Genomic DNA, 57,671 nt, shown 5'->3' with positions numbered 1-57,671 from the left:
CCATTGGCCGGACACTTGGGGTTCATCTAATTCTGGCAACCCAAAAGCCAGCTGGTGTTGTGGATGATAAAATATGGAGTAATTCGCGCTTCCGGATCTGCCTTCGCGTACAGAGTGAGGGAGATAGCAGGGATATGATCAAGATTCCAAATGCTGCCTGGATTACAAAGCCTGGTCGTGGATATTTCCAGGTTGGTAGTGATGAAGTGTTTGAAGAAATGCAATTCGCCTGGAGTGGTGCACCCTATAACCAGCAGGAGGATTCAACGACGGTATTGCCTGTTATGGAAGTACGCCTGAACGGTAAGCGGGAGCCTCTGTTAACTGGAGAGCGTAGAGCCGTTCTCAAAGGTGAAGATGTTCCGAAACAGCTTCAGGTATTTATTGATTATGTTGCGCAGTCTGCAGCGGATGCGGGTATCCGTCGTTTGCCAGGACCATGGTTGCCACCTTTACCAGAGACACTGGAATGGGAAGGTCTTCAGGAATGGCAGGAAGAAGAGAATCGGGATCTGCTGCTTGATGGCGGAGCGAGTGGTCTGAAACCACTGGTTGGTTTGCTGGATGATCTCCCGAATCAGCGCCAACAACCGCTCGCATTGCCTGTGGATCAAGGCCATTTGGTTGTTTACGGCATGCCAGGACTGGGCAAAACAACATTTGTTCAGACCTTGCTTATGTCCCTGGCACGTTCCCACAGAACTGAGCCTTGGCACGGTTACATTATCGACATGGGCCGCATGATGAAAGACTTTGCAGCACTACCTCAGATCGGTGGCGTGATGATGGCTGAAGAGGAAGACCGGATCAAGCGGTTATTCCGCTATATTCTCAAGCTGTCAGCACAACGCAAAGATATCATCTCGGAGGCGGGTGTTAAAACGATTTCGGCGTACCGCCGGACAGCTCACGCGGCTGTACCGCAGGTTGTGGTCGTTATCGATGGTTATCTTTCATTCCGCAATGCTTATCCGGAAGAAAATGAACTTCTGGAGACGATCCTGCGTGAAGGCGGAAGTTTGGGTATCACCTTTGTGCTCACCGCCAATCGGGTAACAGATGTATTTGAAAAATTCAGAAGCAATATTCCCAATGCGGTTTCATTTGAGTTATCCGATCCAAGCGATTATTATTATGCCGTGGGAAGACCTTCCAAGGCGCCAAGCCAACTTCCGCCAGGAAGAGGTCTGGTCAAAGGGCAAGTGCCTCCATTAATGTTCCAGGCGGCATTACCTTCTTCAGGGGCAGATGAGGGCAAACGTTCATCGGCACTGCGCCGTACGATTGCTGAGATTCGCCAAGGCTGGACAGGGGAAGAAGCACCGCAGATTGCTCCACTTCCGGAAGAGATCAAACTGAAAGATCTGCTCATTCGGACAGGATCATATGGTCAGGCTTGGGATACATCGTCTGTAACTGTCCCTGTGGGACTGCTTACGGATGATCTGGAACCATTCGAGCTTAATCTGCGTGAAGGTCCGCATTTCATGGTAACAAGTCCGATGGAAGGCGGCAAAACAACATTTTTATTGACATGGATGTTATCACTGGCTTATCATGCTTCTCCGGAAGATGTGCAAATATACACAGTAGATATGCGTTATGGCTCAGGTGGGCTGGGGGAAATCAGCAGTTTGCCCCATGTCCGTGGACATGTATCGCGAGAAGAACAGCTTGCACCTGTGATTCAACAGTTGTACGATGAAGTTCTGAAAAGAGGCGAGATTTCCGGTGGACCGGAACTTGTGCTCGTCATCGATGATGCGGACACCTTGTCCAAGCAGCTAAACGATTTTAATGTAAAAGATCAATTGGGAGCGATTGTTCGTCAAGGAAGGGATCGCGGTGTACACGTGATTCTGTCCGGGGTTCCGGCAGACTTCCCGACCTTCGGTTCTGACTGGGTAACGGATGTGAAGGCTTCCCAGAGCGGAATGCTGTTCGGGACTTTAGACCCTAACGATCTCTCGTTCTTCCGTATACCTTATTCCGAATCTGGAGGTAGTTCAGGTGGGCTGAAGGTACTGCCTCCGGGTCAAGGTTATTATGTAAAACGTAAATATTCCAGGGTTAAAGGTGCAGTTCCATGTGATGACAGCTGGAAAATGACCGATTGGATTTCTGAAATTCGTGACCGATGGCATGTTGTAGTTTGAGGGGAGGTGGCTCATAATGTTGACGGTTCATGATTCTAAGCAAAAGGTAGTCACGTTGCAAACAAAGGAACTTTTTTTCCTGGCTGGTATTCTCGGTTCAGACCGACTGCTTGGTGTGGAAGATCCGTTTCGCGGCTATATGGCGGAGGATATCGCGATGGAGTGGGAGCGTGTCAAAACCTCCCTGCTTGACAAAGGATATCTGATTCGGGATCAGGATACCGATGAGCTGATCATGACACCGACCGTTTTCTCCAGGGTAGCCATTGCCGGATTGTCCGACAGAGCTTGTTGGATTCGCTACACGATCAACGGCAAGTCGTATGAGAGTTATATCCATTGCACGGATGAGCGGGTCGTTGAAGTTTCCCGTGTTGACGACGTACCGGACTCGTTCCGGCTCAGCGATCTGGGAAGTGTTCGTGAAGCCATTGATGTTCTGATAGAGCGGATGAAATGGAGCGGCCATTCTCCTGCGGAGAAACCGGCCCTAATGTGCTCCAAGAAAAAATTTTATGATGTCATGAATGAGCTCGAAAACAGCGGAGTACAGACCGTAGCAGCGGAACTCGAACAGGAGACAAGTGATCCTGAGGGCTCACTTGCACTGGCACGCTGTCTGGTGGGTAAGGAGTCAGACGGGGAGCTCAGGTTGCTTGTATGGAATGAAGACGGGTGGAAGTCGCAGTCGGCAGCATTTGCTGCAAGTGCGGTATCCAACTGGTTGTTCCGGATGAGCACTGCGGCTTCAGATGATTGGCTTGTTGCAGCACTAACGACTAGAGAACAGTTTCACGAGATGCTGCTGGACTGGCTTAAACAGCCTGCAGGGGAAGAGGAAAGGTGATGGTAAATGCGCATTCGTGTGGAACCGGATGTGCTTCGGGCACTGAGCAAGCAGATTCAGTATGCAGCGGAGCAAATACAGCAAAAGATGACAGTGTTGGATCAGGCGATTCATTCGCTGGAGTGGGAGGTTGAATCCCGCGCAGCGGTGATGAATGAATGGAATCACAGTAAACGACTGGGCGAGGATGCGCTGCGTCGATTAATGGACTTAAGCGTACAGCTGGGACGCAAAGCGTTGTTATTCCAGCAGGCAGACATGGAGTATCGTTCCGTGCTGAGTCATGTGAACACTGCCTATGGTAATGCGGTCAATATGCTGAATGTTCTTCAGAACAATCGTACAGGAGAAATCATGCCTGCACATTCTGCAACTGTAGCTGTAGTATCCGATCCCCTTTCCGCAATGGCGGCCGTATATCGTGTTCAGGATGCCGCTCCGCCTGATGGCTCCCCGGCTACACTGGTGCAGGCTATGCAGCCTGAGCCTGTAGCATGGAGATTCACAGATCCTTCCTTTCGGGGAAGAAGAGGGACCGAGCCTGTGGTTTCCTGAACAGCATGAATAAAAGTAACAGCAGAAAGTGAATCTTTTTTTGTAAATAGGCTGTTAGGAGAAGTTTCAAGTACTGAAAATGGGGTAAATAGGATTAGGTCCTTCGGCTTTTGTCCGATCGATCCTGGTATAGTACAATTTGAACAAGTCAAAATTTAATTGCACAAACCAAGGAGGAATTTACAAATGGCAGGACGTATTTTAGTTACCCCAGAGCAGCTTGATCAGGTTTCCAACCAATTTAAACAAAGCGGTGAGCAAAGTCAGCAAATCGTATCTACATTGACTCAATCCATCACAAGCATGGAAGGACAATGGGAAGGTATGACCAAGCAACGCTTCTTCCAAGAGTTCCAAGAAGCTAGCAAACAAATGCAATCATTCGTTCAAACGCTGAACAGCATCAGCGCTGAACTTACAGCTATTGCTAACAAATTCCGTACAGCTGACCAAGCTCGTTAATCTGCTTTACATAGATCAGGCCGATGTGAAGTCTGAATTCGTCCTGAATTATAGGTGGATAGCAAGCTGAAGATGTACAACTACAGCAAAAACCGGGCGTTGTCACAACACCCGGTTTTTGCTGCAACTATGACACTAGGACAGAGAGAGGGATAAGCATGTCTTTTCAACCAAATCCCGGGGATGAAGTGGTGATTAACGACATTGCCTATACGATTGGGCAACATCCGGCTGCGCCGGGTCTGGCTTATGCCCAAGCCGGAAGGCAGGGGATTGTTTATCAGTTGATACCCCGTAATGGTTCCATTCATGGGGCCAAAGCACTAAAAGTATTTTTTCCTAAATTCCGTATTCCAGCTATGGTGTATCAGTCTGAACATATGGAGTCTTACAGTGAACTGCCAGGTTTGCAGGTATGCAAGCGTGATGTGCTCACTCCGGAAAGAAACGGAGCGCTCATTGGAAAACATCCCGATCTGTTATATGCGGTGTTGATGCCATGGGTGCAAGGTCAGACCTGGTTCGATGTGATCAGCGATCAGAGACAGTTGACGGCTGAGGAGAGCCTGAAGCTGGCCAGAGCGCTTGCTGGAACGGGTTCGGCTATGGAACAACGTGGACTGGCTCATTGCGATATGTCCGCTCCCAATGTAATGATTCCGTTTTTTTCCGAAGTGGAGAACCTGGGGAAGACGTCTGCGGTAGAACTTGTGGATGTCGAGCAGATGTACGGTTCCAAAATGGATCGTCCGGATGCCCTGCTTGCCGGGTCACCCGGTTATGCAGCCCATCGAACAGTGCACAGCGGTTTGTGGAGTTCATATGCTGACCGATTTGCCGGAGCTGTTATTATTGCTGAAATGTTAAGCTGGTCGGACCCTGTGATTGTAGAGAAAGCGTGGGGCGAAAGTTATTTTGACCAGCATGAAATGCAAACAGTGAGTGAACGGTATTATGCGATGCGGGAGTCCCTTGAGAAGCGTTGGGGTTCCAAACTGTCAGATCTGTTCATTCGAGCTTGGGAAAGTCACGATCTGAGCAGCTGTCCGACGTTTGGTGAATGGTATGTTGCATTGGCTGCGGTAGACGTGGATCAGGCCAATGCGGCGGCTGTGACATCGGAAGAAGAAACTGCCAATCCGTCCGAAGCTGATGTGAATCTGAAAAAGAGCTCAGAACCAGTAAGTGAACCGGTGAATACGCAAGACGGGAACATTCCCCAAACGCCGCACTCTCCCGATCAGGAAGCGGTTGTGAACCGTCTGTTCCTGCAAGCAAGAGCCCTGGAGGATGAAGATAAACCGGCTGCAGCACTGGAAGTGTACCGCTCGCTTTATCATTTTATTCCTCATAACAGCGCGATGCAGATGGAAGTCGAGGCTGCAATCAAGGAACTGGATGCCAAGCTTAATCCAAAAGAAGACACAGACAAACCTGTACCTGTGCCATTCTACAGATCCAAAAAGTTCATGATTTCCTCCGCTGTGCTTATTCTATTGCTGGCAGGTGGCGTGCCAACGGTTAAAATACTCGCCGATCAGGCAGAGGTGAAACAGAAAGAACAGCAGGAAGCCACACGACTGGCAGAGATCAAAGCTGCGGAAGAGGCTGAAGCAGCAAAGGCAGCTGCGCTCAAACAACAGGAAGAACAAGAGAAGCAAAAGGCCGCAGATGCTGCAAAACTGGACGCAGAGGAAAAGAAAAAGCTCGCTGAAGCCAAGCAGAAGGAAGCGGAAGCAAAGAAAAAAGAAGAAGAACGTAAGGCGTTACAAGCCAAGTACGACAAACAGGCGAAATATGAGGCCTATCTGGTGAAGCAGGAGCAGCAGAAGAAAGAAGCCGCTAAGAGAGCGCAGCAGGAGAAGTACGATAAACAGGCAAAATATGAAGCTTATCTGGTCTGGAAAAAAGAGAATGATGCCAAGCTTGCAAAACAGGAAGCGGAGCGTAAAGCGGCAGCTGAAGTTAAACGTCAACAGGAGATTGCTCAGAAAGCAGCTCTGAAGAAAAAACGTGCCCAGAATGTGGTCACGCTGATTGCTCATTATAATAAGACGTATAACGCGCAAAAAGGCAGAAAAATTGAAAATGCGGAAGCATATGCCCGTGATTTCAAAAATCTTTACAATACCGATGCTTCCTATTTCAAAGGTGTCGGCAAAGTGGCCGCTCGAATGAGTGCCATTAACAAATTCCTGAGCAACAACAGCTACACGTTGCCCAACTTATAGTACGTGTTCAAAAAGGACGGTTTTCAGTACCGAGAAGATGGGATGAAGCTAGAAATGGAGTAGCGGAGCGTAGGGAAAACTACGTGAGCAACGGACATTTCGGCTGAATTTCATATTCGATGCTGATGATGCCTGAAGGCATCCTTCGTAATCAAAAGCGGACTTTTTGAACAACCTTGTAAATTAATGTGAATGATGGAGGTGACTCACCCTAGATGAACTACACGATTCAAGCATCACAGCGTACACCTGCACTTATTATATATTTAATTGATATTAGCGCCTCCATGAACATGGTTCTGGAAAATCGTCGACGGATTGACGTCGTCTATGATGCCCTATCTCTCGCGATCCGCCAAATGGTGTTTCGCTCTACAAAGGGAAATCGTCTGACACCTCGCTATCGTATAGCCATATTAGCTTACAGCGATGATGTATATGACTTGTTGAACGGTATCAAAGGAATTGACGAGATCGCTGCCGTTGGTTCTCTGCCTGACTTGACACCGAAACGGTTTTCAGATTCTGCGAAGGCTTTCCTGCAGGCGGAAAAGATTCTGCAGGCCGAAATTCCGAATATGCAGGATTGTCCTGCACCACTTGTGTGCCATATGACCGATGGGGTAGCCACAGGTGAAGATCCTGAGCCCATTGCGAAAAGAATCATGGGCATGAGTGTACCTGACGGCAATGTACTGGTGGAGAATATTTTTATATCGGATCATCTCCTGGAAGGACCAATTGCTGAACCTAGAAGATGGAAGGGAATCTCTTCGGAAACGAATCTACAGGATGAGCATGGAGAGAAGCTGCGGAATATGTCATCCGTCCTGCCCGAAAGTTATCGGGAAATGCTTGTTGAAGCTGATTATTTGCTTGCACCCGGTGCACTCATGATGCTGCCAGGTACATGTGCAGAATTGGTATCAATCGGGTTCCAGATGTCCGCTGCTACGCCTGTGAGATAGGAGGGGAATCATGAGAGCGATGCGTTTGGCAACATTGTCTGCTGGAGATAAGGGGGGCCATGCCGAGCAACGGCATGGCAACTTTCGCTATGTGAGTGTACAGACGGGAGAACAGCCACTAACCCGCTATCAGGGCACAATTAAGTGCAGATATGGTTATGGCAGAGCGGCTGAGACGGTACATCAGGGAGATACAGGACAGGACTTTGCTGCGGTACGTATGAAAGGAAATGTCTGCAATTTTGTATTGTGTGATGGGGTAGGCATGAGTTATCTGGGTGATTTTGCAGCGCGTTTTCTGGGGAATGCCTTACTGGATTGGCTGGAAACGACGCAGCATCCGACGGAGGATGCCGTGGAGCGTCTTCTTCATGACCTCACCCTTCCGGCATCCGAGCAACTGGAGAAATTACAGCCACTGGAAAGTTCCCCTTTGCTGCTGCGTGAAGTGTTGATGGAAAAGCGAAGTCGGGGCAGTCAAGCCATGTATGTATGTGGACGGATTGAGCTTACGGGAGGCGGTCGCAAAAGTCGGGTGTGGCTTGCGTGGCAAGGAGATTCCCGCATTCGTCTGTGGCGTAATGGCCAGGAACAGTCTGAATTATTTCAGACTCACTGCAAGACAAATGAGCGTTGGTCTACACTTGAAGGACCTGTTGGTGGTAAGCCGCACATCTACGAGATGAAAGGATCCGCAGGAGATTCATTACGTCTTCAGTTATATACGGATGGATTAAATGATCTGGATGCCATTCAAGCCTATGTCCCAGATGAACACATTCAGGTACTGCTGGATGCCACACATACCGGCGGTCTTGAAGATGATGCCGCTTTCATTGAGCTGGAATGGTGAGTGTCAGTTATAAAGTTATGGACCGTTCCTGATGTTGCTGTGACATTGGTGTAGATCAACGGTGAAAAAACTTGTTGGTGTTGATTTAAAAGACACTCTTTTTGGGTAATCTTGTGAAGAATTGACTTTGAGTTTGAACGTACATTCTTACATAATTGCTAAAATGAAGGAGTGGAATGGATAATGACACAACATAACGGCAAGTCACGGTTCCAAGGCAAGGTTGCGATTATTACCGGAGCAGGCTCCGGGATTGGGAAAGCCACTGCGGTCAAGCTGGCTAAAGAGGGTGCACATGTTGCATTGTTTGATCTGGTGAATGATCGGATCTCGGAAACGGAAGCAGAGATTAATGCGCTGCACCCTGGTGCGGCAAGAGCATTTGATGTGGACATTTCCGACCCGGCACGTGTGGAAAAGGCCGTATTGGAAACCGTTGAGTTATTCGGCGGTTTGGATATTGTTTTTGCCAATGCGGGCATTAACGGTGTATCGGCACCCATTGAAGAGATTCAGGTTGAAGATTGGCAGCAGATTATTACAACCAACCTGAATGGTACATTTTTCACGATTAAATATGCATTGCCTCACGTGAAAAAACGGGGTGGCGGCAGTATCATCATCACAAGTTCGATTAATGGCAATCAACGCTTCTCAAGCTTTGGCATGTCGGCGTACAGCACGTCGAAGGCAGGGCAGGTTGCTTTTGCCAAGATGGCTGCACTTGAGCTGGCGAAGTTCAAGATACGTGTGAACGTGATCTGCCCAGGAGCAATTGCGACAAATATCGATCAAAGTACGGTCAAAACGGATGATCTGCAACAGATCATTATTCCGATGGAGTTCCCGGAAGGACAGCAGCCGCTGGCGGACGGGCCGGGTCAGCCGGAACATGTTGCCGATCTGGTAAGCTTCCTCGCATCTTCCGAATCCAGACATATTACCGGAGCAGAGATCGTTATTGATGGTGCCGAATCATTGCTCAGCTAAGTGAGCACTCCGGATAAATTTAATTTTGCTAAGGCGTGTCTTAGGGTGTGTCTGCGATAGTCGTTCCTCTGGAACGGCTTTTTTTGTTATAATGCTAACATTCGAATAGAGATACTGAAGAGCAGTAGGGTACATTCATTAGGAGCGATCATATGCATATAGAGTTACCGATCCAAGCGATTATTCCTGAGTTAAGACAGTTATTTCGGGATCAAGATACAGGTGTGTTAATTGCAGAGCCAGGAGCGGGAAAAACAACTGTTGTACCGCTGGCTTTGCTGGAAGAACCGTGGGTTGCGGGACGGAAAATCATAATGCTGGAACCCCGGAGGCTGGCCGCGCGTTCGGCTGCGTCGAGACTGGCGGCTACGCTTGGGGAAAAAGCGGGTCAGACTGTAGGATATCGTGTACGCATGGATACCCGAGTGAGTCAGGGGACACGCATTGAAGTGGTGACGGAAGGGGTATTGACCCGGATGTTGCAGCAGGACCAGGGTCTTGAAGATACGGCAATGATTATATTCGATGAATTCCATGAGCGGCATCTACATGGGGATTTGGGTCTGGCTCTGGCCTTGGAATCCCGAGCGATGTTACGTCCAGATTTGAAATTGCTGGTGATGTCGGCGACCCTTGATCCTGTTCCCGTCTGTGCATTGCTTGGCGAAGGTACAAAATCAATTCACTGTCCGGGTCGCACGTTTCCGGTGGAAACACGATATGTGCCGAGACCAACAGCTATGCCGCTGGAACAATTCACGGCTCAGATGGTGACTAGGGCATTAGCTGAACAGGAGGGAGACGTGCTTGTTTTCCTTCCAGGGGCTAGAGAGATACATCGTACAGAGCGGGAGTTATCAAATGGATCTCTTCCTGGACATGTGAAAGTTCATTCTCTGTATGGCAGTATGCCGGTAGAACAACAGGATGAGGCCATACGCCCGGCTACTGAGGGCACGCGCAAGGTGGTGCTCTCCACCTCCATTGCGGAATCCAGCCTCACCCTCGCTGGAGTTAAGATTGTGGTGGATGCGGGGCTGAGCCGTGCATCGGCATTCTCGCCGCGTACGGGCATGAGCCGGCTTGTCACCCTGCCGGTGTCCAAGGCGTCAGCCGATCAACGGCGGGGGCGTGCAGGGCGAATTGCCCCAGGAGTGTGTTACCGGCTATGGAGCGAAGAGGTTCACGGGGGACTGCCTGAGGCAGCTCGCCCGGAGATCACTTCCGCGGATCTTGCGCCGCTGGCGCTGGAGCTTGCCGTCTGGGGTGTCCAGTCCCCAGCAGAGCTGCAATGGCTGGACACCCCGCCTGACGCCGCCTACGGCCAGGCACAGGCTCTGCTGCGCCAGCTGGGCGGCCTGGACGACACAGGCCGCATCACGCCCTTCGGGCGGCGGATGAACACGCTTGGCGTGCATCCGCGACTGGCCAGCATGCTGCTCCGCGCAGCGGAGCTTGGGCTGGCCAGCTACGCCAGCATGCTGGCGGCACTGCTGCAGGAGCCTGCGGGCCTCCGCAGCAGTGGCAGTGCAGGCGCGGGCACGGACCTCCGCCCGCGCGTAGAGGCGCTGCTGACCGCTGACAGCAGCAATATGCCGCAAGCGGCAGCAGCTGTCGCAGACGGCGCGGCCGTGCGGCGCATGCTCCAGGAGAGCCGCCAGCTGCGCTCGGCGCTCGGCCCGGCGGCCGATCCGGTGCAGCCGGATGAGGATAGCTGCGGATTGCTGCTGTCCTTCGCCTATCCGGACCGGATCGGGCAACGCCGGGAGGACGGCCGCTATCTGCTGAGCAGCGGCCGCGGCGTACGGCTCGCAGCGACAGAATCGCTGAGCCGTTCAGCGTATCTGGTCGCAGCCGAGGCAGACGACCAGGGCGCAGATGCACGTATCCTGCTGGCTGCGCCGTTGCAGGAGCAGACCTTGTTGCAGGCAGGTCAGCACTTGCTGCACGATGAAGTGCAAGTGGCTTGGGATTCCAATACTCGCAGCGTGCGCGCACATAAGAGACTTCGTATTGGAGCCCTTGTGATTAAAGAGAGCAGTATTGCACAGCCGCCTGAAGATCAGGTGCTGGAAGCACTATTAACCGGAATACGAATGGAAGGGCTGGATTGTCTGCCCTGGACAAAAACATCCAGACAACTTGCGGACAGGCTACGGTTCCTGCATCTCCATCTACCTGAGTGGCCTGACCTGATTGAAGATGATCTGACCGAAGAGCTGGCAGAACATCTCACCCCTTATCTGACAGGCATGCGATCGGCAGCCGACCTGAAAAGATTGTCGATGCAGGATGTATTACTGGGTGGATTGAGCTGGACGCAACGACAACAACTGGACGATGAAGCGCCGACGCATATACAGGTGCCCAGTGGCTCACGTATTCCTGTGGACTACAGTCGTCCAGAGGACCCGGCGCTGGCAGTAAGATTACAGGAGATGTTTGGACAACAGGAGACACCGCGTATAGCGGGTGGGCGAGTCCCGTTGACCATCCACTTGTTATCGCCAGCTCAGCGACCTGTACAGGTTACACGAGACTTGGCCAATTTCTGGCGAGAGACGTACTTTGACGTCAAAAAAGATCTGAAAGGTCGTTATCCGAAGCATTACTGGCCGGATAATCCACTTGAAGCGGTCGCCACAAATCGGGCTAAACCACGGGGGAAATAGATGAATTATTTCGTTTTTCAAATATCAACGATTTGGTTCCCAAAGGGCGCGTTATCAGGGTTAGACATTGTTGAACAACAGTCAGTTTTGTAGCTGATCGAATCATTCTCTGTCTTAAAGAATCACCCTTGAACCAGGACGTGTCTCCAAACTCGCTAACGTGCATCTTCTACTATCTTTTCGCTCCATGTTACGTCACTTTGCCTTTTCGTCCCGTGCTGCGTCACTTTCCCTTGAGGTGCCCCGGCACGCATGCCGAAAAATTCCGGCATGGAACGAGAATTCGGCAAAGTCTTCTTCCTTCGAGTGTGAAGGCACACCCCAGAGCGTATCTTCAAACCTGCCGAAGCCGAAGCCGAAGCGTAACTGGACGTGTGCCTAGAGCTGAAGATGGAGCAGAACCATGGAGCGGAGTGCTAACGAACCTGTGACATCTTATTCAGCGATTTGAAGCGCCCGTAGTAATCTAAGGAATCTGAAACACGCTATATTTGAATAACCAGCCGTTTACAACGGGTTTGTCAGGTAATTTTGGTAAATAACGTGTCTCATGTTCCTTACAAACTTAAATGAAGACCCGAAGGCTAAATAAGACGTCCTCGGTTCCTTAGAAAATTGTCTGGACAATTCGCCAGGATCATCCAGCCTGTACTTTAAGATGATCTGGACGCCGACGTCCTTCCGCGTAAGAGTATGCCTGACAACGTATCACATGCCTGAGTTTGAAGGCGCAACCTGATGAGGAATAAAAAGGAATGAACCTCAGCAATTATTTACTATCAACACATAGTATATTGACTTGCAAACGTTTGAAAGAAACGAAGGCGGGTAATAACATAACGAACCACTCAATCAGATGAGGAGGGATTCATTATGCAAAAGAAAATCGTAGGTGTGTTTAATACAGAACGTGAAGCATCGCAGGCTATCGAGGGTCTGAAAGCACAAGGATTCACTTCAGACGAAATCTCCGTTGTTACACAAGATCGGGATGAATTGAAGGCAATTCGGGAAGAGACAGGTACCAAAGCCCCTGAGGGTGTGGCTGCTGGTGCAGCAACAGGTGGTGTACTTGGTGGCGTGGCTGGTCTGCTTGCAGGTATCGGTGCACTGGCCATACCCGGCATAGGACCGATTCTGGCCGCAGGCCCTATCGCAGCAGCGTTTACCGGTGCAGCCGTGGGTGCAGGAGCTGGCGGATTGGTGGGTGGTCTGGTAGGTCTCGGTATTCCGGAAGAGGACGCTAAACAGTATGAGGAGTATGTACAGAATGGCAAAATTCTGTTACTCGTAGATTCCACCGATCGGGACACCGATGTTTACGATGTGTTTAGCAGCAACAGCCAACTTAATCGGGACAGAACGCAAGTTCATGGTGCAGATGTACCTGCTGAACGTCCGGATCTGGATATGGAAGAACGCAGATTGGAAGCCCAAAACAAGGCAGCGCGATTCGGTAACAATACATTCCTGTAATCTTGCCGCATTGAGTTGATATGAAATAAAACCCAATGACTTATTATCTGCAAAACGGAATGACATATATGATCCACAAGATGGTCATTAGCCGGTTTCCTTAAGGGAAGCCGGCTTTTGTCCCTGTGTTGCATGTCTGCATCAATAATGGCGATGGTGTTTTTACCCCGTCAAGCAGGGAATAACAATACATATAACAGTACAGCCAAAGCGAGTCCAATCACCAGTAGCATCAATGTGAGAAATCGAATTAATCCGGTCGATGCCTGAAACGTCTGCTCATTAATTTGTGTACGCTTCCGATGATAGGCTGCTGCCGAATACACAATGATGGATATGCCGCCAATCAGAGATGTGATACCGGTAATAATCGCCGCAATATGTGCAAGCCGATCATACGCCGACGAATTGAAACCAAATCCGGCAGCAAGAAAGCCGATGCCCGCCATGGCAATACCGGTGCGTACCCAGGCCAGAAAAGTTCGCTCGTTGGCCAGATGTTGTTGGACATACTTGGAATCGATAGTGGTTACGTCTTTGTCTGTGAAAGAAATGTGAATCAACCCCGTTCATTAGATATACGGCTTCATTGTACTTTGTTTTTATCGTAAAACCAAGAAAGGATGGCTGAATGTATGCCTCGCAAAGAACGAATTACAGAAATAGAGAGCTTAAGGGGAATTGCCTTTGGAGCGGTGGTTCTCCAGCATTCCATCGCACATTACTCTTTAGTCCCGGAGACGAGACTGGAGGATGGTGTGTTACTGGCGATACTGCTGATGCTCTCCAAATTTGCAGTTCCTTTATTCATATTCATAACAGGTATGGTGCTGTTTTATAACACGGGAGACAAGCTACATTATGGCCAGTTCATGAGAAAAAGAGTAAACGACGTCATCGTGCCTTATCTGATCTGGTCACTCATTTATTTTACACTTGCACCGCGGGGCTGGACCGGATTTGGATGGAATGACATCCCGGACCTAGGCCTGAAGTTGATTACTGGCAAAACGACTTCACACTTTTGGTACATTATTATGTTGATCCAGTTTTATCTGTTATTTCCGCTCTTCTTGCGTGCAATTCGTTATGTATATAACCGATATGAGGCCAAGGGGCGTATGATCGCATTATTGATTTCTGGTGTGGTGTATCTTTTACTTGCGGATCAATTAAGAAACATCGCCAAGTTCATGGAATGGCTGAATATCCCGGTGCTGACAGAAGCTTTTACAACGTATGCAGACCGCAATTTCCTCTATTTCTTTATTTATTTTGTGCTTGGTGCAGCAGCGGGGTTATCCGTCCAGCATTGGAATGAATGGATTCATCGATTGCGCTGGATGTACTGGACAGTGTTTATTGTTCTGGGTCTGCGGTTTACTTATTTATTAATGCTGGAGTTTCAGAAGCCGGAGGGAATCAAAATTACGTTCTATACGGTCAGCCTGATCCGCCCGGATATGGCACTCTTTCTGATAGCCTCTATTATGGTCATGTACCAGCTGGCCGGAAAACTTCATAACCTCAGGGCTACACGACTGCTGGGATGGATTGGTGGTGTATCGTATGGCGGTTATCTGATGCATATGTTGATGCTGCGGTACAGCTATATTCCGGATGAGTTATTTTATGTTGCTATGGGCTTGAACCCTGTCGTTCGGATGATCATTACCTGGTTGGTCGCTCTTACATTATCCTGTGTGCTGACGTGGCTCATCTCGCGTATAAGTTGGGGGAAATGGATTGTGGGAGCTGTGCCGAAATCTGTCCATACCAAATGAATCCATCAACATATGAAAAATTCATAATAGATCACTACAGCCGCACAGAAGTGTACGGGAGTACGAGAGTATACGAACACAAGATACAGGAGCACAGGTAGTACAGCTTTTACAGCTTGTGCACAGTCTTTCTTATTATTAAAATTCGATCTCACGACTCCCTGAGCCCTGAAATAAACAACTTTTGAATCAATTTCATAACTCACTAAAAATGGATTTCTGTAACTGGATATAGACAAATTGAACCGTTTCGATCTATATCCAGCCTTGATTGAAGCAGCTAAAGGTATTATGAAATTGATTCTTTTGAATAAAAATTAAAATTTCATTACATGAAAAATTCACAACAGAAAACCTTTTTCCGTGCTTCCCCCAGGCTAACGCGTATTCACACGATTTCTTTCTCACCCTCTTTGAAGATGGATAAAAGGCAGACCAAGCGGAGAAAGATGGCAGAACCCGAACATAAGTTTTATAATACTAGATATATAGGTTCTGACAGGAGGGGAATGAACGTGGCTTTTATGATTGCACAGCGGGCATTTATCAAGCTGTATCTAATTACGATGGTTGAACAGCACAGGGGGTATGGTTACGAGATGCTGGAGGCGATGAAGCAGGAATTCAAAGACTACGGTTATGTTCCACCCCAGAGCGAGGTATATCGGGCACTGCATGAATTGGTACAGCAGGGGGTATTTTATCGCACGAAGAAGCTGAAAGGTAATGATCCTAAGGTCGATTTTCAGGAAATCGTTTTATATCATTTCACGGATGATGGTGCGGAAAAAGCTGAGTTATACAAGAAACAGGTCAAAACGGATTTGGATCGTTGTCTCGGCATGTTACACAAGGCAGAAGAGGACAATTACGGTACGAAAGGAAGATGAGCATGAACAGACAGTTACAGTGGGGTGTACTCGGTACGTCAACCATTGCCAAAAATGCAGTCATTCCGGCAATCCAGCAGTCCGAACGTGGTGAGGTGTTGGCGATTGCCAGCCGCAGCAAAGAAAAGGCGGAAACCCTTGCCGAAGAACTCGGCATTGCCAGATCATATGGCAGTTATGAAGAGCTCATCGCTGATCCAGATATCGAAGCCGTCTATATTCCTTTGCCTAACCATATGCACAAAGAATGGACCATCAAAGCGGCACAGGCTGGCAAACACGTGTTGTGTGAGAAACCAGCTGCCCTGAATGCAGATGAATCAGCAGAAATGATTGAGGCGTGTGAGCAGCATGGCGTTCTTTTTGCAGAAGCGATTATGTATCGATATCATCCCAAGCATAGACGTGTGCAAGAGATTATAGCTAGTGGGGAGATTGGTATCGTCAGAGCCATCCATGGTAACTTTACGTGTAATACCGCTGATGACAAGGAAAATGTAAGGTTCAAAAGAGAGATGGGCGGCGGATCATTATTCGATCTTGGCGTGTATCCGATCTCGGCAGCACGGATGTATCTGGGACAGGAACCGGAAGCGGTGACCGTACACGCTCTATTCTCGGACGAGCATGATGGCGTGGATATGATGGCGTCGGGACTGGTAGAATTTCCGAATTCGGTTGCTTTAACTTTTGACTGTGGCATGTGGGCTTCAGGACGAGCGGAGATGGAGATTCTCGGGACGGAAGGGCGGATTGAACTGCCAAAGGTGTTTGGCTGGGAGAACAGTGATATTCCACCTCAGATTATTGTGCACACCGATTCGGTTAGCCGTGAGGAGCGTGTGTCGGTGTCGAATTCCTATGTGCTTCAGGTGGAGACGTTTGCAACGGCTGTGCTTGATGGAGCTGCCCTACCTTTCAGTCCGGAAAATACCATTCAAAACATGCGCGTGATTGATGCGTGCCTGGAATCGGCTCGAACTCGTCAACGTGTGCAACTGATCGATTAGATAGGTCAAGTCAGTTTAAACATACTAGTAAATACAGACTCCATCTTCAGGGATGAGAGTCTTTTTTTCTGTCTTAAAATGTTACAATTATAATATTTTACAATTTAATCGTCTGAATTTTATATTTCTACCAAATTGATGTGATATAAATAGTCATGAGATGACTCGTTTACTATAATCTAGCAGAAGGCACAACTAGAAAAGTTACAGCTTGCAGGATGCATATCGTGACAACGTTCATCTACTTTGAAGGATCGGGAGGCCGGATTGATGAAAAAGTTGATATCCACCGCATTACTGGCATTGTTGTTAACGTTTGTTTTCCTCACAGGTTCACAGTTCACTCCAGTCGGACAGCAGAAGGCATCTGCTGCAACATGTACCATCATCAATACGTTTACGGGTGTAGCAAATTATTTGAGTGCAAACGGAACGTTGCCATGTAACTTTATTACCAAATCACAAGCAACAGGACTCGGCTGGGTAGCTTCACAAGGAAACTTGGCAGTAGTGGCTCCTGGGAAAAGTATCGGCGGAGACGTATTTGGCAATCGGGAGGGGCTTCTGCCTTCAGCAAGTGGACGTACATGGCGCGAAGCGGATATTAACTATACTTCCGGCTTCCGTAATTCGGATCGGATTGTGTACTCCAATGATGGACTCATCTACAAAACGACAGATCACTATGCATCATTTACACGCATGAAGTAGAGGAAGGAGCAGCCATGAACACCGTGATTCTGGATGGAGAAGATTTTGCTAGTAGCGCTGAACTTCATCAGCAATTAAAGGATAAGTTGAAGCTGCCGGATTTTTATGGGGGTAATCTCGACGCTCTATGGGATTGCCTGACGGGTACGGTTGAACTTCCACTAGAGTTAAGATGGACCAACTACCGAATCAGCGAAGAACGACTGGGGAATGAAGCAGGCCGGGTACGTGATTTGATGTTGGAGGTACAGGCTGAACAGGCTGGATTTCAATTGCGTGTTGAGAAGTAGGCAGCAAATAAAGGCAGTTCAAATATAATCCGTCCAGCCGAGCAGACCACATGTGGTCTGTTTTTTTGTGTTATAGGAGGTTGTTCGAAAAGGTTGTTCAAAAAGTCTTTGTGTTGATTACGAATCATCTGAAAGTAGAGCGAGATTTTACTTTACTTACTAATCGTTAAAATTATTTTCACGAAGGTATTGATTTCTGCATAACTTACGTTAAAATAAAATTAACATGAAAAATATTTTAACGTTAGGGAGTGGAAGTTCATGAATGATAGCACAGCCGTAGGCAAGCAAGGTATAGGGGAATTAATACGAATCAAGCCTTATATGCAGTTTATGCTTAGTAAAGTTGTATCCCGATTTGGTGATTCCATTGATTCGATTGCCTACAGTTGGATGGTGTACATTTTGACCGGTTCAAAAGTGCTGATGGGTACATTGCTGGCGGTAAATTTCTTGCCCAGTATCTTTCTGGGTCTGTTTGCCGGGGCTTTGGTAGATCGCATGTCTCTCAAAAAAGTGATTGTGATCACCAATACCGGCCGGGGGTTGTTCGTGGGTATTACAGCGCTGCTGTTTGGACTGGGGCAACTCGAAGTCTGGCATCTGTTTGTCATCACGATTCTGAATTCTTTGCTGGAATGCTTCACTACTCCTGCGGAAGTGTCCAGTGTTCCCCGATTGCTTCCCCAATCGATGCTGCTTTCGGGGAATGCCATGTCCTCTTCCGCAACCCGAGTGGCCGAACTCGCAGGACTTGCAGTAGCTGGTACTCTTATTGCTTCAATAGGAATTGCCTGGACGATCCTGATTGATGCGGGGTTGTTTGCGCTTAGTGCTTTAATAATGAGTCGAGTTGGCTACCCTGAAGATTCAAAATCTGCTAACAATGAAGATAAGACATCATCTGATATGAATTCTGTTCCATCCGAAAAACGTAGTATATTCTCCGAAATGGCGGAAGCTTTTTATTTTCTCCGTAAACATGCCTTATTATTAATTGTCTCCATCTTGTTTGCCTTCGTTAATTTCTGCCTGATGCCGTTCAATGTGCTCCGTACACCCTATGTGATTGAAACGTTGCATGCTGGCGCCGGGGGATTAAGTCTGCTCAGTGGACTGATGGTAGGAGGCATGGTGCTTGGTGGGGTGTGGATGACGCAAAGGGGTGCCAATTATCGTAAAAGTGTTCTGGTCATCAGTGGTGTTGTTATGTTGGGTCTCAGTTATGCCATGACGGCACTCCCGGCTTATATGACGTCCTTCCAACTGCCTGTTGCAGCAGTCTTTTGTCTTCTGATGGGATTGGGTATTCCACTGGCTACGACCCCGCTGGCGACGTATCTGATGGAAGTTACCCCTTCCGAAATGCTGGGCAGAGTGTATGCTCTACAGAGTATGCTCGTCGTGAGTGTCGCCCCCCTTGGAAGCCTGGCTTCGGGAGCACTTGCAGATTGGATGAGCATGCCTGTTCTGTTTATCGTCTTCGGTATTATGCTTGCCATGTCCGCAGGTATGCTGTTATTTAGCAAAAGTTTTCGAAGTGCTCTGTGAAGTATATTCAGAAGCAATCATTTGCTGATTTTCTGTATCCATTCATTTCCGGCTCGTTTTGACCGAAGCCCAGACGGAGCGGTATAATAGAGACATTGATGGACAACAGGTACCCCGGAAATGAGGATACAGGAATGGAGCACAAGGTTCTTTCAACCATTGAAGAAATTAAAATCTACTCCGATCCGTATCGGATACAGATTATGAATATGTTTAACAAGCAGGGCAGACCATCCACTGTCAAAGAGATCGCCGACCAGATGGGTGAGGTGCCAGCCAAAGTTCACTATCATGTAAAAAAGCTGGAGAAAATTGGTCTACTGACGATCGTTTCCACGCGTGAGATTAATGGGATTATCGCAAAATACTACGAACCATTCACCGGAGAGATCCATCTCCGTCATGAAGATGAAGACAATGAAAATTCACCACTGAAACAGGTGTTTCGGTCTGAAACCCTCAAATTATTAAATGAGATGTTCGAACAGAGTCGTCAGCGGTTCATGCATCAGGCGGAAAACGAAGATCGGATGTTTCTCTCGGACATGACGCTGTATGCAACCCGTGAGGAAGTAGAGCAGTTGTATAAAAACATCATAAAACTCTGTGAACCCTATACAACGAAGGAGAATCAACAAGGGGAACATGAGGTGTTTCAGTTATTTTCTGCCCTTTCTAAACCTATAATGCAGACACCTGTTTCCAAGACAGCAGATGCAAAAGAGAAAAAAAAAGCTGCGTCAGGTAAGGCCAAATCAACTGGGAAATCATCTGGATCTGTTTCGAAACGGCAGGAATCTGCATCATCTGGTAATGAGTCGGAAGAATAAGCGGACGGAAAGTGTTCAGTGATTTTGTTGGAAGTAAGTAACGGCAACACGTGTGTGACTACATTGGAGAAAACTAGAAAAAGCCGCCATTGGCGGCTTTTTGATGCGTGATGAGGATGGCTACGGGTGGAGCAGCCTATTGAATTCAATTTAATTTTGACGCTTACCGTTTCAGTTCATAACGATGTTACATGTTCTCATCATAGCCCTTCACATCACGTTTGGCTGCGGTTGCGGGGGAGTTGGATGTACCATATTCTTCGACCGCTTCCCAGGCATCTGCGTTGTCGAACTTGCCGGCCCGCTGCTGTCTTCCTTCTCCCGCACCACTTGGAGGCATGGTCATTACTTCCTCTTCAACGGGCCGATCGTTGCTTATCTCCCGGTTAGGCGTGTCATCAATACAGTAAGCGGTATAAGGGATAGCCTCAAGTCGTTCGAAGGGGATATCTTCTCCGCACGTTACACAGGTTCCATATGTACCTTGCTCCATACGTTCCAATGCGTCGTTCACTTGATTGAATTCGTCTGTTAATGTATCGTCAATTGCCAGATCACGGCTACGTTCAAATGTTTCTGTACCGGCATCTGCCGGATGATTATCATAGGAGGACAGCTCACCGGTTGAATCTTTCAGCGACTCGACTGGAGCACCGTCTTCCATGCTGGATTCAAAATGACGCTGCAAGTTTTCACGTTGCTCCAAAAGGGCGTTTTTCAGTTCTTGGCGTTGATCTTTAGTTAATGTACTCATAAGGACATGCTCCTTTCCCGTTGTGGGGTGTAGTGAGTCTTTACCCGAATTGGATGAAAAGCAATCATTTCGTAAGGAATAGGGCTGTATCATTTTATATCTGACGGATTATGTGTTATAAAAAATAGAGAGAGAAAATGCCGTATGTTCTTTACAGGAAATAGAACCACGGCTTGGCTTATAATGGAGGTTGTCAATATGGATGAACATATGAAACGAAGATTGGATAAACAGAGACAATTGTTCAAACAATTGGGTGTGCAGCTAGATGCGTTATCGATTCATGAAAAACAATTTAATTATAAACTTCGTGGTTATGATCCGGATGAGGTAGATGCTTATCTTGATCTGGTCATCAAAGATTACGAACGTTTCTATGCCAATATTGCAGATCTGATGGACAAATGGCAAGAACAGCAGTTAACGATCCGTGATCTCAAGTCGTCCGCGAAACCGGTGGAAGATCCGACCAAGATTGATCGCAAACAGCTGGATGATATTGTGAAACAACTGGAATACAGTGTGCGACAGCTCAAGATCAGAGCACGTCCTGAAAAGGATCTGTTTTCTGAATAAAAGAAGGATCTGTTCTCTGAATAAGGTCAGCATGTCTTGGATTATATCAAATAAAGGTGGTTAATCATGAGTACTCATTTTTCGGTCAGTGTGCATTGTTTGTTGTTATTGTCACTCAGCGCGCCTGAACGAATCACGTCTGCACATATTGCAGGTAGCGTGAATACCAACCCTGTCGTCGTCAGACGTATTCTGGGCGGGCTGAAAAAGGCAGGATTGGTGAACTCCTCTCCTGGAACAAGAGGCTTCTACTTAGCGAAGCCATCAAGTGAAATCACATTAGCCATGATCTATCAGGCTGCCAAGGACGAAGGCCCATTGTTCCCGATTCACGGCAATTGTAACCCGGATTGTGAAGTGGGCTTGCATATTGACAGCTTGCTGACCAATCTGTATCAGGTTGCCGAGGAGAAGGTAGAGCAGTTCTTTGCATCCATTACACTCGAAGATATGGAACGTTCCAGTTCCCAGATGCAAGCTGTTCCATCACAGACAGAATAGATTGCAATAAAGACTTAAAGTGCATGTTCAAAAAGGGTGGTTTTCAGTACCGAGAAGATGGGATGAAGCTAGAAATGGAGTAGCGGAGCGTAGGAAACTACGTGAGCAACTACAATGTTTCCGTAGGAAACAACCTTCGTAAGCATATGCTTATTTCGGCTGAATTCCATATTCGATGCTGCGATGCGATTAGGCATCCTTCGTAATCAAAAGCGAACTTTTTGAACGACCTCTTAAAGGAAAGGTGGGTTGTTATATGAAAATTGTAGTAATCTCTGACACGCATTGTTCACGTAAATCACAGAAATTACCGGCTAGGCTCCTTGAGGTACTGTCCAGTGCCGATCTCATTCTTCATGCTGGTGACTGGTCGGATTGGAGCGTATACCCATTGCTTAGTGAGTATGCACCAGTTGAAGGTGTAGCTGGTAATACGGACCCGTCCGAAATCGCTGAAAAACTGGGATATTCCCGTATTGTTGAGGTGGAAGGAATTCGTCTGGGGCTTGTGCACGGTCATCTGGGATCAAAGGGTACGGAGCAGAATGCAATTCATACCTTTGCAGGCCAGCATGTGGATGCTGTGATCTACGGACACTCACATATCCCGGTGATGCATACCGTGGACAACACACTGGTATTTAATCCGGGGTCGCCTACGGATCGGCGTTTTCAGAAGCAATACTCATTTGGCATCATGACTATAGATCAGGGGAAAATACAGGCTGAACACGTGTTCTTTGATCGGGATTAGAGAGATATGCGCTGGTTGCAAGTCGGAAGAGTACAAGTACCAGAATACCCAGCTTCTGAAGTCGCGACTGGATAACTGATAGGGAACCTTTTCATCAAACATCCTATATATAATTATTGTACAAGGCATCTTTGAACAGAATTGAAATCTGTTCCAAGGATGTCTTTTTTGATTTTTGATCACATCATTCTCTTGGAAGTTATCTCTGAATGGGGAATGTGCTCTGTTCGTTATCTGTCATTCATCTGTTGGCGTTTTCCCCTATGGTCACGTTCAGTGTGGTGATACAATGCCTTTACGACATGAATTGAATACGTTTACATAAGGAGATGGAACATAGATGAAATTGTCTGTATTCACCGTAGCTACCCCAGATTTGAATGCAGAAGAGTTGGCATCAGCTGCAGCAGCAGCCGGGATCGATGGAATCGAGTGGCGTTTTCGCGGAATTCCTGAGTATGCGATATCCGAGGAACCTTCTTACTGGAGAAATAATCGATGCTCGGTAGATCCGAGTCGCTGGGAGGAACAGATTCCTGTTTTCCGTGAAGCGGCGGTAAGCCAAGGTAGAAGATCCATTGCACTCGTACCGTATCTGAATTGTGGTGATCTGTCTGCTACAGAGCAGGCGTTTCAGGCTGCAGCAGGGTTAGGAGCTTCGATGATGCGTGTTGGTGTTCCCGGATATGATCGCAAGACCAGTTATCCTGAGTTGTATCGTAAAGCCGTTCATTATCTGAGTGAAGTACAGGATCTAGCCAAACAGTACAAGATCAAGGCCCTTGTAGAGACGCATCATCAGACGATTGCACCGACAGCTTCGCTGGCCTATCGACTGGTGCAATCGCTGGACCCGCAGCATGTTGGTGTATTGTACGATCCGGGCAATATGGTGCATGAAGGATATGAGAATCATCGGATGGGACTTGAGTTGTTAGGCCCTTATCTGGCTCATGTACATGTAAAAAATGCCGGGTGGTTTGAAGCAGAAGGGAAAGATTCGCAAAAGGCTAATGTGACTGAGAAGAGCAGCGGAGTGACTCTGAATACAGCTTGGAAATGTCACTGGACGCCGCTGACTGAAGGCATGGTCGATTGGGTACAGATGGTGCGGGATCTTCGTGCCGTCGGGTATGACGGATTTTACGGAATAGAGGACTTTAGTGGTGCCTTGGAATCCAAGGCGATGTTACAGCATTTTGCAGACGTTTTCGCCGAAATTGAGCGTCGTGTGGACGAGGAGGAGCAGTCATGAGTATCGTACGAGTAGCAGTTATTGGTATAGGAAACATGGGAGCAGCACATGCCAGAACGTTGGTGGCTGGAGAAGTACCCGGTGCAGAGCTGGTCGCCGTATGTGATGTAAGAAGAGAGATGGAGAGCTGGGTATCCAGTCATCTTCCGGCAACGGTAACCTATTGGCAGGATGCTGAGCAGATGATGGCTTCGAGTACGATTGATGCAGTCATTATTGCAACGCCGCATTATGACCATCCAGAACAGGCCATTCAGGCGTTCCAGCATGGCTTGCATGTCATGATTGAGAAGCCAGCCGGTGTATATACGAAACAGGTACGCAAGATGAATGAAGCGGCCGCAGCCAGCGGTAAAGTCTTTTCCATGATGTACAACCAGCGGACCAACCCACTCTACATTAAACTGAGAGACTTGATTGCTTCAGGGGAACTGGGCGAGGTACGCCGTACCAATTGGATTATTACGAACTGGTACCGATCCCAAAGTTACTATGATTCCGGCGGCTGGCGGGCAACTTGGGCAGGGGAAGGTGGCGGTGTACTGATTAACCAGGACCCGCATCAACTGGATCTGTGGCAGTGGACCATCGGCATGATGCCGGTGCGAATGCGTGCTTTCTGTTCGTTTGGCAAGTATCGGAATATTGAAGTGGAAGATGATGTAACGGCTTATGTAGAGTATGAAAATGGAGCAACAGGTGTCTTTGTAACGACTACTGGCGAAGCACCGGGTACCAATCGATTCGAGGTCAACGGAGACCGAGGTAAAATCGTGATCGAAGATGGAAAACTGACGTTCTGGCGACTTCGGGAATCTGAGCCTGAATTCAATCAGCGGTTTACCGGAGGTTTTGGACAGCCAGAATGTTGGAAATGCGAGATTCCGATTACAGGTGTGGAAACGGGGCATCCGGGTCTGATTCGTAACTGGGTTGATGCGATTCGTACAGGCGCACCACTTATTGCTCCCGGTGAGGATGGTATACACGGATTGACGTTATCGAATGCGATGTTGCTGTCCACCTGGACGGATAACTGGGTGGATCTGCCGATCGATGAGGATCTGTTCTATGAGCATTTGCAAGAACGTATTGCTGGATCAACGGCGAAGAAAGACAAGACATTCAGTGGCAGTCAACCTGCTGATCTGAGTCAGACGTTTAAATGAAGACGATTTGTTATATAAGTTGAACTAATCATTTACACGTAACGGAGAGGACAGAAAAAACCTGGAAAAGCGAAGCGTTCGCCTTTATCCCCGGATTTTCCCCTTTGGAAAAGGGAATCAAAAAATCTGGGGATAACAGCGATTGGAAGGGTATTCTGTCATCGTAGTGTCTGTGTGAATAATCTCTAGTTCAGCTTATATAGACGAGTTCATTGTAATCATAATTTTATAATAAGGATGGGATGACATGGCTAAAGACGGGATGTTCTATGCACCAAAAAGTGTTACAAAAGAGGTCGTATGTGGTCCGGGTGAGTTCACGATTGCTGCTGTTGCGCTGGATCATGGACACATCTACGGCATGGTTGGGGGATTGTTGGAGGCTGGAGCTACCCTCAAGTGGGTGTATGATCCGGACCCGGCGAAGGTAGCGGCATTTCAGAAGCAGTTCCCACAGGCTCAAGTTGCTGGATCTGAAGCCGAAGTGCTTGCAGATGATGAGGTGTTATTGGTGGCAAGTGCAGCGATCACTTCAGATCGTGCGCCGCTTGGCATGAGAGTTCTGGCCGCAGGCAAGGATTATTTTACAGACAAAGCCCCGTTCACCACGCTGGAGCAATTAAAGCTTGCACGAGAAGAAGTGAAGCGAACAGGCAAGAAGTACATGGTGTATTACAGTGAACGACTGCATGTAGAAAGTGCGATCTATGCGGGGCAGCTCATTGAACAAGGGGCAATCGGCAAAGTAGTGCAAGTTATGGGTACAGGCCCGCATCGCTTAAATGCAGGAGGAAGACCCGACTGGTTCTTCAAGCATGAGCAGTATGGCGGCATTCTCTGTGATATCGGGAGTCACCAGATCGAACAATTTCTGACGTTTGCCTCATGTACAGACGCGGAGGTAGGGTTCAGTCGTGTGCATAACTTCAATCACCCACAGTTCCCGGATCTGGAAGACTTCGGCGAAGCTTCTCTGATTGGTGACAACGGTGCTTCCGGTTACTTCCGAGTGGACTGGTTCACACCGGATGGTCTTGGCACATGGGGCGATGGGCGTACCGTTATTCTGGGAACGGACGGTTATATCGAGTTGCGGAAGTATATCGACATCGCAAGGGAATCTCAAGGGGATCAGGTGTACTTGGTCAATCATGAAGGGGAGTACCGCTACAATGTAAAAGGCAAGGTCGGGTACCCGTTCTTCGGTCAGCTGATTCGCGATTGTCTGGATCGCACCGAGACAGCCATGACACAAGAACATGCATTCAAAGCGGCAGAACTCTGTCTGATTGCACAGCATAAAGCGATGAGCGAACGTGTGGTGTGGAGTAGCGGAGCGAAGTAAATGTTTTAGGTGAAGGGGAGCAAGGGGAGCAAGGGGAGAAAAGTTTGATCACTGAAAGGTTATCAGCGATTCTTCTATTGTTGAGTGAGGAAAGAGCAGCCCAGGTGTTAAACTGTATCCAACGTGTTAGTTATGGCTAACATATAGGACAGTTCACTCGGGCTGCTTTTTTGAGTACGTTGGTGACTTCGCAGATGGATTATTATGGGTTATATTATATGTAGTTCGGATATTCGTTAAAAAGAGAGGTATTTACGAAGTTCGTAGATACGATGTTATCCGAAATACTCGATAAATCTAAAATAGACAAGATAAAGCATAAAGGAGGTTTTTTAATGAAAGAAGTAATTATAAGGCATGGTGGAGATTACTTGCCAATTGACGATATTGACTTTTCAATAATAGCAAATGATCTTAGGTCTCTCCCATTCTATAGAGATGATTTATTTCTTGGAATGCAGGCAATGAATATTGGTATTATTGACCCTAACATTACTCAATTCGAGTCTGACTTATTAAAAACGTATTTTGAGAAAGAGAGAACACCATCTTATGAAGCAATGACTGTAGGAGCATTCTCTCAAATGTGGATTTTCGCATTATATGAAGTTCTACGTATGTGGCGGGAACGAAAGTATGATTTTTCTAAACTTTTCAAAAACGGTGGGATAGATTTAAAACTAAAATCACTTGCTGATAATGAAGATGATATGAATATAACATCACATGCTCGAAGGAGACAATTGGAGAAATATCGAGATGAACAGTCTTTTAGGGATGAAGTTGAATATTGCTGGGTTCAATTAGAACCAGTATATCGGTTGGTTGAATTATATAGAATGAATATGGCAAAACACGCGGCACCGGGCAAGAGCAATGCTATTCCAATGGCCCCCGGCTATGGGCGAATTAATATGCTTTGTGGCGCATTAGATTATGAGTTGCTTTTAGATAGAGATAGTTATGAATTGCTCAATAGAAGAGATGTTGCAGATAATTTGAGAGAAGCTCTGTTAGTTATTAGAGCTAATAAGAAATAAAGTTCTGTAGATTAATCGAGAAGTCGAATACTTCGGATAACAAAATATTCACGCTGCGGGCCGTTTGGCCCTAGATCATCCAGAAGTTAATACAAAGAAGTGAGTCAGGCTGACAACCCTGCAAGGCTAAGTCTTCGACCCGGCACTTACGTGGTGCCTTAAGCCTTTCGGGTTCGTGAATACAGGAACGTTATCCGAAAGACTTACAATACTACATTTGAGGATAGAGGTGTAAATTATGTTCTTTTTACAGATGTCAGGATTCCCAGGATCAGGAAAGTCGACATTAGCAAGACAGATTAGCCTAGCAACTGGAGCTGTCATTGTCGATCATGACATTTCCAAAACAGCAATTTTAAAATCGTTATCATCACAAGGAAACACGATGGAAGGTAAAGCAATAGGACAACTATCCTATGATGTAGATTGGTCGTTGGTGGATTTTCATTTATCGAATGGACACAGTGTCATTATGGATAGTCCTTGTTTGTACAGAAATTTATTAGAAACCGGACTTGAATTAGCGAGAAAACACAAAAAGAGATATAAGTATGTGGAATGTTATATAGAAGACATTGAAATAATAAGAAATCGATTAAAAAATCGAGAAAGACTTCTGAGTCAAATCGAAGCACCATCATCAGAAGAAGAATTTTATAAGACTATAAAAAACAGTAAAAAACCAGAAGAAGAGAAGTATATAGTAGTAGATTCATCGAAACCAATCTCAGATTACTTTCCAAAAGTACTTGAATATATAAATGAATGAAAATAAAAGTATAGATAATGAAAGTAAATTCAAGGTGGTAAGTCCATTGGATAACAAAGCATTAACGCATCGGGACATCCGTCCCTTGGTCAGCAGAGGTATTGGCAGAGAAGTAGATCCTGCTGACAACCCTGCGAGCCTAAGTCTGACGACCCGTTGCGCTTCGCTCCACTTAAGGCTTTCGGGTTCGTGAATGCAAGAACGTTATGAGAAATTATTGCAAGAAAAATAGAAGATAAATAAAAGTGATTGAAGCAGAAGCATAAATGAAGATTGCAATTATAACGGATATTCATGGTAATTATCCGGCATTGAGTGCCGTATTCTCTGATATTGTTTCCCGCGGAAAAAAAAATATTAATAACGCATTACCATATGAAGAATGGAGAAAGAGAAATAATAGATGAAACACCTTCGGGATTAAAATTAGACGCAAGGTATGAAGGCTCACCTTATAGTCTCGTTTGTTTCGGTCATCATCATCCAATCCATTACTTCAAGACAGATCAAAGAGTTTATTTGAATCCTGGAGCTTTAGGTTGTAATGATCATGCGATTGCAAGATACGCGGTAGTAGAACTGCAAAAAAGAACAGTGAATATTCAACTTATAGGAACCACATATGATAATAAAGCATTTTTGGAGTCTTTTGAGCAGTTAAAAGTTCCAGACAGAGAGTTTATGATAAAAGCTTTTCATGGGAACCAACTTGAGAGAGATTTCAAAGATGGCAGTAACATCTCATAACATAATATTCAAGCAACGGCTCTTTGGAGCCTTGGTCTGCTAGAGGGAGTTCGGAGAGGGATCTCAGCAGACAACCCCTTCGGGGTTCATGAATACAGGAACGTTATATGAAACCGACTAAATAGTGAGGATGATTCTACATGGAAGTACAGTTGAAAAAACTTGATAACCGAGATTTACTTGTGGGTTGGAAGAATGCTTTTGAAAAAAACAATAAACATCGAACTGACGAATATTATGAACGTTGTCTTGAAGAGAATGAGTCGGGGATTTGTGTTACGTTGATTGCTTTAGTGAACCACACTGTAGCTGGTATATGTCATCTGAAATATGAATCTGACTATCCGTATTTTTATAATCATCAGATTCCAGAGGTCAATGCATTAGATGTTTTTCCGGAATTCCGAAAACATGGTATAGCGACAAGATTAGTTGATGAATTAGAGAGTATTGCAAGAATTAAATACAAACGGATAGGAATCGGAGTCGGATTGTTTAAGGATTATGGAATTGCACAAAGGATGTATTACAAGAGGGGATACGTCCCTGATGGGAATGGCGTTATCTATAATGGAAGAGAAGTTCTTCCTGGCGAGATGGTTCGAGTGGATGATGATTTGAACTTATTTTTCATTAAAGAATTTGAACAAGAGAATTTGTAGCCAATTCGATGAAGAGTCGAAATCATATAACACGGCATTCAAGCGTCGTCCGCTGCCGCTCCCTCGGTCCGCTGGAGGCATTTCGGAGAAGCGGAATCAGCGGACAACACCTGCGAGGCTAAGTTTTCGACCCGGCCAGGCGATCACTTCGTTAGATCGCCGTGGCAGCTTAAGCCTCTCGGGTTCGTGAATGCGGGAGACGTTAGCTGAAATAAATGCAAATTCAATATTTTGAGGGAGCTATTACGTGGAGATCAACCAAGAAATAATAAAAATGCTATATCAAATTCAGTGGTTTAGTAAATGTGGAATAAGAGATTATCAAAGTGAAACCGTAATATATACTAATTCTTGGGTTGAAGCGTCTGAACATTATAATTCTCGAGAATGGGAAGAAACAACTTTGAAGGCCAGGAATCAGTTGACTTTGTATTTACATAATAATTTTTCGAAAGAGTATTTACATTGGAATGCCATAGTCAAAGAAGCAAAGATAATTATCAATACGATGTTAAGCGAGCAACTGGTTAGAACTCGAAATGAGTTCCAACTAGAGGATGTATTCAGTGAATGTGTTAGATGGGATATCTTAAATATAATTATGGAATACAGTTATTTAAGTAAGTTGAGAAAAAAATATAATAGATTTTACTCAGAACAAATATTATATATCTATTCTATAGGTCATCCGCCTTGTGGATGGGAAGGGAAATGGCCTTCAGGTAAGTTAGTGATTTTTTAAATATTGTTGAAGGCTTCTCGGGAAGGCAGTGACATCAGCTAACATAATATTCACGCTGCGGAAATTCGTCCTTGGCCCGGCATTCGCCGGACACCTAGCATTCGCTAGGTCGTGAATACAGGAACGTTATACGCAACCCCATAAGAATGTTAAACCATGCAACCAATTAATAACAAATAATAAATATAGGTGAAAGAATACATTTACAACGTAGCAGTTGAAAACCAGGATGAACGGAATATTAGAAGGTGTAACATATAACAATAAATTTCCACATCGTTAGTTATTGGTCATCAAGAGGAATACCAGCGAAGCGGATTCATAATAAAGTGCAAACTAAAGAATATTTCTATTATGCGAAAGAGAGGATCAAATGAATTATCATTTTGGTTTTTCATGGAAGGGTCTGATAATCTTTTTATTGCCAATGATACCAAATATATTTTATTTTTTAATTCCTGCGTCAGATATATCAGGAAACCATGCAAATAGCCATTTGATTTTAGATGTATTGGAGCACGGAAGTCAGGCGATATTTTTCTTTCTTCTGATATTTGTTGTAAGAAAACAAGCATCTGAAATGCGATGTCCGTATATAATTGGTATGGCAATAATGTTGATTTTTTATTATGGGCTATGGATATTGTATTTTACAGGCAACGCAAACTCGATATTTTTTTTGATGATGGCCGTTCTCCCGGTAGTATATTTTATATTAGCTGAGATTTGGCTTCAAAATTATCTGGCTATTATACCAACAGTACTTTTCGGTATTGTGCATGTCATTAATACATATTTGTCTATTGCGAATTAAAGGGAGGACAACAATCCTCTTAAATTTTGATTGTGCGTTCAGCATGTATTCTATATCAAGGATTAAGTCCCGAATGGTGAGGTTAGAAGTAAGCCATAGCTTAAGGCAGGGGTGTCCAACGTGAGCAGGAATCTGAATGAAGCCATCGGCAAATCTCCGGTCTGAGGAACACGAGCCTCTTATAAGGCTAGCGTTCATTGGATGAAGTTACTACACAAACCAAAGTTGATACTGCTGAAGGCGTACGAGAGTAAATGAGGGGATCTTTCCTATGCGGAAACGGATTTGATAGGAGCAAAAGATAAAACACGTAAAGACATATTAAATACATAAAACACACAAGACATATAAGGATGTGGAATCGAAGAAGAAGGGGCAGCGTATAACAATGCATTTTGCTTCGTCGCTGACGTTCCTCGGTCTTCAAGAGGGATTTCGGAGAAGTGGAATCAGGCGACACATCCAACCGGCTAAGTGGCAAAGCCACCCGGACCTCCGGTCCTTAAGCCGTTTGGACGTCAGAAATGCGCAACGTTATCTGACATAAAACTATTACATTTTAGGAGCAAATAATGAATATCACTTTCTCGGCATGGGTTCAATATTATCGAAGAAATAATCAAAACCTCAAATATATTCATTGGGATGACAACTATAAATTAACAACTAATGAAAGAGAAATAATCATTAAGTCAATTCAACAGTTTCAATTAGGAGAAAACTCTGAAGGTAAACATCTAATTAAACGTGCGCAAGAATATGTACATCAGACACAAGATCAGGATTACTATGAAGCGCTTATAGAATTCATTAAAGAAGAACAGAGGCACGCTAGAGATCTAGGCAGATTTATGAAGTTACAGGGAATCCCACTCCTTCGTAGACATTGGGTGGACAATGTATTTAGAAGATTACGTCAATATGCGAGTCTAGAACAATCAGTCATTGTTCTATTAACTGCTGAGATCATTGCTAAGTTGTACTATAAAGCTTTGCAAAAATCTACAAAGTCAGAAGTATTAATAGATTTATGTAATCAGATTTTAAGTGATGAGGAGAAACATGTTCAGTTTCAATCCGAAACACTTCATAAATTTGCTCAAAATAGAAACGTTCTCTTTAACAGAATAGTTTATATCCTTCGTAGAATCCTTTTTGAAGGAACGCTAATTATAGTGTGGTATCAACATAAGCCTGTATTTAAAGCTGGGGGATATAAACTCAAAAGTTATTACTATGAATGCCGTCATGAGTTTAACCTAACAAAGAAGATTATAGCTAATTCACTGTAGAGGTTTACGTCAGATAACATTATATCCAAGCTTTGGATTCTGGCGCTCCCTCGGTCAGCCCGAAGGGAATTGGCAGGGAAGTGGAATCAGGCGGACACATCCGCACGGACTAACCGCATCGCGGTCGCTCCCTAACGTGGCTTAAGTCGGTGGGGCGTCGTGGATACAGTAACGTTATAGGAAATCAGCGTATAAAAATACAAAATAAATTTTTCAAACTCTGAATAGGAGTGAAATCATGCTGGAAGCGGTTATTTTCGATATGGATGGTACACTATTTCAAACAAACAAAATCTTAGAGTTATCGTTAGAAGAAACATTTTCTGTCTTGAGGTCTCGTAACGAATGGTCGAGTGAAACTCCAACTCAAAAATATCGTGAAATTATGGGAGTTCCTCTACCAGTAGTTTGGGAAACGCTACTACCGAACCATTCAAACGAAATCAGACGAATTGTGGACGAGATCTTCCTAGAGAAGCTAATTGCAAATATTAATTATGGCAAAGGTGCGCTTTATCCGCATGTCAAAGAAGTTTTTGATTTTTTAAAACAGGAAGGCTGCTTAATTTTTATTGCAAGTAATGGACTAATCGAATACCTCAATGCTATCGTTAACTGTTACAAGTTAAATAATTGGGTGACAGAAACCTTTAGCATCCAACAAATAGAGACTCAGAATAAGGATGACTTAGTTAGATATATCCTTATGAAATATCACATCAACAACGCTGCTGTAGTTGGTGACAGGATCTCTGATTTCAATGCAGCAAAAAACAATGGATTGAAGGCTTTTGGTTGTCGATTTGACTTTGCCCAAGAATGGGAGCTTAAACAAGCGGATTATATTATTGATGATTTACTTGAATTGAAAAAATATATTTAACATCATGGGAAGTGGAATATTTGTGTAAGTGTTATGGAAGAATACACTGACATCCTATAACATCATATTCAAGTAGCGGCTCCTCACGGAGTTTTGGTCTGCAAGGATTTCGTTCGGCAGACACCCCCTACGGGGTTCATGAATACAGGAACGTTATGTCCCTAAGAGCTTTAAAACATAATGACACTTTTTGGAGGTTAATTGATGGGAGCATGGGGAACTGGAATTTTCGAGAACGATGAAGTATTAGATTGGAAGGCAGATTTACTTGATTCTGATGACATCGAATTAATTGAAGAGACGATTGAAGAAATATTAGAAGAAGATTATATTGAGTCAGATTTAGCTTCCAATGCTTTAGGCGCAATTGAGATCCTTGTAGCATTACAAGGTAATCCTGGGACAGAAATTTTGAATAATCAAAGTAATACAGAGGATCTATATGACTGGATTGATAAACATAAAGGTAAAGGAAAAAAACTCATTTCAAAAGCTAAACGAGCAGTTAAGAAAATTAAGAAAGATTCAGAACTAAAAGAGCTGTGGGAAGAATCAGAAGAATACCCGATCTGGTTAAATACAATAAATGACTTAGAAAATCGATTATAAAGAAATTGATAGCTTTTCGAGAAGAGGGAACTTCACATAACAGAATATTCAAGCTGTGGCTCCGTTGGAGCCGTGGTCTGCTGGAAGGGTTCCGATGAGGCAATTTCGGCAGACAACCCCTTTGGGGTTCATGAATAAAGGAACGTTAGCACAAATCAGTGGAATGCTTAATTAAATTATAAAGATTAGATAAACTATTAGTTAAGGACGGGGATTTCAATGAGTAGCTTGTTACTAACCTCATGTGGTTTTTATACTGATGATATTAAAAATCAATTTCTGGATTTTATTGAGGGAGATATTTCTCAATTAAAAGTCTCAATTATTACAACAGCATCCCCTAGAAAAGAAACTAATAGATATGCACAAAGAGCATTACAAGAGTTTAAGGACATGGGATTTCAGCATATCAATTTTGTAGATATTGAATTTGATGATCCGCAGATTCTCTTACATAAAGATGTTATATATATCAATGGTGGAAATCCATTTACATTATTGTATTACGCTAAGAAAAGTGGTGCTGATGAAATTATCAGAAGACTGGCCGCACAGAATGTAATTATCGTTGGAGTAAGCGCAGGAACGTTATTACTGGGCCCGAATATTAACATTGTCGATTTCTTTACTCCACAGATGAACACAATGAATTTAACGGATTTTAAGGCATTAGGTGTAACCGACAAGCTTATTTTTCCTCATTATGATCGAGAGGACATATTTAAAGATCGTACTAATAAAACAATTGAAGAGAGAATAGTAGAATTTGAATCCAATGAGAACTGTGAAGTGACAAGGCTTAAAGATGAAGAATATATCTCAATCTTAATGAACCAAGTACATTGAAAGTCGTAAATTCATTATATATAGCTCGAAGAAGCTCATATTTTAGGAGGAGTCTATATGATATTAGAAAAAGTTATAAATAGAATTGCAATACAAAGTGAATATAAGGATTTGGTTGATAAGTATATATATCATATACTTAACGAATTCAAAGATAAGATTCATAGCATTTATATGTGTGGCTCGATTCCCAAAGGAACGGCTCAACCTTTTAAGTCAGATGCAGACTTTACTATTGTATGTGCAAATCCCCAAGATATTGATTACGAAAGATTGTCAAGTATCAAAGACAGGCTTTTGGAAGAATATCCATTCGTCACTAAGATGGATACGATCATTTGCTCGATTGATGATGTATTAAGTAGACCGAACGATTGGGGTTTTTGGGTTAAGATCATTTGTGTTTGCATACATGGGGAGGACATTGGTGAAAAAGTACCCCCGATCATAATTTCTCCAGAATTCATTTTAGACTTAAATACAGATACCAAGGAGGAAGTAGATCGTGTACATCGTTCACTTTCTAATGTTAGTGATCACGCAATGAAAACTAGATATATTAAAGGTTACTCTAAGAGATTAATTCGTGCATTATACTCTTTGGTTTTAGAAGATACAGCGGTATGGGAAGATGAAATCATTAAGATGAAGAATGCCATATTAAACTATTGTGAGATTGACTCCGCTTTAGTTGAGTATCTGTATGCTTGTTACTTGGATAGCGATGTATCTGTTGAAGAGTTTCTGGAAATCGCAGATGAAGTATATAGCTATTTTGAGAACGCCTTAAATACAATGGCTGCTTCCAGAAATTCAGTTGGCTAACAGCATATTGACTCTACTGATGACTCTTAGAAGCGAGTGTCTACATCCAGCCCCCTAAGCACGTCGTCAATACAGGTATGTTATCTGAAACCGGCAAGATTGAAAGGAGAAAATATGATACTTGGGTTGTATGAAGCACATTTACCAGTGAGTAACTTACATCAATCAATCGAATTTTATTCTAAATTAGGATTAGAGCTGGCCTGGAGAGATGAGGATACAGCTTTCTTCTGGATTGAAAAAGAAAAGAGTTGGGTCGGTCTATGGCAAGGTGCAGAGTATCTCACTTCTTATCATCCATCATTAAGGCATATAGCATTTCGAGTTAGTTATAAAGATCTTAGAGACAGTGTGAAATGGCTTCAAACTATTGAAATAGAGCCTGTCCCATTCGGAAAAAGAGATTCAATAGATCCATTTGTTAGGCCTAATCAGGGAAATGCTTCGGTCTACTTCAATGATCCAGATGGAAATAGTTTAGAATTAATGTGTTTTGTAAGTGTCCCTGAAAACTTAAAGAATATATCAAATAAATTATCAATCGAAGAATGGGAAGATCTTTTGAAAGATAAAAACTAAAGAATGTATTGGGGTATTTAAAAGAAGTATCAGCATCAGATAACATAGTATTCAAGCTGCGGCTCCTTCGGAGTCTTGGTCTGCCGGATGAAAGCGCTTCATCATATATTCAACTGCGTTGAACGATGAATATAAAAACGTTAAGCGAAATAATTGCTAGTGGAAGGAGATTTAAATGCATATTAGAGGAGTAATTCTTGAGGGGTACTCAAATGCCGGGAAGACTTCAGTATTAAAAGCAATTAAACGATATCAATCACAAGGAGATTCATCAGAACGGAGCGTAGTTATCCTTGGAGAACATTATTCTCAAATTTTGAATAATAAACATGGAGAATATGTGAGTCTAACGAGAGAAGAACACATTGAGTTACTTAAAGAGAGAGTTGAAATGCTAAAGAAACTTAACGATTGGGCAATTCAACTAGGTCCTGCATCTAGAGGATCAAGGGGACTATTTTATGTTCTGGAGAGGTTTCACTTAAATCATCGAGCTGCATTTGCAGATTCGGATTTGGATGAGATAAATAAAATAGAAGAACAGCTTGAGTCTTTAAACGCCAGGTGTATTTTGCTCACAATCTCGCCCGAAGTTGTAGAAGAAAGAATTAAAAGTAGACAACCTGAAGAATGGATCTATAAAACAGAAGAAGAAGTAAGATCGTCGGTAAGTGAATTATTAAAAATCCAAAATGTATTAAGACATCAAGCTCAAATCTCAAGAGTGCCAACAATAGAAATCAATACAGATGGTAAGGATTGGGATGAGTATGTAAGGGTAATCATGGAGGGCAACGACATCGCCTAACCAGATGTTCAAGCATCGTCGCTAGTGCTCCTTAGTCGGGTAGAAGCTATAAGCAGAAGAATTTATTTAGCCAGACGTATCAGGCATACGCCGGTTGTCGTGAAAACAAATTGTTAGACGAAATCAGTTAAAATCAAAATCAATATCAATATGAGGTGTGTAATGGATCGTAAGATTATTCAAACCGCAAAAGAGATAGCAATAAGAATTATTCGCAAAGCAGGTCTAATCTCTAAAGAGAAGTTTGATAACTTTGTTGAACTGAGATCTAAAGATGAATTCGGGGATATGGTTACTGAAGTAGATCATATCTGTGAAGAAATCATTATCAAACAAATACAAGACGCATTTCCAAATCATCAGATACACAGTGAAGAGGCAGGGCTTATCGGAACTAAGCACGATTGGTTATGGTTAATTGATCCTTTAGATGGAACTAATAATTTTGCAATTGGTTTACCTGTTTTTGCGATATCAATTACCTTAATGTATAAAAGAGAGCCTGTTCTTGGAGTGGTCTATGAACCTCTAACAGAACGTTTATTTGTATCTGTTATTGGTGAAGGGACAAGCTGCAATAATCGACAAATACAAATTAAGAGTAACCCGAATATTTTCAAAGGAAATATAGGTTGGATTCAAGGTCACAGAGTACAAAACGACCCACAAGCAGTAAAACTAAGACAACACATTGATATTAGATTTAAACGAATGTTAAGATTATGGGCTCCAACGCTTCAATGGTGTATGTTGGCCAAAGGAGATATTGATGGAATTGTTCTGTACAATTCTGAAGGTGATGACTTGTATTCAGGAATCTTAATGGTTAAGGAAGCAGGGGGGCTTGTTATAGATTTTGAAGGAAATAAGTTTAATGGAATGAAAGAAGAACCTTATTTAATTGCATGTCACCCAGACCACAAAGAAGAACTATTGCAAATTGTAAGAGAAGGATTGAGTTAACGCTAGAAGCAACGGACATCATCTAACATTATATCCACGCTCCGGAGCTTGACAGCTCCTCTGTCCACGAGAAGCGATCGGCAGGGAAGAGAATCAGCGGACACATCCGTACGACTAACCGCATCGCGGCCGCTCCAATTGGTCGAGTTGGTGGGAGGGGCGTGGATACAGTAACGTTATGCGCCATTAAAGGAGATAATTTATGAAAGGTAAGATACTCTTATTAGTTTTTATTACAATAGTGTTTTCATCTTGCCAAAATAGTAGTCAATCGACTACCTTGAACAGCGAAACTAAATCAAAAATGAATTCTGAACTGCCTCCTGATGAAGTGAGTACAGGTAATGGAACAGAACCGAAAGAAATAACTGAAGGTCGATCAGATGCTTCTAACAATGAAGTGTTATCCATGAGCATTGGGAACTATGAATTGAAAGGAGAATTTTATGATGAAATGCTTCGAAATCCTATAGATCATGATTATGAAGTGGAATTTGATGAGGCGCAAAATTCAAAAGAGATTATTACAACAATGGGATGGGGGGCGTTGGAAAGCAAATATACAGAGATTTGGGATAAAGAGTTGAACCAAATATATAAAAAGCTTCGTTCTAAGTTGGATAGAGAACCAAGAGAAGCACTAATCGAATCGCAGAAAGAATGGTTACAATATCACTTAAAGGAAACAAAATTTGTAGAGAAGACATTTATTAATAATGGTTACCTTGGATCAAAAGGATCGGTAAGCTTAGGCACGGTTATACGGGAGAGAATTAGGGAAAGAACAATGCAATTATTTGAATATCAATATTTGTTAGATGGTGAAGTTGAGTTTTTATACCAAAGTAAAAATAGAGTTGGAATCTGGATCAAAGGTTTTAGGTGATGCTTGGAAGAGAGTAACGGGCATAACTGTATTCAAGTCGCGGGAATACCACGCCTTGGTCGCCTGCGAAGTTTCGATAACGTGAATCCAGACGACACATTGATTTTACTTAAGATAGAGCTATCTAAGGGGAATCAAAGTCAGGAATGGACATACGTTAGGCGAAAACGCGAAGTGCATTGAAAAAACAAAAAGGAGTTAGATGCAAACATGGAATTAAAACTTGTCCGAGTAAATCCTGAAGATAAAAGTATACTAATCAATTTATATGAATTGTACGAGTATGACTTCAGTAAATATACAGGTCGAGATATAGATAGAAACGGAAAATTCGAAGTAAACATAAATTATTATTGGGAAGGCGACGAAAGATGGAATCCATTTTTTATAGAAGTAGCAGGTAAACTCGTTGGTTTTATAGTAGTCCTTTTTGAGAATATGGATACTGATCCAGATCCGACGCATGTGATATACGATTTTATGGTTTTACAGAAATACAGAAGATCGGGCATAGGTCGTAAAGCAGCAATAGAAGCATTTAAGATGTACAAAGCGAATTGGAAGATTTCGCAAATGGAGAGCAATCTTCCGGCAAGGACATTTTGGAGAAATGTAATAGAAGATTTTAAAGGAACTAACTACACTGAACACTATGTACAAGATCGAAAAAAATATATACAAGAATTTAGTACAAGAAATTAAAAGCATTTAATGAAAACTAATTCAGTACGGCATCGTCTACCATCATATTTACCTGAGGACCGGCTGGTACCTATCCTAGGTCCGCTCGAGGCATTCCAAGGAAGTGGCTCGGCTACGGGGAGGTTATACGACAGAATCAAAAACAATAGAAAAAGAGGGTCATAAAACCCTCTAAATACTAGAATTCTGCAATTCACTAAATAGTTATGGGGCATCTTTGAAACCTTATATGTAGATACTTCTTTCTAGGATGGATTGGAGTGAGATTTGTGCGTCTTCGTAAAGAAAAACTGTATGTTGAAGTTGATCGGGCAAAGCATCACGAAGTGTTTTAAAGTATTGATCTGTCTCCGCAGAAAGTTGATTGTAGTCCGTATGACATTTCAGAAGCTCAGTATAGAGTAATTCTAAACGTATTCTTATAAGCGGTTCTGTTGATGATTGCTAATATGAAAGATAAGATAGAATTATGGAGGGGTAAAGATGAACATAATCAAGTGTAATATACGAGAACTCATGGCAGAACATCGAATAGATGATATAACAGAATTGATGGCAAAATCGGGCTTAAGTCGGAATTCGATCAATAAGCTCTATAGGGAAACAAATATAGAAACAACAAAGCTGGAAACCTTATTCAAGCTATGCGATACATTTAATTGTAAATTATCTGATTTGATTGAATACGTACCAGAAGAAAAATAAATCGTGAAGGTCAATTCGAGAAGCGATTCCATCCCTATAACATAATATCCAAGCATTGCTCTTTCGGAGCTTGGGGCTGCGGATGGATTTCGAGAAGAGTTTCAGCAAACATCCCCTTCGGGGTTCTTGAATATAGAAACGTTGTCCAATACTCCCAATTCAAACAACAAGCATAGGAGCAATATTATGACAATCATTTTCAAAGAAGTAAAAGACATTGATACACAAGCAATTCAAGAACTGTTTCACTCGGTGGACTGGAAATCAGGAGATTTCCCAGAAGATCTTAGACAAGCAATAAACAACTCGCATACGGTTATTACTGCATGGGATGATACCAAATTAGTTGGCTTAATAAATGCATTGTCTGACGGCGTGATGACAGTATATTTTCATTACATGTTAGTTCACAAAGAATATCAATCATTAGGAATTGGAAAGAGAATGATGGAACAAATGCTTAGCCGATATTCTAATATAAAAACAAAAGTGCTTATATCTTATGATAGTGCAGAAAAATTTTATGGAATATTTGGATTTAAGCCAGAAGAAGGAACTAAAGCCATGTTTATTTCAGATATGGTATAGCATTTTGTGAGTTTATTAAAGAAGTTGGTAGAATCAGATAACAACACGGTAATACGTAGGGGCATCGCCCCCGTTTGAAGTAAAGATTCCGATCAGATTAGAATTGATTATAGATGTAGTTGTTTTTAAGAAGGTCACTATATAAAACTTCAATTCGGATACTCCGATGTATAACATTATATTCATGCTATGGCTTTTAACGGAGCCATAGTCTGCTGGAAGTGTATTCTATGGAAGTGCTTCAGCATACATATTTAAAAACGCTGAACGTCGTGAGTACAGGAACGTTTTGTGAGATTATCGCTAATCTTAAAAGCAAGGAGGAATAACGGTGAGTCGAAGACAAACTTTAGCTAGATTTAGAATCAATTCTTAGATGTTTTCCAAGAGATAATCTTAATGTTGGTTTCGAGTGGTGATTACAGAAATATTATCGTAAAGCTTAGTGAAGGTGTATTTATAAATGATCAAAATCCGATAATTGGAGGTTAATTATGAGAGCATTCACTGTTGAAGCAGTTTTTATCGATCGTGATGGAACGATCGGTGGTTCAGATGAAGTCCTTTACCCGGGGGAATTTGAATTATTTCCATACACTAAAAAATCTCTGGAAAAATTAAAAGCACTTGGAATTAAACTGTACGGATTTACGAATCAGCCCGGTATTTCAAGAGGTGAAGCTACAAAAGAAGTATTTGTAAGAGAAATGATAGAATTTGGCTTTGATAATGTTTTTATATGTCCGCATCAACATACTGAGAGATGTGAATGCCGCAAACCGAACCCAGGAATGTTACTTGACGCTGCTAAGAAAAACAATTTAGATTTAAGTAAATGTATTGTAATTGGGGATCGATGGTCTGATATTTTAGCAGGTCATCATGCTGGATGCAAAAAGATATTAGTTTTGACTGGAGCAGGGAATGAAGCTTTAAATAAATACAGACATAAATGGTCAAACACAGAAGCAGATTTTATTGCAAGTGATTTCGAAGAAGCAGTTAATTATATTATTAGTTTGGAAGGAACGATTGAAGCGGACCTAAGATAGGAACTATCTAAGATAAGATATATTTTAAAAAAAATAAATATAACAGGAGGAATTAGCATGAAATTTATTGTTTCTGCTAGTGTAATCGTTCTCAATGAACATAATGAGATTTTACTCATGAAAGGTCGAAGAGGTTGGGAAATGCCTCAAGGTTGTGTTGAAGAAGGAGAGACTATTAGGCAGGCAGCGGTTCGAGAAGTGAAAGAGGAAACAGGGATTGACATTGAATTAATTAAATTTTGTGGTTTGTATCAGAACATAACGCGTGGCGTATGCAACAATATATTTACTGGAAAACCGATTGGTGGATCTTTAACTACCAGTGATGAAAGTGAAGAAGTGGGCTACTTTACTTTAGAAGAAGCTCAGCAAATGATAACATGGGGAAATTTCTATGACAGAATTCATAATGCATTAGATGAGAAAAGCCATCCATTTTTGATTGAATTTTCAGAATAAGGTCACTCATTATGGTAGACTCCACCTTAAAGCCGCTCATCTCTTGGTTGGTGATGTTCTAGACAAACACCATTCGACCCAAGATAGGGGCGCTTTTTATATGATTGTACCTTCGTAACTCAGGTTTAATTGTCCTAGTTTTCTAATCCAAATACAGATATGAGAGTAGTGTAATATAAGGAGCAGCCGGAGAACAAAGGTTGCTTCTTTTTTTGCTTTTATACTTCGCAAATGGAACATTGTGGGTTATATTGGATATGATTTGGTTCTATAGTAGAGAAATGGAGAGGTGGTCAACTTTGGATGGAAATGTACGCTTTCCGATAGGACACTTTGAGCCAAGTCTTAAATTCTCTAATGAGGACCGAATCCACATCATAGGTCAAATTCCCGGAATTACGAAGTCCTTAAGAGAGATTACACTACATCTCAATGATGATCAACTTTGTACTCCTTATCGTGATGGCGGTTGGACGATCACACAGATTGTGCACCACCTTGCGGACAATGACATGAACGCTTATATCAGATTTAAGAGAGCGTTAACTGAAGAGGAACCAATGGCAAGCTCATATCGAGAGGATTTATGGGCATCATTACATGATTACAGGAATACGACCATCGAAGATTCAATTTTGCTGATGGAGATACTGCACAAGCGATTTCTCACGTTGCTGCATGGTTTACATCCCGATCAGTTTAGACGAACACTCCGAACAGAATTGTTAGGTGCAATTACACTGGATATCGCGATTCAAAGATTTGTATGGCACGGGCAGCATCATATTGCTCAAATTAAATTTTGTATAACATCGCAGAGGTGGTAGGGTTTATACACATCTCAAGTGTGGAGGTAACATATGGGGAATGGAAGGATTCTGGGCATAGCATATAATGTAATTCCAGTGAAAGATTTAGAAGTGTCAGCCGCCTGGTTTGTAAAACATTTTGGATTTAACATTCGCCACCAACGCGAAGGATATTTGAGTTTATTTCGGGGGAATCGCCCAATTTTGGACTTGATCCAAAACGATAATGAAACACGAGCGACATTTGAAGTGCATCAGAAAAAGAGATGGGTCATTACATTTTTCACTGATAATATTGGTTCTTTACATGACTACTTAACATCAGAGAATGTGAAAGTAGGGGCTGTTAGTGATGAGGGACAGTATGGGAAGTTTTTTGTGTTAGAAGATCTGGACGGTAACTTATTTGATGTGTGGGAACACCATGATTGTGAATTGAATTTCTAATGAGGAGCCTTGGTCTGCTGCTATCCTTTACCAAGGATATGTATGTAAACGGATTCAGAAATAGGTGAGTGACTGCATTCGATATATAAAGTCGAATAGTAGTGAATCTAGATTAGGGGGATACGGATATTGATTGAAGATGAAAAAGTATACCCTGATTGCGCAGTTGAAATTAGAATAGTAGACGTTGGCGGTTTAACAAAAACACAGCTTATACAGAAACTGGACCAACACTCTATTTTATTGAATAAATATGGAGAACAGTTGTTAAATGATGAGAGATTTATAGTTTCTAGTAGAAAGCAAAGCTTGCAGACGGTTGAGTTAACCGTCAGACAACTTGGATTTTCGAATGGTGCTACGACTTTTCAGCTCTTTCGAAGAGCAAATGATCTTGGGTTGGAATGTTGTCCGGTTGAGTTAGGTCCTTATCTAAGAATGCAATATTTGGATCAGCCTGAGATATGTTCTACCAATATTTCAGAGGGTAAGAAAGCTCCGTACGGCTCCATTACCATAGCATCTGCAGCCCTTACGGAGGATAATGAATTTCCAAAAGGTTTTTATCTCAGACGAATAAACGACAAGTTATGGTTACGAGGATATCTTGCCGACGATTTGCATATTTGGAGTCCTCATGATCGCTTTATCTTCTGTAGGGCTCAGCTTTCTATTGTATGAAGATCAGAAAGGTATTTTTGAAAACAAAGGAGTGAAGATCAATGGATATCAAAAACAAAAGCGGAGATGTGCTTGGAAAAATTCAAATTGAATCCTTACGCAATGATCATGCGATTGACCGAATCGTCTTTGACTTAAAGCCTGGTGAGGGGAAGGCGATTTACACTGCAGATGTTATAGAAAATCAATTCACGCAACAGACCAATTATGCACCCATTCCATGGGAAGAAGGTCTGGAACTATTGCAACGACACTACTCTCCATGGCAGCCGAAATTTCCGATTGATTCAGATATAGATGCCATTCATGTATTTTATGGATTTGATAATTTAACTCCGCAAGAAATTGATGAAATGATTGAAGAAAGTAACAGGTCAGGCAGAAATGTAGTGATACGCGACTTGAAGCCCAATAAGAGGGTTGTGGGCATCAGCATCACCTATAAAGAATACGGTGGTTATAAACTTAATATTTTCGGGACAACAAAGAGCCGGATCGCATTGCCTGATCATGGTGGTACTACGGTTAAACAAACAGCTATACGCGGCGTTCAAGCATTTTATATTTTCAATAACGAAACTTCCCAATTGATATGGATCGAAGAGGATGTGCATGGGAAGGCGCTGCAATACGAGATCATTGGCAGAAACATGTCAGAAGATCTTGTGATGAAGATTGCGAAGTCAATGAACGGATAAATTTTATATTATAACTGTTCTAAAAGGAGTTTCTATGAATCGGACGATAATGATTAGCGATATTCATGGCTGCATTGATCCATTTAATCAGTTATTGGATGATATCAATTACAATTCGAAATATGATCAACTAATTTTGCTCGGTGACTATGTGGATCGAGGTCCTAACAGTAAAGAAGTGGTCAAAGAGGTTATCAGATTAGTAAAAGAACATCATGCGATCGCATTAAGAGGTAATCACGATCAACGATTTGTTGATTTTATAAATGAGGGAAGTTCATTAATTAAAGCCAAGTTTATTGAACATGGAGGGCTTCAAACACTTCAGAGCTATTGTAATATTGAAGGCGAAATTTCTAATGAAATGTTGGACCAAGCGAGAGAGTCAATAAAAATAGATTACGGTCATCATATTGATTTTTTGAGTGAATTACCTCTATACCATGAGGATGAGACACATATTTACGTTCATGCCGGATTAAACCCTGATTACATAGAATGGTGGAAACAACCAGATCATGATTTTATGTATATCAAAGATAAATTTATTCATCATACGTTTACCAATCTGCACAAAAAGATCGTCTTTGGCCATACAACAACGATAGACATTCATGGATCTGCGGATGTTTGGTTTGGTGAAGACAAGATAGGCATTGATGGTGGATGTGCCTATGGAATGCAACTGAATTGTTTAATTTACCAAAATGGTTCTTACGTAACTTCTGATTCAAAGTTTAATCTGAGTGAGGTGCAACGATGAGTTACAAAGCTATTCTCATAGACCAATTAAATGCCTGTTATCATGACAAGAGCTGGTTTATACCGCTGCATGATATTTTGACAGACCTCAGTGCGGCGGAGGCCGCTTATGTAAATAATGAGGGGGAGCACTCCATCTGGGCGATCGTCAATCATCTTATTTTCTGGAATGAGAAGTGGCTTGAGAGATATATTGCCGAACAGGTCGACGGGCAGCATTCAGTGAATAATGAGGATACATTCGACATAGATACGTCTAACCTGAATGATGTGGAATGGCGCAAGACATTACATAGACTGAAAACCGTCTTTAGTGATTGGAACAGGGCACTCGAAGATAGCGAAGAACATAAATTGACCCGTGAAATCCCTTCCTATTTCAACGCGCCATGGTGGGGAGTTGTATCAAATCTATGTATTCATAATGCCTATCATATTGGCCAGATCATGCTGCTCAAAAAATCAATGAAACACACGTAGTACATGCTGTATTACGTTTATAAAATTATACTTAAGCAAGGAAGATGACTATCATGGAAAAAGGCAAAATTATATTTTTGAACGGTGTAACCAGCTCTGGTAAAACTTCAATTGTAGAGGCGATGCAATCATACGATGATCCGTTTTTCTATGTGGTAGCTAATGATCTTTTTGAAAATACGATCGGTGATAAACACCTTCAGACGAATTACTGGAAGTATCTGAGTGAAGCGATTGTAATGATGTATCATACGGCAAAAGTATTTTCAGACCATGGAAAGCATGTTCTGATCGATGGCATTCTTGTGGAAAGACCAGAGCTCGTGCCGCATTATGAACAAGTCAAACAGATTTTTGAAGGGTATCCACTGGATATCGTTGAGTTATATTGCCCCCTCGACATCTGCCGTCAGAGGAACATTGAACGTGGGGATAGAAGAGAAGAGCAATCGGATGAGCAGCATCAAATCATGGCTTCCGACATTCAGTATAGTTTCTCGGTGGATACGAGTGTACATACACCTGAAGAATGTGCCGAGATGATTATTGGAGCACTGCTCTAAACACAATGCTATGGGAGTTGGTGACCATTCGTTCCGCATACTGGAGGTATTTTCTATATGTTGTTGAGCATAAATTGAACGTGCTGATCGAATGTTGGCAAGAAGGTCTGTATGTGCAAGGTCTAATTCATGATATATCCAAGTTCTTTCCGCAAGAATTTATTCCCTATGCAATTCATTTTTATTCAGAACAGAAGGATGAAGAAACCCATCTAAGATGGAAGAACGCATGGTTACATCACCAGAATCATAATAAACATCATTGGGAGTATTGGATTGTAAACAGAACTACAAAAGAAGCTTTGCCTATGCCAAAAAAATATTTTATAGAAATGGTATGTGACTGGAGATCTTTTTCAAGAAAATGGGGCCGCAGAGTCAAAGATTCCAATTTGGCAGAACGTATGATGAACTCGGAAGATGTTATTCTGCATCCAATGACGAGAGAAGCGCTTATGCAGTACTTATTAGAGAGGTGAATAATGATGATCCAAAATGATATGCGGTTTTTGGAATTAGCCATAGCAGAGCAGGCTGCCGTAAAACGAAAAATGCTGAAAGAATGGAATGTTAGACGGGGAATTATCAATACAGAGTGGGATGAAAAGTTCATATGATATCAGGTGGAATTACAAAAAGTACGCTCATTAATGATTTAATAGGCATAGGTGTTAAGAAGGGCATGACGATAATCGTTCATTCCTCCTTCAAAGCAATAGGTAAGGTTATAGGCGGCCCGGTAAGTGTTATTTTAGCTCTGGAAGAAGCCGTTGGAACCATTGGAACCATTATCATGCCCACTCAAACAGAACATCTTTGTGAACCTTTAGAGCATGACGCGAACCTATCTTCAGAGGAAATTGAGTTCATCAAAGACAATATGCCTATTTATTATCCTGATTTAACCCCAACCTCGTATATGGGCATCATTCCTGAGGTGTTTCGGAAGCAAGATGGTGTGTTACGAAGCTCACTTCCGCACATGTCTTTTGCTGCCTGGGGGAAAGAGGGCAAACGGATAATAGAAGATCACAACTTGCATTATGCATTAAATGAGAAATCTCCGTTAGGAAAAATCTATGATTTGAGTGGATACATTCTGTTACTTGGTGCGCCTACAAATAGTAACACCTCCTTACACCTGGCAGAGTATAAACAGCAGAATACATTTGTTAAGCCAAAAGTCTGGGGAGTAAAAATGCTGGTGAATGGGATTGAACAATGGACTACATACGATGATATTAACAATGAATCGGATGATTTTGAATTGATTTTTAATGAGTTTAAGATCCAGACTAACGCTGTTACCGAAGGAATTGTAGGGAAAGCTGTGAGTTATTTGATACCCCAAAGAGAGATGGTTGATTATGCTTTGGAATGGATGAATCGGAACCGAAGAGAACATATCGAGCAGTGAATCATTTCAAAAAAGATAGAAGGGGGAAATGTAATCATGACTAAAGAGATTGAACATTTGCTTCAAAATTTTGAAGAATGGGCGTTGTTTGTCAAGACGATGAATCATCTTGAAGAGAAGAGCTGGAATTCCAGCATGGAAGAAGGGAAATGGATGATTAAATCCATCGTCAGTCATATCATGTTATGGGACCGATATTTTTACAAGGAAGCGATTGAGAAGATTGCTCTGAAGCAGCCAGTTACGTTAAAACATATGAATTTTGAAGAGTTTAATCGCAAAGCTATTGAATTTGGTAACCGCACAGAGACGTCCGAAATCGTAAATAAGGCTATCACGTACCGCCATAAAATTATGAATGACATTCGAGGGTTAGCGGAGGAACAGCTTCATCAGACGTATTTAGACGCAGAGGGGAACGTATTTTATATTCCCCAGTACCTTAAAGATTTTATATGGCATGACCAGCATCATATGGAACCGTTGAAGAAATATCTTGCCAATCTTGAAGCGTAAAGGATTTAGCATGTAGGAGGCGGCACGGAATGCAGCATGTGGCTTGCTTTGAATATAATACGTATCCCAAACCAGGGAGGGATTGTAGTGAGTACACATACGATTGAATTAACTCAGGAAAATCTGATTGGTTCATTTACCAAAGGGTGTGCATGCTGTCCTTCCACATGATGCCTTTAAGTAACTTGAGGCCTGTTATACGTCGTATTAGTTGAACTCGGGGGTCGATAAAATGAAAGGCAGACCACAGATCGTTTTAGATATCGCAGGGGTTTTGTTAAGTAATATGTCGTTGACGTGCTGGAAAGATATGAGTGAGGAAACCAACCTATCGGCAGAATCTTTGAAAGTACATTTTGCAGGAATCAAACGAAAGCTCTGGACAGGAATGATGAGGGAAGAAGAGTTCTGGCAATCGTTAAAGGAGATGTATCCCGAATTATCAATAAGCCGAGCGAAGGACATCTTATACAATTCAATTGTTCCCTTACCAACCGCTCAATACCTTGAGCGATGGAGTGAGTCCGCCGATATCCATCTGCTCAGCAATCATTGTAAGGAATGGATTGAGCCGAATCTGAGTCGTTTAAGCTCATTTACCAAAAGTGTAACCATCTCTAATCAAGTGGGTTTATGCAAACCCGAGATTGAAATATACCAAAGGGTCGAAACCTTCCTGGCAGCTGGAGAAGAGGTTCTATTTATAGATGATCAAGAGAAGAATTTACATTCTGCTAAGCTACTTGGCTGGACGACTTTACTGGCTGACGAAGAAGGAGATTGGGTTAATGAAATTGAGTCACTGCTAATTTAGAATGAAAAGGATGAACGTGTTATTTAGGCATAGGGAATTAACAAGCCTAACCTTCGAATGAAATCTAATCTCCCTTCTGGAATGCGAACGGGAACAATTATCCTTTAGCTCTGGATGAAGGAAGTATGATTGAAGCAAAAGATTATCTTGCTATTTCGCAATCTAATAATCAAGGAATCGCAGTGCATAACCGCTAAACTCCAAATTGCTTTAGATGATGATCTAAATGCTTGTATATGCCTTTACCCCATTGCTCGGCTGTTAATTTTCCGAAGAAGGGATGGGGGTGGCGGGAGAATTTTTCTGAAGCACCTTGTTGAAAGATATTAATCTGCTGCTTAAGCTTTTCTTTTTCTGCCATAAACTGTCGTTGGTCATCAATAATGATTGTCGGGATCGTAGACATATTATGGGGCAAGGGCTTGTCATTATAAAACATTGGTTTTGCGAACCGTCCTATAAGTCTCCCAAGTAATCCTCTAGGTGGAAAAGCATTTCCTAAGGGGATATCATGAAATGCTGAACAGTGAGCCAGCATCTGAGAGACCTGCATCGTGCCCCATTTAGGGATGGAATTTTCACTAAGTTGATCCATGCGCTCTTTAATTTCAGCAGCATTTATCGTATCAAATATACTTTTCACAAGAACACCTCAGTCCTCTAGGATATAAAATTTGAACTTAAACTATCATCATTCTCTTATTGAAAGGTTTATCCTCTTACTATCAAGAATAATAAGATATGGTAAGTTTAGTCAATGTATTATGGGAAAACCACAATTGAAATCGGAGGATGCGAACTTGGAAAATAAGGAAACGTTTAATCTTGTAACCAATGAATATGAACGATATAGACCCGTCTATCCGAGTGAAATGTTTGATGATATTTTTACATATCTGAATCTTAATAAAGAGGATTCCATTCTTGAGATTGGCTGCGGAACGGGGCAGGCCACTGGCGGATTGGTGAGCAAGGATTATACAAACATCACGTGTATTGAATTAGGCAGCAACTTGGCACAGTTCACCGCAGACAAATTCAAGTCATATCCAACGATTCAAGTAATCAACACTTCCTTTGAGAACTGGAATAACGAAGGAAAGCGATTTCAATTGATTGTGTCTGGAACGGCCTTTCACTTCATTGATCCGGAAGTTAGTTATCGCCGGGCTTGGGAATTGCTAGAGAATACAGGCGGCATTGGACTTTTCTGGACGGTTCATGTACCGGTCTATGACCAGCTACACAATGAAATTCGTTCCCACTACATAGCATTAGCCCTTCATCTGGATGATTCGCACTATCCTTCTCCTGCACAAGTCATTCAGCAGCGCAAAGAAATGACTGAGCAATCCTTCTTGTTCACGGATATTGAGGTTAAGGAGTATAACTGGATACAGACTTGCTCCAGCGAAGAATATGTCGCTTTATTAAATACAAATTCCAAGCATCAACAGCTGGCTGAGGATGTTCGGCGTTCACTTCTGGAGCGAGTCAAAGATTCCATAGATGCTGCAGGTGGAACGATAGAGAAACAACATAAGGTTGCTCTTTTTCTAGGGAAGAAAAAGGTCTAAGAATATATGTTTTTATTAATCTACTGAAGAACAGGAGAGAATATATGAGTGATCCGCGTTCAACATACAGTATCCAAACGGCAGTGTTAAGTTTACAAGAGGAATTAGAGAGGTTAAAGATGCAAGCGGTAATGGGGTGGCCCAAAGAGTTCCGAAATCTAGAATGGTATGGTTTGAAAAATGGAATGCGTGTATTGGAGGTCGGAAGCGGACCGGGTTACATTACAGAGCAACTATTGAACAGTCTGCCAGACAGCGAGCTTACCTCGCTTGAGATTGATCATTCACTGCAAGCACAAGCCAAAGAACGGCTGAAAGATATTCCTTCCACGCGATTACAATTTGTAGAATCTTCCATCTACCAGATGGATCTGCCTGATGATTCTTTTGATTTTGTCGTGGCAAGACTGATCTTCCTTCACTTGAACAATCCTGACGAAGCTGCACAAGAGATATATCGTGTACTGAAGCCTGGCGGTCGCCTTGCCATTATTGATGTAGATGACGGCGTTTTTGGAGCGGTGAATCCTGATGTTCCTGCTTTACATACGGTATTAATGAAAATTTCGGACTATGTGGCACAACACGGGGGTAATCGCTTAATTGGCAGAAGTCTGCCGCGTCTCCTTTCTGGGAACGGATACATCGATGTTGACATTGATTCTGTCCTTCAACATAGTGATCTGTTAGGTATTGAAGGGTTCAAGCAGCAGTTTAATCTTAATCGTTTTGTACATTTTGCTGAAAAAGGCGTGATCAGTTCGGAGGAATTTGCTCAGCTGCAACAAGCTTCTGAAGCGATAAATCATTCGCCGGAAGCCTATGCCATGATGAATTTCATTACAGCTTGCGGCACGAAGCCATTGACATAGCTGGGTTGAAACTAATTAGGGACGGAGGATGGGTATGAATATCGTTCATTCTTTTCAGGAATTAGTAGTTCGAGGGGATCATCAGGGTATGATTGAGTTACTGAAAAACTACGAACAATCCAGGAAGTTGTCTGTTAATAAACGAGGCTGGGTCTACTGGAATGTTTCCGACGGTTATGCCTTGTTAAGAGAGCCGGAACTGCTTTATGCCAATCACCGGGCATTCTTCGAATGGGGGAAAGAAAATCTCGCTCCGGAGCAGTTACACTGGATTGTTTCGGATTCAACACAAGCGTTGTCATTATCTCTGGGAAACTACTTTGATCATTGGATGGATTGGTACCAATATGCTTGTGATCATGCCCCGGAGGTGGATACCAACCGAGGTGTTCGATTCGAGAGCCATCGGGCTTTGGGTGGTTCACTGTGGGTTTTGGAGAGATACAGTGAAATGGGCAGTGTGCTTGAAAATATGAACCAACTCATACAAGAAGATGAGTCATGGTCCAATATTCTTTTTGCCCGGATTACATATAACAAACAGTGTCTGGCCTATCTGCATCATTCCAGTGACGTTAGAGAAGTAAATCTGCTTCTGGATGAAACGCTGAATTTGATAAACAATATCGACTGGTCAGCATTAGATCAAATAAAAAATCAGGAAGTTGTAGGTAGCTGGGGACAATTGAATTCATCCAGTAACTCACAGAGAGATGTTCACATTGCGTTGAACAATCTGGCATGTATTTTGACAGATATTGAAAAGGTAGAGGAAAGTGTGGAGTTATTCAGATGGCTGCAGAACAGCGGATATGCTTTGAATGGGTATGCTTTTTCTAAATATGTCTGTTCGGTATGGAAGTCAGAAGGGGTTGAGGCTGTTAGAGAAGCGCTAGGTGCCAATGAATCTTTTGAAATCGCTGAGCTCATTAAACATAGCCCTGTGCTTTCAGAGATCGAAGATTAGGTTTGACTTTGCATAAAAGAGGACTGCACTTCAAGAAATAAGAAAGAAGGAATGCATGAAGTGAACCATGACATCTTGTTAAACAGATTTCCGAATGTGAACATTGTTAAACTAACAGGTGGTTATACCAATACGACCCTCTTACTCGAAGGAACTGATCCGCAGAAGATTGCTAAAATCTATCATGTAGAAAATACAGATGCAAGGACAGAAATAAGCGCGCTAACGTTGTTAAATCATTCTGGCGTGACTCCGCGATTGCATGATTGCTTTGAAAAAGAAAACTGGCTGTTTGTTATAATGGATTACGTTCCAGGAATAAACGCACAGAGGCTGCTGGATCAAGATGAACGTGAACAAGGCAGGAAAATTTATGAGCAGCTTGGTATATATCTCGCCAGAGATGTGCACTCCATCAAACGAGATGATTGCGAAGTAGAGTTGCCAGTCGTAACGAAGTCCGCTATGGATGTGGAGGGACTTGAGTTTGTACCCTCCGGAATCAAAAGCATGGTAAAAGAAGTGTTGCACATTTCCGATCATGGGGAGCAAACTCTGATTCACGGAGATTACGGACCGCATAATGTCATGTTATCCAACGATTCAATGTTCATTTTGGATTGGGAGTGGGCAGGATGGGGCAATCCATTGTTTGATATCGCATGGGTGGTGTGGTTTGTGCATCTTCATTATCCTCACATGGCAAAGGATCTGTCAGAAGTCTTCTTAAATGCATATACAGAACGTACAAATATTGAAGTAACAAATGATCTAATTCGGGCATATTCCACATCCAAAGTAATTCAGATCATGAACCGAATCAAGAATGCTCATCCAGATGTACATAGGGAATGGCTGCGCAGATTAGAATGGACACTGCAAGCGAGCTTTAACAAGGCTTAATCGTGAAATTTCGTTGAAACGCTGAAATATACGTGAAAGGAGTGATGTGATATGAGAAACAATACGAATCTGAGTAGAAGAAATAAAGTTGCCACAGGTGTTTTTGTCTAGCGCAGAGGACCCAAGGAAGGGTTCCGAGGGATTCCTCTGTGTAATCTTCACGAGGAGGAATTTCAAACTATGATTCATATAAAACGTGTGTCGGTGGATAATTGGTATGCATGTACCCAACTGAATGTAACGGAAGAGCAGAAAAAAAGTTTTCCCGCGCCGGTTGTATATTGGATTGCTGAATCCAAGGTGGTGACCGATTTTCACCCCATGGCCATCTATTATGATTCGGATCTGGTTGGTTTTGCTGTGTACTCAGATAAGCCGGATCATGAGGATAACTACTGGCTTCTTGCTCTAATGGTAGATACAAAATATCAGGGCAGAGGTTATGGAAGAGAAGCGCTTAGGAAGTTGATTGATCTAATGAAAGAATCACTGAATTGCAAATGCATCATGATTGGACATAGGCCGGAAAATAGTATCGCAGGGAATTTGTATGAATCACTTGGTTTTCAGAGAGTAAGTGAAGGGCTGATTGATGGCGAAGTTGTTCGGCTTCTAAGATGTAAGTAGTGCCCAAACGCACGCGATTTGGATTGTAAAGGAGGTAGTTTGTCTTTGAAGCATGTACACATTATTTTCTCATTACTCTTTATCATGTTAGGCATTGTGATTATTACGATCTCAAAAATAATTGAAGAGGTGATTCCCAAGCTAGGGTATGTAGCATTCCAGTCAGCAGCAGCTGGCAGTTATACTCCGAGTGATTATCAGGTGAATTTTGCACTGAATTATTGGATAGGCGCGATATGCATTTTGGGTGGAGTTATCTGTTTATTAGCTAGAATGAATTGGATTCAGAACTCCATCCGAGAAATGAATATAAGAAACAAAGCGTTTGATGAAACTCATAATTATGACGACACAAGAGAACTGAAATAGGTTATGATATGACATAAAAAAGAAAGGGCAGATTGATATGATTACATTCCAATACTTTGAACCGGAAGATTTTGAACAACTAATCGAGTGGAGTGGGGATGAAGCATTTCTGCTCCAGTGGGCCGGCCCTCAGTTCCATTATCCACTTTCCAGAGAACAGCTATCGGATTATTTGCATGGTGCCAATGATAAAAACACTTCAAATAAGTTCATTTATAAAGTGATGGATGAATCGACCCAGGAGATTGTAGGCCATATTGCTCTTGGCGGTATCGATCGATATAATCGTTCAGGGCGCATTGGTAAGGTGCTCCTTGGCAAGCCATATCAGGGTAAAGGCTATGGGAAGCAAATGATCGATGAGGCACTTCGAATTGGATTTGAAGAGGAGAAGTTACACCGGATCAGTCTGGGCGTATTTGATTTTAATGTCTCAGCCATCCGATGTTATGAAAAAGCGGGCTTTGTACAAGAGGGACTTATTCGTGATGCAAGAAGATATGAAGATACCTTCTGGAATCTTATTGAGATGAGCATTCTGGAAGATGAATGGAAAAAATAACTTCTCAAAAGGCATCATATACTTGAGAGGAGGTTCACCCACTCGTCATGCTGAACATACTGAAAAAGCTGACTTTTTGGTTTGTCATTTTCTCGCTAACCGTATGTTTCATTAATTTATCAGGAAACGATGATAAGAATATTCTGATTTACCTAACGAATCCTATAAATCCGTTGCTGAATGACTGGTTGACCAAAATAAATACAAATCCAGAGACGAACTCATTGTTCAGGCCGTTAATATACTTGTTACATTTGATTTTTTGGGGCGGAGTGGGGTTCATCCTGGATCGGCTCATTATGAAGCTTAAACGTAAAGGATAGATATGAGCAACTCTCAGAAAAAGGTCATCTTTCATGAGAAACCCTTCGATGAACGGATGTAATAACTACGTGTACGAAAATTTAAATGGGGAGGTTCTCATGTCATCAGAATGACAGGAGGACCTCCCCTTAATTACTACCTTCCTGGTTTATTTCAATGATCCCCGTATCAATAAATTCCTTCACAGGCACTCCGTCGCTAGCGAGTAACAGGGTCTCCATCATTTTGGTACCCCAGACTCCTTCATTCTGCGAAATAACGGCAGACAATTGACCGTTGAGCAACCCGTTTTCACTGGTCGGGCTGTCACCGAACGCGATTAAATGCCGGTTAAGGCCTTTGGCTTTCCAGATCAGAGTAGAGGCAGAGACAGAAACAAAATCGAGCCCGATAATCGCATTGAAGTGAGGGTGAGCTTGAATCATGTTCTCCATATCGGACATGGCTTGATCTTCATTCCCTTGATGATAACGAACTTCCAAGATTTCGATGTCTGTTTCACTGCGGATATAATCAATGAATCCATTAAGCCGCTGCTGCAAACCTTGCATCTCCTCCAAGCCATTCTCGACAAGAATCATGCCTTGATTATGCAGAAGTCTTGTAGTCGTCATCGCGAATTGCTGGCCAGTACGATAGTTATCGGCGCCCACATAAGCGATTCGATGACTGGATGGGACATCTGACTCAAATGTAATGACAGGAATACCCGCAGCTTGGGCTGCATCAATAACGGGTGTAAGTGCAGCAGCATCCACAGGAGATATAGCGATTCCGTCCACATGCTGTTTAATCATATTCTCCATGATACGGATCTGTTGTTCGGTATTGGCTTCATCAGGTGCGTTTACAATTAACGTGATATTGTGTTTCCCTGCATACTCCGTTGCATCCTTCGTGATCATCTCATAGGTTGGATACGTCATTGGATAGATAATACCGAAAGTTTTGCTCGCTGCAGACTTCTCTACAGGTGAAGTTGCAGGAAGTGTTGCAGCCATCTGTTGTGAACGATTGTGTGCCGAACCGGATGAAATGATCATCGGGAACAGCAGTATTAGTGTAAGTAAAAGTGCAAATCTGGCTTTATTCATACATTGGCTCTTTTCTCAAATCTGATGGTCTGGCCTGCGATTCCTCGGTTCCTTGAGTTCGGTATTCTCTTGGCGTAAAACCTGTTGTTTTCTTGAATATATTAGAAAAATAGTGAGAATCGTTGTAACCAACTTTATAAGCAATCTCAAAGGTTTTGTTGTTGGTTGTTTTCAACAGCTCCTTGGCTTTACCGATTCGAATCTGGGTTAGATACTCCGTTATCGTTTGACCGGTTTCCTGACTGAAAATCTTGCTTAGATGACTTGGACTGATTCTGACGTGTGCAGAAATCATCTTCAACGAGACCTGTTCGTTATTGTATTCACGGGATACATAGGCTTTCACCTGATCAATAACATCACTGTATTTTCCGGAGCACGCGGCTCTTCTCTGCCATAACAGGTTAAGCAGGGAACACAGATACTGGGTGCAATCCTCCCAGCACGTTATCTTCCGGATCGTCTGTTGCAGGGAAGTAATGTTCTCATCCGAATGGTCACTCATGCGGAACAGCTGATTCGCAAGCCGAAACGACTCCAACGTAAGATCATTCAACAGATAGAAGCCATACGATGAGGACTTCCAGT

General features: G+C 43.0%; 68 protein-coding genes (2 of these 68 cut by a window edge). 62 read left to right on the top strand and 6 right to left on the bottom strand.

The window, feature by feature from the left end; all coding sequences use genetic code 11:
* The 10 genes from essC to BLS69_RS11900 all read left to right on the top strand — a co-directional run.
* Positions 1–2,156 carry the 3' portion of a type VII secretion protein EssC gene (essC, locus tag BLS69_RS11945; protein ID WP_091031769.1) on the top strand. Its footprint begins 1,849 nt before the window's first position, so only the last 2,156 of its 4,005 coding nucleotides appear in the window; the start codon falls outside the window, past its left edge; it ends in the stop codon at positions 2,154–2,156.
* A gap of 16 nt (positions 2,157–2,172) precedes the next feature.
* Positions 2,173–3,003: a hypothetical protein gene (locus tag BLS69_RS11940; RefSeq protein WP_047842537.1), complete on the top strand. Its 831-nt coding sequence runs from the start codon at positions 2,173–2,175 to the stop codon at positions 3,001–3,003.
* A gap of 6 nt (positions 3,004–3,009) precedes the next feature.
* Positions 3,010–3,558 (top strand): WXG100 family type VII secretion target, encoded by a 549-nt coding sequence (locus BLS69_RS11935; RefSeq protein WP_017689072.1) that lies wholly within the window; start codon positions 3,010–3,012, stop codon positions 3,556–3,558.
* 186 nt (positions 3,559–3,744) lie between these two features.
* Positions 3,745–4,020 (top strand): WXG100 family type VII secretion target, encoded by a 276-nt coding sequence (locus tag BLS69_RS11930; protein ID WP_017689071.1) that lies wholly within the window; start codon positions 3,745–3,747, stop codon positions 4,018–4,020.
* A 158-nt stretch (positions 4,021–4,178) separates the two neighbouring features.
* Complete coding sequence (locus BLS69_RS11925) at positions 4,179–6,251, top strand: hypothetical protein (protein ID WP_091031767.1); 2,073 nt, start codon at positions 4,179–4,181, stop codon at positions 6,249–6,251.
* A gap of 215 nt (positions 6,252–6,466) precedes the next feature.
* Positions 6,467–7,219, top strand: coding sequence for a vWA domain-containing protein (locus BLS69_RS11920; RefSeq protein ID WP_076330724.1), 753 nt, complete (start codon positions 6,467–6,469; stop codon positions 7,217–7,219).
* 10 nt (positions 7,220–7,229) lie between these two features.
* Complete coding sequence (locus BLS69_RS11915; RefSeq protein WP_091031765.1) at positions 7,230–8,072, top strand: protein phosphatase 2C domain-containing protein; 843 nt, start codon at positions 7,230–7,232, stop codon at positions 8,070–8,072.
* A 183-nt stretch (positions 8,073–8,255) separates the two neighbouring features.
* Positions 8,256–9,062, top strand: a complete 807-nt coding sequence (locus BLS69_RS11910) for an SDR family oxidoreductase (RefSeq protein WP_017689067.1) — start codon at positions 8,256–8,258, stop codon at positions 9,060–9,062.
* A gap of 152 nt (positions 9,063–9,214) precedes the next feature.
* A complete protein-coding gene (gene hrpB, locus BLS69_RS11905) occupies positions 9,215–11,734 on the top strand; it encodes an ATP-dependent helicase HrpB (RefSeq protein ID WP_091031763.1) in 2,520 nt (839 codons plus the stop codon).
* 873 nt (positions 11,735–12,607) lie between these two features.
* Positions 12,608–13,210: a general stress protein gene (locus tag BLS69_RS11900; RefSeq protein WP_091031760.1), complete on the top strand. Its 603-nt coding sequence runs from the start codon at positions 12,608–12,610 to the stop codon at positions 13,208–13,210.
* A gap of 170 nt (positions 13,211–13,380) precedes the next feature.
* Here the strand turns inward: BLS69_RS11900 and BLS69_RS11895 are convergent, their stop codons facing one another.
* A complete protein-coding gene (locus BLS69_RS11895) occupies positions 13,381–13,773 on the bottom strand; it encodes a YidH family protein (RefSeq protein WP_256332284.1) in 393 nt (130 codons plus the stop codon).
* Between the two features lie 72 nt (positions 13,774–13,845).
* Between BLS69_RS11895 and BLS69_RS11890 the strand changes: the two genes are divergently transcribed.
* From BLS69_RS11890 to BLS69_RS11860, 7 genes are all read left to right on the top strand, one after another.
* A complete protein-coding gene (locus tag BLS69_RS11890; RefSeq protein ID WP_176872691.1) occupies positions 13,846–14,994 on the top strand; it encodes an acyltransferase in 1,149 nt (382 codons plus the stop codon).
* Positions 14,995–15,509: 515 nt separating this feature from the next.
* Complete coding sequence (locus tag BLS69_RS11885) at positions 15,510–15,884, top strand: replication termination protein (RefSeq protein ID WP_036609188.1); 375 nt, start codon at positions 15,510–15,512, stop codon at positions 15,882–15,884.
* Between the two features lie 2 nt (positions 15,885–15,886).
* Positions 15,887–16,894, top strand: coding sequence for a Gfo/Idh/MocA family protein (locus BLS69_RS11880; RefSeq protein WP_017689060.1), 1,008 nt, complete (start codon positions 15,887–15,889; stop codon positions 16,892–16,894).
* A 270-nt stretch (positions 16,895–17,164) separates the two neighbouring features.
* Positions 17,165–17,605 carry a ribonuclease gene (locus BLS69_RS11875; protein WP_091031755.1) on the top strand — a complete coding sequence of 147 codons (441 nt, stop codon included), beginning with the start codon at positions 17,165–17,167 and terminating at the stop codon, positions 17,603–17,605.
* Positions 17,606–17,619: 14 nt separating this feature from the next.
* Complete coding sequence (locus BLS69_RS11870) at positions 17,620–17,895, top strand: barstar family protein (protein WP_091031752.1); 276 nt, start codon at positions 17,620–17,622, stop codon at positions 17,893–17,895.
* A 261-nt stretch (positions 17,896–18,156) separates the two neighbouring features.
* Positions 18,157–19,446, top strand: coding sequence for an MFS transporter (locus tag BLS69_RS11865; protein WP_091031750.1), 1,290 nt, complete (start codon positions 18,157–18,159; stop codon positions 19,444–19,446).
* 134 nt (positions 19,447–19,580) lie between these two features.
* Positions 19,581–20,276 carry an ArsR/SmtB family transcription factor gene (locus tag BLS69_RS11860; protein ID WP_091031747.1) on the top strand — a complete coding sequence of 232 codons (696 nt, stop codon included), beginning with the start codon at positions 19,581–19,583 and terminating at the stop codon, positions 20,274–20,276.
* Between the two features lie 187 nt (positions 20,277–20,463).
* On the opposite strand, the gene BLS69_RS11855 is transcribed toward BLS69_RS11860, so the two are convergent.
* Entirely contained in the window at positions 20,464–21,030 is a 567-nt protein-coding gene (locus BLS69_RS11855) for a TraR/DksA C4-type zinc finger protein (protein WP_091031745.1), read from the bottom strand.
* Between the two features lie 198 nt (positions 21,031–21,228).
* Here BLS69_RS11855 and BLS69_RS11850 point away from each other — a divergent pair, with 198 nt between their 5' ends.
* The 23 genes from BLS69_RS11850 (at position 21,229) to BLS69_RS11745 (ending at position 39,797) form a co-directional block, all read left to right on the top strand.
* Positions 21,229–21,606 carry a DivIVA domain-containing protein gene (locus tag BLS69_RS11850; RefSeq protein ID WP_017689054.1) on the top strand — a complete coding sequence of 126 codons (378 nt, stop codon included), beginning with the start codon at positions 21,229–21,231 and terminating at the stop codon, positions 21,604–21,606.
* Positions 21,607–21,672: 66 nt separating this feature from the next.
* Positions 21,673–22,107: an Rrf2 family transcriptional regulator gene (locus BLS69_RS11845; RefSeq protein ID WP_091031743.1), complete on the top strand. Its 435-nt coding sequence runs from the start codon at positions 21,673–21,675 to the stop codon at positions 22,105–22,107.
* A gap of 256 nt (positions 22,108–22,363) precedes the next feature.
* Positions 22,364–22,861 (top strand): metallophosphoesterase family protein, encoded by a 498-nt coding sequence (locus BLS69_RS11840; protein ID WP_091031741.1) that lies wholly within the window; start codon positions 22,364–22,366, stop codon positions 22,859–22,861.
* 340 nt (positions 22,862–23,201) lie between these two features.
* On the top strand, positions 23,202–24,116 hold the full coding sequence (locus BLS69_RS11835; protein ID WP_091031738.1) for a sugar phosphate isomerase/epimerase family protein: 915 nt from the start codon (positions 23,202–23,204) through the stop codon (positions 24,114–24,116).
* Positions 24,113–25,285, top strand: coding sequence for a Gfo/Idh/MocA family protein (locus BLS69_RS11830; RefSeq protein ID WP_091031736.1), 1,173 nt, complete (start codon positions 24,113–24,115; stop codon positions 25,283–25,285). Before BLS69_RS11835 ends, BLS69_RS11830 begins: the two co-directional genes overlap by 4 nt.
* Positions 25,286–25,532: 247 nt before the next feature.
* Positions 25,533–26,630, top strand: a complete 1,098-nt coding sequence (locus tag BLS69_RS11825) for a Gfo/Idh/MocA family protein (RefSeq protein ID WP_091031733.1) — start codon at positions 25,533–25,535, stop codon at positions 26,628–26,630.
* Positions 26,631–26,965: 335 nt separating this feature from the next.
* On the top strand, positions 26,966–27,670 hold the full coding sequence (locus BLS69_RS11820; RefSeq protein ID WP_091031731.1) for a hypothetical protein: 705 nt from the start codon (positions 26,966–26,968) through the stop codon (positions 27,668–27,670).
* Positions 27,671–27,908: 238 nt separating this feature from the next.
* On the top strand, positions 27,909–28,439 hold the full coding sequence (locus BLS69_RS11815) for a P-loop nucleotide/nucleoside kinase family protein (RefSeq protein ID WP_091031728.1): 531 nt from the start codon (positions 27,909–27,911) through the stop codon (positions 28,437–28,439).
* Between the two features lie 266 nt (positions 28,440–28,705).
* Positions 28,706–28,846, top strand: coding sequence for a metallophosphoesterase (locus BLS69_RS32930; RefSeq protein WP_143023571.1), 141 nt, complete (start codon positions 28,706–28,708; stop codon positions 28,844–28,846).
* A complete protein-coding gene (locus BLS69_RS11810; protein ID WP_091031725.1) occupies positions 28,815–29,186 on the top strand; it encodes a metallophosphoesterase family protein in 372 nt (123 codons plus the stop codon). The genes BLS69_RS32930 and BLS69_RS11810 overlap by 32 nt, the downstream gene beginning before the upstream one ends.
* A gap of 140 nt (positions 29,187–29,326) precedes the next feature.
* A complete protein-coding gene (locus BLS69_RS11805; protein ID WP_091031723.1) occupies positions 29,327–29,848 on the top strand; it encodes a GNAT family N-acetyltransferase in 522 nt (173 codons plus the stop codon).
* A gap of 247 nt (positions 29,849–30,095) precedes the next feature.
* Positions 30,096–30,590 (top strand): hypothetical protein, encoded by a 495-nt coding sequence (locus tag BLS69_RS11800; RefSeq protein WP_091031720.1) that lies wholly within the window; start codon positions 30,096–30,098, stop codon positions 30,588–30,590.
* Positions 30,591–30,963: 373 nt separating this feature from the next.
* Positions 30,964–31,404: a hypothetical protein gene (locus BLS69_RS11795; protein ID WP_091031717.1), complete on the top strand. Its 441-nt coding sequence runs from the start codon at positions 30,964–30,966 to the stop codon at positions 31,402–31,404.
* Between the two features lie 572 nt (positions 31,405–31,976).
* Positions 31,977–32,696: a ferritin-like domain-containing protein gene (locus BLS69_RS11790; RefSeq protein WP_091031715.1), complete on the top strand. Its 720-nt coding sequence runs from the start codon at positions 31,977–31,979 to the stop codon at positions 32,694–32,696.
* 238 nt (positions 32,697–32,934) lie between these two features.
* Positions 32,935–33,579, top strand: a complete 645-nt coding sequence (locus BLS69_RS11785; protein WP_091031713.1) for an HAD hydrolase-like protein — start codon at positions 32,935–32,937, stop codon at positions 33,577–33,579.
* A gap of 204 nt (positions 33,580–33,783) precedes the next feature.
* Positions 33,784–34,188: a DUF4259 domain-containing protein gene (locus BLS69_RS11780; protein ID WP_091031710.1), complete on the top strand. Its 405-nt coding sequence runs from the start codon at positions 33,784–33,786 to the stop codon at positions 34,186–34,188.
* 219 nt (positions 34,189–34,407) lie between these two features.
* Complete coding sequence (locus tag BLS69_RS11775) at positions 34,408–35,034, top strand: Type 1 glutamine amidotransferase-like domain-containing protein (protein WP_091031708.1); 627 nt, start codon at positions 34,408–34,410, stop codon at positions 35,032–35,034.
* A gap of 57 nt (positions 35,035–35,091) precedes the next feature.
* Entirely contained in the window at positions 35,092–35,859 is a 768-nt protein-coding gene (locus BLS69_RS11770) for a nucleotidyltransferase domain-containing protein (RefSeq protein WP_091031706.1), read from the top strand.
* Between the two features lie 114 nt (positions 35,860–35,973).
* Complete coding sequence (locus tag BLS69_RS11765; RefSeq protein ID WP_091031703.1) at positions 35,974–36,438, top strand: VOC family protein; 465 nt, start codon at positions 35,974–35,976, stop codon at positions 36,436–36,438.
* A gap of 175 nt (positions 36,439–36,613) precedes the next feature.
* Complete coding sequence (locus BLS69_RS11760; protein WP_091031702.1) at positions 36,614–37,246, top strand: hypothetical protein; 633 nt, start codon at positions 36,614–36,616, stop codon at positions 37,244–37,246.
* Between the two features lie 162 nt (positions 37,247–37,408).
* Positions 37,409–38,209, top strand: coding sequence for an inositol monophosphatase family protein (locus BLS69_RS11755; RefSeq protein WP_091031699.1), 801 nt, complete (start codon positions 37,409–37,411; stop codon positions 38,207–38,209).
* Between the two features lie 202 nt (positions 38,210–38,411).
* Positions 38,412–39,095 (top strand): lysozyme inhibitor LprI family protein, encoded by a 684-nt coding sequence (locus BLS69_RS11750; RefSeq protein ID WP_091031698.1) that lies wholly within the window; start codon positions 38,412–38,414, stop codon positions 39,093–39,095.
* 210 nt (positions 39,096–39,305) lie between these two features.
* Complete coding sequence (locus tag BLS69_RS11745; RefSeq protein WP_091031695.1) at positions 39,306–39,797, top strand: GNAT family N-acetyltransferase; 492 nt, start codon at positions 39,306–39,308, stop codon at positions 39,795–39,797.
* Positions 39,798–40,022: 225 nt separating this feature from the next.
* Here BLS69_RS11745 and BLS69_RS32545 read toward each other — a convergent pair whose 3' ends face one another.
* Positions 40,023–40,220, bottom strand: coding sequence for a hypothetical protein (locus BLS69_RS32545; protein ID WP_091031694.1), 198 nt, complete (start codon positions 40,218–40,220; stop codon positions 40,023–40,025).
* A 60-nt stretch (positions 40,221–40,280) separates the two neighbouring features.
* On the opposite strand from BLS69_RS32545, the gene BLS69_RS11735 reads away from it, so the two are divergent.
* The 15 genes from BLS69_RS11735 (at position 40,281) to BLS69_RS11665 (ending at position 49,788) form a co-directional block, all read left to right on the top strand.
* Positions 40,281–40,502 (top strand): helix-turn-helix domain-containing protein, encoded by a 222-nt coding sequence (locus BLS69_RS11735; RefSeq protein WP_176872689.1) that lies wholly within the window; start codon positions 40,281–40,283, stop codon positions 40,500–40,502.
* Between the two features lie 186 nt (positions 40,503–40,688).
* A complete protein-coding gene (locus BLS69_RS11730) occupies positions 40,689–41,090 on the top strand; it encodes a GNAT family N-acetyltransferase (RefSeq protein WP_091031691.1) in 402 nt (133 codons plus the stop codon).
* 494 nt (positions 41,091–41,584) lie between these two features.
* Complete coding sequence (locus BLS69_RS11725) at positions 41,585–42,142, top strand: HAD-IIIA family hydrolase (RefSeq protein ID WP_091031688.1); 558 nt, start codon at positions 41,585–41,587, stop codon at positions 42,140–42,142.
* Positions 42,143–42,199: 57 nt separating this feature from the next.
* The gene (locus BLS69_RS11720) at positions 42,200–42,601 is read left to right on the top strand and encodes an NUDIX hydrolase (protein ID WP_091031685.1); all 402 of its coding nucleotides are present in this window, start codon (positions 42,200–42,202) and stop codon (positions 42,599–42,601) included.
* Between the two features lie 257 nt (positions 42,602–42,858).
* A complete protein-coding gene (locus BLS69_RS11715) occupies positions 42,859–43,428 on the top strand; it encodes a YfiT family bacillithiol transferase (RefSeq protein ID WP_371129074.1) in 570 nt (189 codons plus the stop codon).
* Between the two features lie 33 nt (positions 43,429–43,461).
* The gene (locus BLS69_RS11710; protein WP_091031682.1) at positions 43,462–43,857 is read left to right on the top strand and encodes a VOC family protein; all 396 of its coding nucleotides are present in this window, start codon (positions 43,462–43,464) and stop codon (positions 43,855–43,857) included.
* Between the two features lie 126 nt (positions 43,858–43,983).
* The gene (locus tag BLS69_RS11705) at positions 43,984–44,538 is read left to right on the top strand and encodes a helicase (RefSeq protein WP_091031679.1); all 555 of its coding nucleotides are present in this window, start codon (positions 43,984–43,986) and stop codon (positions 44,536–44,538) included.
* Positions 44,539–44,579: 41 nt separating this feature from the next.
* Positions 44,580–45,236 (top strand): DUF4367 domain-containing protein, encoded by a 657-nt coding sequence (locus BLS69_RS11700; protein ID WP_091031675.1) that lies wholly within the window; start codon positions 44,580–44,582, stop codon positions 45,234–45,236.
* Between the two features lie 34 nt (positions 45,237–45,270).
* Entirely contained in the window at positions 45,271–45,999 is a 729-nt protein-coding gene (locus BLS69_RS11695) for a metallophosphoesterase family protein (protein ID WP_091031673.1), read from the top strand.
* Positions 45,996–46,478, top strand: a complete 483-nt coding sequence (locus tag BLS69_RS11690) for a DinB family protein (protein ID WP_091031670.1) — start codon at positions 45,996–45,998, stop codon at positions 46,476–46,478. The genes BLS69_RS11695 and BLS69_RS11690 overlap by 4 nt, the downstream gene beginning before the upstream one ends.
* A 53-nt stretch (positions 46,479–46,531) precedes the next feature.
* Entirely contained in the window at positions 46,532–47,041 is a 510-nt protein-coding gene (locus BLS69_RS11685) for a phosphotransferase-like protein (protein WP_091031667.1), read from the top strand.
* Positions 47,042–47,061: 20 nt separating this feature from the next.
* On the top strand, positions 47,062–47,520 hold the full coding sequence (locus BLS69_RS11680; protein WP_256332283.1) for a DUF5662 family protein: 459 nt from the start codon (positions 47,062–47,064) through the stop codon (positions 47,518–47,520).
* 134 nt (positions 47,521–47,654) lie between these two features.
* Complete coding sequence (locus tag BLS69_RS11675) at positions 47,655–48,458, top strand: AAC(3) family N-acetyltransferase (RefSeq protein WP_091031664.1); 804 nt, start codon at positions 47,655–47,657, stop codon at positions 48,456–48,458.
* 36 nt (positions 48,459–48,494) lie between these two features.
* Positions 48,495–48,974 (top strand): DinB family protein, encoded by a 480-nt coding sequence (locus tag BLS69_RS11670; protein WP_091031660.1) that lies wholly within the window; start codon positions 48,495–48,497, stop codon positions 48,972–48,974.
* A 232-nt stretch (positions 48,975–49,206) separates the two neighbouring features.
* Positions 49,207–49,788 carry an HAD-IA family hydrolase gene (locus BLS69_RS11665; RefSeq protein WP_091031657.1) on the top strand — a complete coding sequence of 194 codons (582 nt, stop codon included), beginning with the start codon at positions 49,207–49,209 and terminating at the stop codon, positions 49,786–49,788.
* A 193-nt stretch (positions 49,789–49,981) separates the two neighbouring features.
* On the opposite strand, the gene BLS69_RS11660 is transcribed toward BLS69_RS11665, so the two are convergent.
* A complete protein-coding gene (locus tag BLS69_RS11660) occupies positions 49,982–50,431 on the bottom strand; it encodes a DUF1569 domain-containing protein (RefSeq protein WP_091031656.1) in 450 nt (149 codons plus the stop codon).
* 157 nt (positions 50,432–50,588) lie between these two features.
* Between BLS69_RS11660 and BLS69_RS11655 the strand changes: the two genes are divergently transcribed.
* The 7 genes from BLS69_RS11655 (at position 50,589) to BLS69_RS11625 (ending at position 55,665) form a co-directional block, all read left to right on the top strand.
* On the top strand, positions 50,589–51,365 hold the full coding sequence (locus BLS69_RS11655) for a class I SAM-dependent methyltransferase (protein ID WP_176872687.1): 777 nt from the start codon (positions 50,589–50,591) through the stop codon (positions 51,363–51,365).
* Between the two features lie 44 nt (positions 51,366–51,409).
* Positions 51,410–52,237, top strand: coding sequence for a methyltransferase domain-containing protein (locus BLS69_RS11650; RefSeq protein WP_091031653.1), 828 nt, complete (start codon positions 51,410–51,412; stop codon positions 52,235–52,237).
* A gap of 34 nt (positions 52,238–52,271) precedes the next feature.
* Positions 52,272–53,204: a hypothetical protein gene (locus BLS69_RS11645; RefSeq protein ID WP_091031651.1), complete on the top strand. Its 933-nt coding sequence runs from the start codon at positions 52,272–52,274 to the stop codon at positions 53,202–53,204.
* Positions 53,205–53,264: 60 nt separating this feature from the next.
* A complete protein-coding gene (locus BLS69_RS11640) occupies positions 53,265–54,107 on the top strand; it encodes a phosphotransferase family protein (RefSeq protein WP_176872685.1) in 843 nt (280 codons plus the stop codon).
* A gap of 180 nt (positions 54,108–54,287) precedes the next feature.
* A complete protein-coding gene (locus BLS69_RS11635) occupies positions 54,288–54,734 on the top strand; it encodes a GNAT family N-acetyltransferase (RefSeq protein WP_091031647.1) in 447 nt (148 codons plus the stop codon).
* 45 nt (positions 54,735–54,779) lie between these two features.
* Entirely contained in the window at positions 54,780–55,103 is a 324-nt protein-coding gene (locus BLS69_RS11630) for a hypothetical protein (protein ID WP_091031646.1), read from the top strand.
* Positions 55,104–55,140: 37 nt separating this feature from the next.
* Positions 55,141–55,665 (top strand): GNAT family N-acetyltransferase, encoded by a 525-nt coding sequence (locus BLS69_RS11625; RefSeq protein WP_091031643.1) that lies wholly within the window; start codon positions 55,141–55,143, stop codon positions 55,663–55,665.
* Between the two features lie 452 nt (positions 55,666–56,117).
* On the opposite strand, the gene BLS69_RS11615 is transcribed toward BLS69_RS11625, so the two are convergent.
* Positions 56,118–57,083: a sugar ABC transporter substrate-binding protein gene (locus BLS69_RS11615; protein WP_091031638.1), complete on the bottom strand. Its 966-nt coding sequence runs from the start codon at positions 57,081–57,083 to the stop codon at positions 56,118–56,120.
* Positions 57,076–57,671, bottom strand: the end of a protein-coding gene (locus tag BLS69_RS11610; protein WP_256332344.1) for a response regulator. Its footprint extends 994 nt past the window's final position; 596 of the gene's 1,590 nt are visible here — the last part of the coding sequence; its start codon lies off the right edge, out of view; it ends in the stop codon at positions 57,076–57,078. Before BLS69_RS11610 ends, BLS69_RS11615 begins: the two co-directional genes overlap by 8 nt.

The organism is Paenibacillus sp. CF095, assembly GCF_900101225.1.
In the GTDB taxonomy this organism is placed as follows: domain Bacteria; phylum Bacillota; class Bacilli; order Paenibacillales; family Paenibacillaceae; genus Paenibacillus.
This window is presented reverse-complemented; position numbering and strand designations above follow the sequence as displayed.

Bases quoted from the DNA above. Each gene is read 5' to 3' on its own strand.
- BLS69_RS11720 (WP_091031685.1), top strand. From the start codon at position 42,200: ATGAAATTTATTGTTTCTGCTAGTGTAATCGTTCTCAATGAACATAAT.
- BLS69_RS11715 (WP_371129074.1), top strand. From the start codon at position 42,859: ATGATTTGGTTCTATAGTAGAGAAATGGAGAGGTGGTCAACTTTGGAT.
- BLS69_RS11940 (WP_047842537.1), top strand. From the start codon at position 2,173: ATGTTGACGGTTCATGATTCTAAGCAAAAGGTAGTCACGTTGCAAACA.
- BLS69_RS11915 (WP_091031765.1), top strand. From the start codon at position 7,230: ATGAGAGCGATGCGTTTGGCAACATTGTCTGCTGGAGATAAGGGGGGC.
- BLS69_RS11750 (WP_091031698.1), top strand. From the start codon at position 38,412: ATGAAAGGTAAGATACTCTTATTAGTTTTTATTACAATAGTGTTTTCA.
- BLS69_RS11875 (WP_091031755.1), top strand. From the start codon at position 17,165: ATGAAAAAGTTGATATCCACCGCATTACTGGCATTGTTGTTAACGTTT.
- BLS69_RS11745 (WP_091031695.1), top strand. From the start codon at position 39,306: ATGGAATTAAAACTTGTCCGAGTAAATCCTGAAGATAAAAGTATACTA.
- BLS69_RS11930 (WP_017689071.1), top strand. From the start codon at position 3,745: ATGGCAGGACGTATTTTAGTTACCCCAGAGCAGCTTGATCAGGTTTCC.
- BLS69_RS11650 (WP_091031653.1), top strand. From the start codon at position 51,410: ATGAGTGATCCGCGTTCAACATACAGTATCCAAACGGCAGTGTTAAGT.
- BLS69_RS11775 (WP_091031708.1), top strand. From the start codon at position 34,408: ATGAGTAGCTTGTTACTAACCTCATGTGGTTTTTATACTGATGATATT.
- BLS69_RS11825 (WP_091031733.1), top strand. From the start codon at position 25,533: ATGGCTAAAGACGGGATGTTCTATGCACCAAAAAGTGTTACAAAAGAG.
- BLS69_RS11935 (WP_017689072.1), top strand. From the start codon at position 3,010: ATGCGCATTCGTGTGGAACCGGATGTGCTTCGGGCACTGAGCAAGCAG.
- BLS69_RS11830 (WP_091031736.1), top strand. From the start codon at position 24,113: ATGAGTATCGTACGAGTAGCAGTTATTGGTATAGGAAACATGGGAGCA.
- BLS69_RS11890 (WP_176872691.1), top strand. From the start codon at position 13,846: ATGCCTCGCAAAGAACGAATTACAGAAATAGAGAGCTTAAGGGGAATT.
- BLS69_RS11770 (WP_091031706.1), top strand. From the start codon at position 35,092: ATGATATTAGAAAAAGTTATAAATAGAATTGCAATACAAAGTGAATAT.
- BLS69_RS11645 (WP_091031651.1), top strand. From the start codon at position 52,272: ATGAATATCGTTCATTCTTTTCAGGAATTAGTAGTTCGAGGGGATCAT.
- BLS69_RS11615 (WP_091031638.1), bottom strand. From the start codon at position 57,083: ATGAATAAAGCCAGATTTGCACTTTTACTTACACTAATACTGCTGTTC.
- BLS69_RS11860 (WP_091031747.1), top strand. From the start codon at position 19,581: ATGGAGCACAAGGTTCTTTCAACCATTGAAGAAATTAAAATCTACTCC.
- BLS69_RS11880 (WP_017689060.1), top strand. From the start codon at position 15,887: ATGAACAGACAGTTACAGTGGGGTGTACTCGGTACGTCAACCATTGCC.
- BLS69_RS11855 (WP_091031745.1), bottom strand. From the start codon at position 21,030: ATGAGTACATTAACTAAAGATCAACGCCAAGAACTGAAAAACGCCCTT.
- BLS69_RS11840 (WP_091031741.1), top strand. From the start codon at position 22,364: ATGAAAATTGTAGTAATCTCTGACACGCATTGTTCACGTAAATCACAG.
- BLS69_RS11670 (WP_091031660.1), top strand. From the start codon at position 48,495: ATGACTAAAGAGATTGAACATTTGCTTCAAAATTTTGAAGAATGGGCG.
- BLS69_RS11780 (WP_091031710.1), top strand. From the start codon at position 33,784: ATGGGAGCATGGGGAACTGGAATTTTCGAGAACGATGAAGTATTAGAT.
- BLS69_RS11795 (WP_091031717.1), top strand. From the start codon at position 30,964: ATGAATTATCATTTTGGTTTTTCATGGAAGGGTCTGATAATCTTTTTA.
- BLS69_RS11900 (WP_091031760.1), top strand. From the start codon at position 12,608: ATGCAAAAGAAAATCGTAGGTGTGTTTAATACAGAACGTGAAGCATCG.
- BLS69_RS11925 (WP_091031767.1), top strand. From the start codon at position 4,179: ATGTCTTTTCAACCAAATCCCGGGGATGAAGTGGTGATTAACGACATT.
- BLS69_RS11785 (WP_091031713.1), top strand. From the start codon at position 32,935: ATGCTGGAAGCGGTTATTTTCGATATGGATGGTACACTATTTCAAACA.
- BLS69_RS11815 (WP_091031728.1), top strand. From the start codon at position 27,909: ATGTTCTTTTTACAGATGTCAGGATTCCCAGGATCAGGAAAGTCGACA.
- BLS69_RS11695 (WP_091031673.1), top strand. From the start codon at position 45,271: ATGAATCGGACGATAATGATTAGCGATATTCATGGCTGCATTGATCCA.
- BLS69_RS11850 (WP_017689054.1), top strand. From the start codon at position 21,229: ATGGATGAACATATGAAACGAAGATTGGATAAACAGAGACAATTGTTC.
- BLS69_RS11865 (WP_091031750.1), top strand. From the start codon at position 18,157: ATGAATGATAGCACAGCCGTAGGCAAGCAAGGTATAGGGGAATTAATA.
- BLS69_RS11920 (WP_076330724.1), top strand. From the start codon at position 6,467: ATGAACTACACGATTCAAGCATCACAGCGTACACCTGCACTTATTATA.
- BLS69_RS11845 (WP_091031743.1), top strand. From the start codon at position 21,673: ATGAGTACTCATTTTTCGGTCAGTGTGCATTGTTTGTTGTTATTGTCA.
- BLS69_RS11910 (WP_017689067.1), top strand. From the start codon at position 8,256: ATGACACAACATAACGGCAAGTCACGGTTCCAAGGCAAGGTTGCGATT.
- BLS69_RS11870 (WP_091031752.1), top strand. From the start codon at position 17,620: ATGAACACCGTGATTCTGGATGGAGAAGATTTTGCTAGTAGCGCTGAA.
- BLS69_RS32930 (WP_143023571.1), top strand. From the start codon at position 28,706: ATGAAGATTGCAATTATAACGGATATTCATGGTAATTATCCGGCATTG.
- BLS69_RS11685 (WP_091031667.1), top strand. From the start codon at position 46,532: ATGGAAAAAGGCAAAATTATATTTTTGAACGGTGTAACCAGCTCTGGT.
- BLS69_RS11700 (WP_091031675.1), top strand. From the start codon at position 44,580: ATGGATATCAAAAACAAAAGCGGAGATGTGCTTGGAAAAATTCAAATT.
- hrpB (WP_091031763.1), top strand. From the start codon at position 9,215: ATGCATATAGAGTTACCGATCCAAGCGATTATTCCTGAGTTAAGACAG.
- BLS69_RS11835 (WP_091031738.1), top strand. From the start codon at position 23,202: ATGAAATTGTCTGTATTCACCGTAGCTACCCCAGATTTGAATGCAGAA.
- BLS69_RS11710 (WP_091031682.1), top strand. From the start codon at position 43,462: ATGGGGAATGGAAGGATTCTGGGCATAGCATATAATGTAATTCCAGTG.
- BLS69_RS11675 (WP_091031664.1), top strand. From the start codon at position 47,655: ATGATATCAGGTGGAATTACAAAAAGTACGCTCATTAATGATTTAATA.
- BLS69_RS11690 (WP_091031670.1), top strand. From the start codon at position 45,996: ATGAGTTACAAAGCTATTCTCATAGACCAATTAAATGCCTGTTATCAT.
- BLS69_RS11735 (WP_176872689.1), top strand. From the start codon at position 40,281: ATGAACATAATCAAGTGTAATATACGAGAACTCATGGCAGAACATCGA.
- BLS69_RS11755 (WP_091031699.1), top strand. From the start codon at position 37,409: ATGGATCGTAAGATTATTCAAACCGCAAAAGAGATAGCAATAAGAATT.
- BLS69_RS11820 (WP_091031731.1), top strand. From the start codon at position 26,966: ATGAAAGAAGTAATTATAAGGCATGGTGGAGATTACTTGCCAATTGAC.
- BLS69_RS11665 (WP_091031657.1), top strand. From the start codon at position 49,207: ATGAAAGGCAGACCACAGATCGTTTTAGATATCGCAGGGGTTTTGTTA.
- BLS69_RS11625 (WP_091031643.1), top strand. From the start codon at position 55,141: ATGATTACATTCCAATACTTTGAACCGGAAGATTTTGAACAACTAATC.
- BLS69_RS11635 (WP_091031647.1), top strand. From the start codon at position 54,288: ATGATTCATATAAAACGTGTGTCGGTGGATAATTGGTATGCATGTACC.
- BLS69_RS11810 (WP_091031725.1), top strand. From the start codon at position 28,815: ATGAAGAATGGAGAAAGAGAAATAATAGATGAAACACCTTCGGGATTA.
- BLS69_RS11760 (WP_091031702.1), top strand. From the start codon at position 36,614: ATGCATATTAGAGGAGTAATTCTTGAGGGGTACTCAAATGCCGGGAAG.
- BLS69_RS11730 (WP_091031691.1), top strand. From the start codon at position 40,689: ATGACAATCATTTTCAAAGAAGTAAAAGACATTGATACACAAGCAATT.
- BLS69_RS11725 (WP_091031688.1), top strand. From the start codon at position 41,585: ATGAGAGCATTCACTGTTGAAGCAGTTTTTATCGATCGTGATGGAACG.
- BLS69_RS11805 (WP_091031723.1), top strand. From the start codon at position 29,327: ATGGAAGTACAGTTGAAAAAACTTGATAACCGAGATTTACTTGTGGGT.
- BLS69_RS11765 (WP_091031703.1), top strand. From the start codon at position 35,974: ATGATACTTGGGTTGTATGAAGCACATTTACCAGTGAGTAACTTACAT.
- BLS69_RS11790 (WP_091031715.1), top strand. From the start codon at position 31,977: ATGAATATCACTTTCTCGGCATGGGTTCAATATTATCGAAGAAATAAT.